The following is a 53,438-nucleotide window of genomic DNA, read 5'->3' as shown; positions in this document are numbered from 1 at the left end:
TGCGCCCTCCCCTTCCGCTGGACCGAATCGTTCCCGAGGAACTCCACACCTCAAGGATGCGGCATCGGCCGGGAAGCGTCACATGGCACCGGTGGGAAGGGCCCGGCCGTGGGTCCGCCGCCACCGTCGCCCCGTCCGCCGGTGTGCGGACGGGATCGAACGGCTACCGGCCGCGCCGCTGCATCAGCGGACCAGGCCCCAGCGGAAGCCGAGCGCGACCGCGTGCGCACGGTCCGAGGCCCCCAGCTTCTTGAACAGACGCCTGGCGTGCGTCTTCACCGTGTCCTCGGAGAGGAACAGCTCGCGTCCGATCTCCGCGTTGGAGCGGCCGTGGCTCATGCCTTCGAGCACCTGGATCTCCCGCGCGGTGAGCGTCGGGGCCGCCCCCATCTCGGCGGACCGCAGCCGGCGTGGGGCGAGCCTCCACGTCGGATCGGCCAGCGCCTGGGTGACGGTGGCCCGCAGTTCGGCGCGCGAGGCGTCCTTGTGCAGATAGCCGCGGGCGCCGGCGGCGACCGCGAGCGCGACCCCGTCGAGGTCCTCGGCGACGGTCAGCATGATGATCCTGGCGCCGGGGTCCGCCGAGAGCAGCCGCCGGACCGTCTCCACACCCCCCAGACCGGGCATGCGTACGTCCATCAGAATCAAATCCGAACGGTCGGCTCCCCAGCGGCGGAGGACTTCCTCGCCGTTGGCCGCCGTCGTCACACGCTCGACGCCGGGCACGGTCGCAACCGCGCGACGGAGCGCTTCTCGGGCAAGCGGGGAGTCGTCGCAGACGAGGACGGATGTCATGACCGTCCTCCGCAGCTGATGCGCGTCACCTTGAGCCTCCAGGCTGATACAAGTCGTCACCTGTGCGGTTGACCCCCTCGGACATCTGCCCGAGCTCGCTCTCCGTCAACCGCCTCGCCCTTCTCAACGACGGTCACTCGAAAGAGTTACGGGTCAGAGCTTCCGGTTCGGCACTCTAAGTGAGGGCCCGCGTACGGAGGAGAACGACGCGAGATCATTCACGCGTCAACCGATGTATCACCCATAGGCATGCCCCATTTAGCGGATTTTCTTCCCTTTTGCTGGCGTCTGAGGCTAGATTCACAATCAGTCATATTTACATCTACTAACACCATAGATGTACGGTCGGAACTCCGGCCGCGACGATCACGCCGCCGGTCGACGACGGTCGAGGATGCCGTTTCCGACTCAGCAAGGTTTCGAGGGGACACGCAATGGCAGATTTCTCCCGCCTTCCCGGACCCAACGCAGATCTGTGGGACTGGCAGCTGCTGGCCGCCTGCCGCGGGGTCGACAGCTCCCTGTTCTTCCACCCCGAAGGGGAGCGTGGGGCGGCCCGGAGCGCCCGTGAGACCTCGGCGAAGGAGGTCTGCATGCGCTGCCCGGTGCGCGCCGAGTGCGCGGCGCACGCGCTCGCCGTCCGTGAGCCCTACGGCGTGTGGGGCGGCCTGACCGAGGACGAGCGCGAGGAGCTCATGGGCCGCGCCCGCAACCGTCTGATCTCGGCCCACTCGGGCGCCCCCCAGACCCCCCGCCCCACCTGACACCCCATACGGCCCAGCGAACGCAGAAACGTTTCTTCGCATCGGGTGCGCCCTCCGTCGGACGCGCGCACCGGGTGCGGCGAGGACCTCCCGCTCAGCGCGTGGCGGACGGTGTTCGCCCTCAGCGCGTGGCGGAAAATGTCCGCCCTCAGCGCGTGGCGGCCCGCGCCAGCTGGTCGAGGGTGGCGGCCACGGCCGGGACCCGGGCCAGGTCCGGCAGGGTCAGTGCGACGATCTCCCGCTCCACCGCCGGCTCCACCGTGACGGTACGGGCCCCCTTGGGGCGTACCGACTCGATGGCCAGTGCCGGCAGGACGGCCACCCCGAGACCCGCCCCGACCAGCCCGATCACCGCCGGGTAGTCGTCGGTGGCGAAGTCGATCCGGGGAGTGAATCCGGAGGCCTCGCAGACCTCCACGAGCTGGCGCCTGCAGCGCGGGCAGCCCGCGATCCACGACTCGTCGGCCAGCTCGCCGATGCCCACGGCGTCCGCGTCCGCCAGCCGGTGCCCGTCCGGAACCAGCCCGATCAGCCGGTCCGTGAGCAGCGGGCGCACCACCAGGTCGTCCCATTCGCCGCCGGTCGTCCCGTACCGGAACGCCAGCGCGATGTCGCAGTCCCCGTCGCGCAGCATCTCCACCGAGCGTGGCGGTTCCGCCTCGACGAGCGAGACCTGGGTGCCGGGGTGGGCGGCCCGCAGCGCGGCGAGGGCGCCGGGAACCAGTGTGGAGCTTCCGCTGGGGAACGACACGAGCCGGACCCGCCCGGCGCGCAGCCCGGCGATCGCGGCGACCTCCTCCTCGGCCGCGGTCAGCCCCGCGAGGATGCCGGAGGCGTGGCGCACCAGGGCCTCACCGGCTTCGGTGAGCCGCATCTCGCGTCCCGTACGGACCAGCAGCGGGGTTCCCGCGGAGGCTTCCAGCGCCTTCATCTGCTGGCTGACCGCGGGCTGGGTGCAGCCCAGTTCACGTGCGGCGGCGGAGAACGAACCGGTGGTGGCCACGGCACGCAGGACGCGGAGGTGACGGGCTTCGATCATTCCCCAACCATAAGGCGTGCTTGCAGGGTCGCGCGAATATTCGCGAGCGTCTTTGGGCACGGAGTGGTTAGCGTGTGCGGCATGAAGCTGCTGACCGTGAATCTGGGCCGCGCCGAGGCCACCGCGTACTCCGACGGACCCACCGGGATCGACAAGCGTCCGGCCGACGGTCCCGTGCGGGTCACCGACCCGGGACCCAAGGGCGGCGGCGGCAGCGGGCTGGCCGGGGACTCGGTGTGCGACCTGCGCCACCACGGCGGATCGGACCAGGCGGTGTACGCCTTCGCGCGGGAGGAGCTCGACGACTGGGAGAAGGAGCTCGGACGCCCCCTGCCCAACGGCTCGTTCGGCGAGAACCTCACGACGCTCGGACTCCCGGTGAGTCATGCGCGGATCGGTGAGCGCTGGCGGATCGGCGGCGAGCTGGTCCTGGAGGTGACGGCGGGCCGCATTCCGTGCCGTACGTTCGCGGGTCACCTGGACGAGCGGGGCTGGGTACGGCGGTTCACCCGCGAGGCGGCCACCGGCGCGTACCTGCGGGTGATCGAACCGGGGTCGATCCGTGCCGGGGACCCGGTCGAGATAGTCCACCGTCCCGACCACGAGGTCACCGCCGCCCTCCAGTTCAGGGCCGTCACGACCGAACGGGACCTGCTGCCGCGCCTCCTCGACGCCGGGGACGCGCTGCACCCCGAGGCGCTGCGCAAGGCACGGGAGTACGTGGCGGCCCAGGTTTCGTGACCATCCTCCGGGCGGGTGGGCGGCCCGTGCTCGCGGGGCACTAACGTGCCGCGTATGACGACTGCACTGATTACGGGCGCGACGGCGGGGATCGGGGCCGCCTTCGCAAGGCGGCTCGCGGGTGACGGGCACAACCTGGTGCTGGTGGCCCGTGACACGGAGCGGCTGCGGGTCCAGGCCACGGAGCTGCACGACCGGCACGGCATCGAGGCCGAGGTGCTGACGGCCGACCTGTCGACGGACGCCGGGATCGAGGCGGTCGAAGCACGGCTGGCGGACCGCGTGAGCCCGGTCGACCTGCTGGTGAACAACGCCGGTTTCGGCAACAAGGGGCGCTATCTGGACGTCACCATGGCCGACGAGCTGACGATGCTGAAGGTGCACTGCGAGGCGGTGCTGCGGCTGACCTCGGCCGGGGCCGCCGGCATGCGGGAGCGCGGGCGCGGCGGAGTGATCAACGTGGCCTCGGTGGCGGCCTTCCTGCCGCGTGGGACGTACGGGGCGTCGAAGGCGTGGGTCGTGCAGTTCACCCAGGGCGCGGCGAAGGACCTGGCGGGGTCGGGGGTGCGGCTGATGGCCCTGTGCCCCGGCTTCGTGCGGACCGAGTTCCACGAGCGGGCCGGAATGGGCACGGGCAACATCCCGGACTGGATGTGGCTGGACGCGGACAAGCTGGTCACGGCGGCCCTGGCGGATCTGGCCCGCGGCAGGACGGTGTCCGTGCCGGACGCCCGGTACAAGGCGCTGATGGGCCTGGTGAAGGTGGCGCCCCGGGGCCTGCTCGGCGGAGTGACCTCCCGCGCGGGCCGCACGTACGGCCCGCGGTAGCCGCACGTACGCCGCCCGCGTGACGGCCGAGGCCCGGTGCCCCCGCGACGGGGGTACCGGGCCTCGGCTGCGTACGGTCCGTACCGGTGACGGTCGTACTAGTGGGAGTGACCGTGGCCGTGACCGGCGTCGGCCTCGTCCTCGGCCGGCTTCTCGACGACCAGGGTCTCGGTCGTGAGCAGCAGCGACGCGATGGAAGCGGCGTTCTCCAGGGCGGAGCGGGTGACCTTGACCGGGTCGATGACGCCGGCCTTCACCAGGTCGCCGTACTCGCCGGTCGCGGCGTTGAAGCCCTGACCCTTGTCGAGCTCGGAGACCTTCGAGGTGATGACGTAGCCCTCGAGGCCCGCGTTCTCCGCGATCCAGCGCAGCGGCTCGACGGCGGCGCGGCGCACGACCGCGACACCCGTGGCCTCGTCGCCGGTCTTGCCGAGGTTGCCCTCGAGGACCTTGACGGCGTGGACCAGAGCGGAGCCACCACCGGAGACGATGCCCTCCTCGACCGCGGCGCGGGTCGCGGAGATGGCGTCCTCCAGACGGTGCTTCTTCTCCTTGAGCTCCACCTCGGTGGCGGCACCGACACGGATCACGCACACGCCGCCGGCCAGCTTCGCGAGGCGCTCCTGGAGCTTCTCACGGTCCCAGTCGGAGTCCGTGGACTCGATCTCGGCCTTGATCTGGTTGACGCGGCCCTTGACGTCGGCGGAGTCGCCGCCGCCGTCGACGATGGTCGTGTCGTCCTTGGAGACGGTGACGCGGCGGGCGGTGCCCAGCACGTCGAGACCGGCGCCGTCGAGCTTGAGGCCGACCTCTTCGGCGATGACGGTCGCACCGGTGAGGGTGGCGATGTCACCGAGCATGGCCTTGCGGCGGTCACCGAAGCCCGGGGCCTTCACCGCGACGGCGTTGAAGGTGCCACGGATCTTGTTGACGACGAGGGTGGAGAGCGCCTCGCCCTCGACGTCCTCGGCGATGATCAGGAGCGGCTTGGAGGCGCCGGCCTGGATGACCTTCTCCAGCAGCGGGAGCAGCTCCTGGATGGAGCCGATCTTGCCCTGGTGGATCAGGATGTACGGGTCGTCGAGGACGGCCTCCATACGCTCCTGGTCGGTCACCATGTACGGGGAGAGGTAGCCCTTGTCGAAGGCCATGCCCTCGGTGAACTCGAGGTCCAGACCGAAGGTGTTGGACTCCTCGACGGTGATGACACCGTCCTTGCCGACCTTGTCCATCGCGTCCGCGATGAGCTCGCCGACCTGGCTGTCCTGCGCGGAGAGCGCGGCCACGGCGGCGATGTCGGACTTGTCGTCGATCGGGCGGGCGGTCGCGAGGAGCTCCTCGGACACGGCCTTCACGGCGGCGTCGATGCCCTTCTTCAGGGCGGCCGGGGACGCGCCCGCGGCGACGTTGCGCAGACCCTCGCGGACGAGTGCCTGGGCGAGCACGGTGGCGGTGGTGGTGCCGTCACCCGCTACGTCGTTGGTCTTGGTCGCCACCTCCTTCACCAGCTGCGCACCGAGGTTCTCGAACGGGTCGTCGAGCTCGACCTCGCGCGCGATGGTGACACCGTCGTTGGTGATGGTGGGGGCGCCGAACTTCTTGTCGATGACGACGTTGCGGCCCTTCGGACCGATCGTCACCTTCACCGTGTCGGCAAGCTTGTTGACGCCGCGCTCAAGGGCGCGACGGGCGTCCTCGTCGAACTTCAGGATCTTCGCCATGGGCTGATCTGTCCTCTCAAACGAACTGCGCCCCTCGCCGCCCGGCTAGTTATTTCGCAGGGGGCCAGGGGCGCAGAACAGAAGCAAACGTGGGTGAACTACTTCTCGACGATCGCGAGAACGTCGCGCGCCGAGAGGACGAGGTACTCCTCGCCGTTGTACTTCACCTCGGTGCCGCCGTACTTGCTGTACAGAACGACATCGCCGGTCTTGACGTCGAGCGGAAGGCGCTCGCCGTTCTCGAAGCGGCCCGGGCCCACGGCCAGGACGACGCCCTCCTGGGGCTTCTCCTTGGCGGTGTCCGGAATAACCAGGCCGGAAGCCGTGGTCTGCTCGGCGTCGAGCGGCTGGACCACAATGCGGTCCTCGAGCGGCTTGATCGCAACCTTGGAGCTGGTGGTCGACACGATCCGGTCTCCCCCTTCGGAGATCTCACGGGGTTTAACAGTCTGTGGGTGGCGACCAGGTCGATCCGTCGTCGCGGGTGCCGGACCTGCCGTGTCGCACAGTGGTGCTGGCACTCTCCAGTGGGGAGTGCCAGCACTGAGACTATGGCCGCGATTAGCACTCGGTCAAGCCGAGTGCCAATTCACCACCCCCGCGTGGCGCCCCGGGACCGGCGTACGCCCGGACAGCGCGGGAGAGGGCCGCGGTGTTCCGGGCGCGGCCGGCTCTCAGACGTAGTCCTCCAGCTTGGCCACGGCGTACCCCTTGTCCGTGATCGTCTTCATGACGCGGCGGACCATGTCGGTCATGGATCCCTTCCATTCCCCGGGTCCGCGGAAGTGGGTGAGGATGATGTCGCCAGGGTGCAGGTCCCGGTCCCACTCGCGCCACTCCATGTGGTCGGGGAACGCCTCGGCCGCCCACAGCGGTACGGCCTCGATGCCGCAGGACTTGGCGATGCGCAGGGTGTCGCCGTTGTAGTTGCCGAACGGCGGCCTGAAGAGCGTGGGCCGCTTCCCGAAGTACTTCTCGATCTTGTCCTGCTCGCCGCAGATCTCCCGCCGCTGGTCGGCCTCGGAGAGCCCGGGCAGATAGCGGTGGTTGAGGGTGTGGTTGCTGAGGGTGACGCCGCGCGCCTGCATGTCCTTGAAGTAGCCGTAGTCGTCGCTGACCACGTAGTCGCTGAGGAAGGCGCTGTACGGGATGTCCAGCTCAGTCATCATCCTCAGCAGTTCGGGGTCCTTCTCCGCGCCGTCGTCCATCGTCAGGAAGACGATCCGTTCCTCGGTCGGGACGGTGGTGAAGACCGGGGGCAGCGCGTCCCCGCCCTCGACCTCGAACCCCTCGCGGGTGGTGATGCGCGGCTTCCGCGCGGGCGGCGGCGGGGCCGTCAGCGGGACCTTCGCCAGCCCCCACTTCTTCGCCGCGGCCACCCGCGCGGCCTGCTGCCGTTTCAGCCGCTCGGCGCGGGCCTCCGCCGCCCTGGCCGCGTCGGCGGCTGCCGCCCCGGGACGGCCGACGGCCGGCCGGTCCCGCTGCCCCTGGCCCGCCCCACCGCCGTCCGCCCCTTCGGCGCATGCGGAGGCGAGGGCGGCGACCAGCAGGGCCGCCAGAACCGAGCGGACCGGCTTGTGCCGCTTCATGGCGGATTTTTCGTTTTGTCGTACTGGCTGCATGGCGCCGCATCCTGCCAGCCGGTCGGCGGCCCTCCGCCCCGACACCTCCGGCGGGCCCGGCACGTCCCCCGGCTGGCTCACAATGGACCGGTGAACGCCCACCTCCCTGCGGACCCAGCAGACCCTTCCGACCCGCTCGCCGCATTCGCCGCCCTGCGTACCCCCGAGGGCGCGGCGCTGCTGGCGGAGCTGCGCGACCATGACCCCGCCCAGGAGCTGGCCACGGCGACGCGGCTGCGGCGCACGCACTCGGCCGGACTGGTGTCGGCGGCGCTCGGCCAGGCGCGGCTGCGGCAGCGCGCGGTGGCGAAGTTCGGGGCGGCGGACGCGTACCGCATGTTCTTCACCCCGAACGGCGTGGAGCAGGCGACCCGGACCTCGGTCGCCGCCTACCGCGCCGAGCGGTTCGCCGGACTCGGCGTACGGAGCGTGGCCGACCTGTGCTGCGGGATCGGTGGCGACGCGATCGCGCTGGCCAGGGCGGGCATCTCGGTGCTGGCCGTGGACCGCGACCCGCTGACCGCCGAGGTCGCCCGCGCCAACGCCGCGGCCCTGGGCCTCAAGGACCTCGTCGAGGTGCGCCGCGCGGACGTCACGGAGATCGACACGTCCGGGTACGACGCGGTCTTCGTCGATCCGGCGCGGCGCGGCGGACGCGGCCGGATCTTCGATCCCGAGGCCTACTCGCCCCCGCTCTCCTGGGCGACCGAAGCGGCGCTGAGGGCTCCCCGCGCGGCGCTGAAGATCGCCCCGGGTGTCCCGCACGAGGCGATCGGCCCGCAGGCCGAGGCCGAGTGGATCTCGGACGGCGGTGATGTGAAGGAGGCCGTGCTCTGGTTCGGCGAGGGCTTCACCGCCGGACGTTTCCGGGCCACCCTGCTGCCGTCCCGCGCGACCCTGACCGCCGACGCCCCGCTCCCCGCCCCGCCCGTGGGGCCGGTCGGCCGCTATCTGTACGAGCCCGACGGCGCCGTCATCCGCGCCCATCTGGTCGCCGCCGTCGTGGAGCGGTGCGGGGGCAGGCTGGTCGACGAGACGATCGCGTACGTCACGAACGACGAGCTGTACGTGTCCGACCGCACGACCGCGTACGAGATCACCGACCGGTTGCCGTTCAACATGAAGAAGCTCAAGGCCCTGCTGCGTGAGCGGCGGGTCGGCGTGCTGACCGTCAAGAAGCGCGGCTCCGCCGTCGAACCCGAGGAACTGCGGCGGAAGATGAGACTCCAGGGCCCGCACGCGGCCACCGTCTTCCTGACCCGGGTGGCCGGGGCCCCGACCATGCTGATCGGGCAGCCGGTGAAGCGGCCCTGATCAGCCCCGGAGGGCCCGGCCGGGGCCCACCGTCCGGAGCACCCGGCGCCGGTGCGCGTACGCCCTGCGCAGGCCGGGCAGTCCCGTCGCCCAGGCGATGAGCCCGAGCCCCGTCAGCCAGGCCACCAGCCCGTACGTCTCGTGACCCGCCCTGGCCTTCGCCGGGACGACCACGCACACGAACAGCCCGCCCGCGCACAGCGGGTACGGCAGGAGCGTCCGGGCGAGGCTCGACGCGGGCCTGTGCAGCGGCAGGTCCCCGGCCGGGTCGCGGTCCAGCCCGCCCCAGTCCTCCAGGAGCCGGCGCACCTGTCCGTCCCTGGTGGCGCCGGGGGCGAGGAAGACGCCCGCCGGGATCGTCAGGCACGCGCCGACGGCGATGCGGAGGATCGCGACGAGCACACCGACGGCGTCCGGGGCCCCCTCCGGCATGAGCAGCACGGTGCCGGTCCACGATCAGCCCAACGCGACGGGCCCCGCCCACATCCACGGTTTCCCGGGCCGACCCGGCCCGATGTACATCGTGACCAGTTCGCCGAGGATCACCGCACGGTCCCGGCGCCGGGTGTTCCGGCCGGGCCAGGTGCGGATCTCCTCGGGCGGTACGGGCGGCGGTAGCGGATTACGACGTGACATGGCCCAGACATCACCGACGCGGGCACCACCGGTTCGGGCGGTCAGGCCGGCCCGGGACGGGTCAGGCCGGGTCAGGTCAGCGGGTACGACGTCCGGCCTGACGCCTCGTCGATCTCGTCGTGTGCCTTGGTGAGCAGCTTCATGGCCAGTTCGTTGAGCGCGCGGGCGCCGGCGATCTCCTCGCCGACCCTCGGCTGTTCCGTGTCGGAGGGGTGGCGGCTGGCGTATCCGTGGGCCCGTACCTCGGTCCCGTCACCGAGCCGCACAAGAGCGGCCGCGCGGGTGCGGTGGGTGTCCTCTTCGAATTCCAGCTCGATATGCCATCCGACAGTGGTCTCCATCATGACGGTCACCTCCCAGGATTCCTGTTTCCAGGGTGCGCCCGTTCCCGGGGCGGCGCACGGCGCGGCCGGTTCAGGCGTTGCGGAGGGCCTCGATGTCCAGCTTGCGCATCCCGAGCATCGCCTTCACGGCCCGTTCCGCCCTGGCCGGGTCGGGGCCGCCGAGCAGTTCGGGCAGCACGCGCGGGACGATCTGCCAGGACAGGCCGTACCTGTCCTTCAGCCAGCCGCACATGCTCTCCTCGCCGCCCTCGGTGAGCTTCGCCCACAGGGTGTCGACCTCTTCCTGGTCCGCGCAGTCCACGCTGAGCGAGACGGCCTCGCTGAAGGTGAACTGCGGGCCGCCGTTGAGCGCGATGTACTCCTGGCCGGCGAGCACGAAATTAACGGTCAGCACGGTCCCGGCCTCCCCGGGGGACGCCTCGTCGTAGTAGCTGATGTCGACGACGCGCGAGTCTCCGCCGAAGACGGAGACGTAGAACTCCGCGGCTTCCTGGGCCTTGTCGTCGAACCAAAGGCAGGGCTTGATCTTCTGCATGGTGTCTCTCCTTCACACGGTGTGTGGCGCGACGCTGTGGAAGGTAGACCCGGCCCGCGCCGGAAACTCATCGGGACACGCCCCCTCCGCGCGAGCGGAGGGGGCGTGTCCGCCGGGGAGGTCTCAGCCGTCCGCCGGACCCAGTGACTCGAAGCGCCAGCGGTGCACCGCGCGGGTGATCAGCCCGGGGTCCGGTTCGGGCAGCTCGGGCAGCTCGTCGTCGTAGGCGGCCTCCCACCAGGTGAGGACGAGCACCCGGTCCTGCGGGGCGCGCAGCAGCTCGCTGCGCAGCGGCTCCCGGGCCAGCTCGGCCGTCCTGGCCCGGGCCCACTCCAGGAGCTCGGCGCCCCGGCCCTCGGTGGCGCGGGCCTCCCACATCAGGGCGACGGTCATGAGTAGAGGTTGTCCTTGCTGACCTCGTGCACGTGGTCGTGGGTGTGGCTGTGCGCCCCCGGCACGTGTGGTTCGGTGACCGGCAGCGAGGAGTCCGCGGAGAGCTCCCAGTCCGAGGCCGGGCGGTTGCGGGCGACCATCTCCGCGCCGAGCGCGGCGACCATCGCCCCGTTGTCCGTGCACAGTCCGGGCCTGGGGATGCGCAGCCGGATCCCGGCCCGCTCGCACCGCTCCTGGGCCAGGGCGCGCAGCCGCGTGTTGGCCGCGACACCGCCGCCGATCATCAGGTGGTCGACGCCCTCGTCCTTGCAGGCCCGCACGGCCTTGCGGGTCAGCACGTCCACCACGGCCTCCTGGAAGGACGCGGCGACGTCCCGTACGGGCACGTCCTCGCCGGCCGCGCGCTTCGCCTCGATCCAGCGGGCCACCGACGTCTTGAGCCCGGAGAAGGAGAAGTCGTACGCCGGGTCGCGCGAGCCGCTGAGCCCTCGCGGGAACGCGATCGCCTTCGGGTCACCCTCCTTCGCCAGCCGGTCGATGACCGGGCCGCCGGGGAAGCCGAGCTGCAGCACCCGGGCGATCTTGTCGAAGGCCTCGCCCGCCGCGTCGTCGATCGTGGCGCCCAGCGGGCGTACGTCGCTGGTGATGTCCGGGGCCAGCAGCAGCGAGGAGTGCCCGCCGCTGACCAGCAGGGCCATCGTCGGCTCGGGCAGCGGGCCGTGCTCCAGCTGGTCGACGCAGATGTGCGAGGCGAGGTGGTTCACCCCGTACAACGGCTTGTTCAGCGCGTACGCGTACGCCTTCGCCGCCGACACTCCGACGAGCAGTGCCCCGGCGAGCCCGGGGCCGGCCGTGACCGCGATGCCGTCGAGGTCGCGGGCGCTGATCCCGGCCTCCTTCAGGGCGCGCTCGATGGTGGGGACCATCGACTCCAGATGGGCCCGGGAGGCGATCTCCGGCACGACGCCGCCGAAGCGGGCGTGCGTGTCGACGCTGGACGCGACGGCGTCGGCGAGCAGCGTCGTGCCGCGCACGATGCCCACGCCGGTCTCGTCGCAGGAGGTCTCGATGCCGAGTACGAGCGGTTCGTCAGCCATCAGTCAGGTCTCTGTTCCTTGTACGGTCAGCCGCATGACGAGTGCGTCGATGTTCCCCGGCTGGTAGTAGCCCCGGCGGAAGCCGATGGGTTCGAAGCCGAAGCGTTCGTAGAGCTTCTGCGCGCGGGTGTTGTCGACCCGGACCTCCAGGAGCACCGCGGCGCACTCGAAGGCCGTGGCGTGTCTGAGCAGGTCGGTCAGGAGTTCGGAGCCGAGGCCGCCGCCCCACTGGCCTCGGCTGACGCCGATCGTCTGCACGTCGGCGAGGTCGCCGGCCGAGGCGAGGCCCGCGTAGCCGACGATCCGCCCGTCGACGGGGTCCTCGGCGACGACGTAGCGGTGGGTGGCCCGGGGGCCGCGGGAGCGCACCAGCTCGGACCAGAACATGCCGGCCGACCAGGCGTCCTCGGGGAACAGCTCGTGCTCCAGCTCGAGCACCGGGTCGATGTCCCACCAGCGCATCTCGCGGAGCACCGCGGTCGCGGTCGTCACTTGGGGGTGACCACCTTGTAGTTCCTCGGCACCTGGGCGTCGGGCCTGCGCAGGTAGAGCGGCTGCGGGGGCAGCAGCTCCTCCCCGGCGGCCAGGCGGTCGGCGGCGAGGGCGGCGAGGGCGCCGGCGGAGACGTGTTCCGGCCCCCGGGCGTCCGGGAAGGAGTCGGGGTAGAGCAGGGCGCCCGCGCCGACGACGGGCAGTCCGGCGAGCTGTCCGGCGACGTCGGCGGGCCGGTCGACAGCGGGTTCACCGCTCGTGCGGCCGTCCTCGTAGCGCGCCCAGTAGACCTCCTTGCGGCGCGCGTCCGTCGCGACGGCGAACGGGCCTTCGAGGCCGCCCCGCCGTGCGGCGTACGCGAGGCCGTCGAGGGTGCACAGCCCGTGCACGGGCACGGAGAGGACGGAGCCGAACGTCGCCGCGGTGACCAGACCGACGCGCAGCCCGGTGTAGGGGCCGGGGCCCACGCCGACGACCACGCCGGTCACGGCGTCGAGTGTCACCCCGGCCTCGGCGAGGACACGGTCGACGGCGGGCAGCAGGAGCTCCCCGTGCCTTCGGGCGTCGACCTGGCCGGTCTCGGCGACGACGGAGGTCCCGTCGTGGAGGGCGACGGTGACGGCGGGGGTGGCGGTATCCACGGCGAGCAGGAGCACACGAACAGCCTACGGCTCCGCCGACCCGGTCACGGCAGCCCGTACGGCGTCCCGGTCCGCCCTTCCGCTGCTGGTACCGTCGCCCGGGTACACACGTGTACGACGTAAATGCTTGTACGACATGCGACGGCGGGCGCGCGACGAGGGAGTTCACGGTGGCAAGGGGCAGCTCGGGAATCGTGGCCGCGCTCACCGCCGCGGCGGTGGCCGCGGTCTGTTTCCTCGCCTACCAGGCGTCGGCGAACGCGCCGGAATCGGTGGCCACCCCTTCGGCGGAGGCCTCCGGCAGCGCGTCGGCGAAGCCCAGCGAGAAGCCCGCCGCCCCGAAGGAACCTCTCGCGGTCCCGGCGGACTCCGACTCCGGGGCCCGCGTCGTGTACGCGCTGAAGGACCGGCGGGTGTGGATCGTGGACGCCGGGGAGAAGTCGCTGCGGACGTTCGCCGTCATGCCGAGCTCCGTGAGCCCGCTGCCGGGTGTCTACACGGTGACCTCGCGTTCGGGCACCATCAAGGGCTCGGACGGCGTACTGATCGAACACGTGGTGCGTTTCGCGAACGTCGACGACGTGTCCGTGGGCTTCAGTGCCGCGCAGGACGGCTCCATGGAGAGCCCCGACCCGACGCTGAAGACCGGCGGCGTGCGGATGAAGCGCGCCGACGGCAACGCGCTGTGGGCCTTCGCGACGGTCGGCGCCAAGATCGTCGTCGTCCCGTAGCGCGGTCTGCCGGCCCGGCCCCTGAGACGGGCCGCGGCAAGCCCTTCGTCAGGCCGCGTCGCGCGCCTGGCCGCGATCGTCCTCGACGGAGTCCTCCGCGTCCTCGGGCGCCTCGCGGGGCGGCGTCGAGACCGCCGTCGCCGCGGCGCAGGAGGCCAGCAGGTCCTTCATCGACACCGCGGACACCGGCGGCGGATCCGTCTGCGGCGACTGCGGCTGCACTTCGCGCTCGGGTGTCGGCATGCATGCCTCCTCGGGCTTCGGCGGGAGACGTGGTTAGGCAGACCTAACCAGATCTCACGTCCATGTGACCACGGCCGACGCCCCCGGCGCAACATTTTACCGACGGCCTGTCGGAAAGCGCCCCGGTGTCAGGCTCTCGCCAGGTCCTCCCGTAGCCCGCTCCACCGTGTCCCGATGCCCATGAGGGTCACGGTCCGGCGCTCGTCGTCCGTGTCGCCGACCGCGCGGTGGATCAGGACGCGCAGCCGGTCCTCCGACAGCTCCTCGACCTTTCCGTCGCCCCACTCCACGACGACCACCGACTCCGGCAGCGACACGTCGAGGTCCAGGTCCTCCATCTCGTCGAGCCCGCCGCCCAGGCGGTACGCGTCGACGTGGACCAAGGCGGGGCCCGTGCCCAGCGACGGGTGGACCCGGGCGATCACGAAGGTGGGTGAGGTGACGGCACCCCGTACGCCGAGGCCCTCGCCGAGCCCGCGGGTCAGGGTGGTCTTGCCCGCGCCGAGCTCGCCGGAGAGCATCACCAGGTCGCCGGGGACCAGCACACCGGCGATGAGGCGGCCGAGGTCCAGCATCTGTTCGGGGGACTCCACGGCGAGGTCCAGGGTGACGGTGCCGGGTACGGCGGTGCCGGCCGCAGGGCCGTTCTGCGCTGCTTCCATGTGGGCAACGTTAGAGGATCAGGACACCTCGGCCGGAACCGCTCCGATCCTCACCAGCAGGTCCGCGAGCCGGTCGGTGACCGTCTCCGGGTGCTCCAGCATCACCAGGTGCCCGGCGTCCGGCACGATGACCAGCTCGGCGTCGGGGAGCTGGTCCGCGATGGCCTCACTGTGCGAGCTGGGCGTCACCAGGTCCTTGTCGCCGGCCAGGATCAGCACCGGGACGTCGCGGAACGCGGGCAGCGCCCCGCTCTTGTCGTGCTCGGTGAACGCCGGGTAGAACTCGGCGACCACGTCGATGGGGGTGGCCTCGATGAGCCGCTCCGCGAAGCGGGACACCGCCGGGTCCACGTCCCGCGATCCGAACGAGTACCGCTTGATCAGCCCCGCGAACAGGTCGGCCGTCGCCCGCCTGCCGCGCTCCACCAGCTCCGCCTGTGACCCGAGCGCCTTCAGCACACCGGGCAGCACCCGGCGCACCGCGTTCACCCCCGCCACGGGCAGGCCGAAGTTCACCTCGCCGAGCTTCCCGCTCGACGTGCCGACGAACGCGACCGCGGCCACCCGGTCGCGGATCAGCTCCGGGTAGCGGTCGGCGAGCGCCATCATCGTCATACCGCCCATCGAGTGTCCGACGAGCACCAGCGGGCCTTCGGGGGCCGCCGCGTCGATGACCGCCCTCAGGTCGCGGCCGAGCTGGTCGATGCCGACCGGCACGCCCTCGGCCTGCGCCCTGCCCCGCTCGGAGCGGCCGTGGCTGCGCTGGTCCCAGTGGACGGTACGGACCAGGCCGCGCAGGGCCGCCCGCTGGAAGTGCCAGGAGTCCTGGCTGAGGCAGTAGCCGTGGCTGAAGACGACGGTGACGGGTCCGGGCGCCTTGCGGCCGAAGAGCCTGCGCCGGCGCGACGGGCCGGTGCCGGGGTTCGCGCCGGAGCGGCCCGTGCCGGTGGTGTCCTCGACCTCGTCGACCTCGTAGTACAGCTCGGTCCCGTCGTCGGCGACGGCGTGGCCCGGGATCCCGCGCAGGGAGCCGTACGGGCCGGAGGCGTCCAGGGCGAGCCGGGCCTTCTTGCGCATGCCGCGGCCCACCGTGAGCCGCTCGACGGCGACGCCGGCGGCCGCGCCCGCGGCGATGACACCTATCGCCGCCCCGGCGATACCCGCCCGCCGCCAGCCGGCCGCCACGACGACCGCCGTCGCCGCCACGTCCCCCGCGCTGGTCTCGCTCACCGTGCCGTGCTCCTCACCGTTGTCGTCGCGGTCGTCGGGTCAGCCCCGGTCGGGGGCCTCGTGCAGATGGACGCGGGGTACGCGTCCGCCGATGCGCGTGACGATCTCGTACGCGATCGTGCCGGCCGCCTCCGCCCAGTCCTCGGCGCTCGGCTCGCCCCGGTCCCCCGGCCCGAACAGCACCGCCTCGTCGCCGGGTTCGGGGGTGTCGCCGCCGAGGTCGACCACGAACTGGTCCATCGCGACGCGGCCCGCGACCGTCCGTCGCCGGCCGGCGAGGAGCACGGGGCCACGGCCCGAGGCGTGCCGCGGGATGCCGTCCGCGTAGCCGACCGGCACCAGGGCCAGGGTCGTCTCGGCGGAGGTCGTGTAGTGGTGGCCGTAGCTGATGCCGTGGCCCGGCGGCACCTGCTTGACCAGTGCCACCGAGGCGGCGAGCGTCATCACGGGGCGCAGGCCGAAGTCGGCCGGGGTGCCCAGCTCGGGTGCGGGCGAGAGGCCGTACATGGCGATCCCGGTGCGGACGAGGTCGAAGTGGGACTCCGGCACCGTGAGCAGCGCCGGGGAGTTCGCGATGTGCCGCACCTCCGGCTCGACGCCCTCCTTCTCCGCGTACGCCACCATGTCGCGGAACACGTCCAGTTGGGCGGCGATCGACGGGTGGCCCGGCTCGTCGGCGCAGGCGAGGTGCGACCAGAGGCCGGTGACGCGCAGGGTGCCCGCGGCCTCGGCGGTCCGGGCGGCGGCGACGAGCTCCGGCCAGTCGGCGGGCTGGCAGCCGTTGCGCCCGAGGCCCGTGTCGGCCTTGAGCTGCACCCGGGCCGGGATCCCGGCCTCGGTGGCGGCGGCGACGACCTCGCCGAGCGCCCACATGCCGCTCACCGACACGTCGATGTCGGCCTCGATCGCCTCGCGCCAGGGCCCGCCGGGCGTCCACAGCCAGCACATCACCCGGCCGCCGATCCCGGCGGCGCGCAGTGCGAGCGCCTCCTGCGGGGTCGCGGTGCCCAGCCAGGTCGCGCCCGCCTCCAGCGCGGCCCTGGCGCAGGGCAGCGCCCCGTGCCCGTACGCGTCGGACTTCACCACGGCCATGAGCTGCGCGCCGGACGCCCGCGCACGCAGTGCGCGCACGTTGGCGCGCAGGGCGGCGAGGTCGATCTCGGCACGGGCTCTCAGGGACGCTGTCTCGTTCATATCGCGTCCAGTGTCTCAGAGCCGTACGCCGGTGCCCTCGACCTCCCGGGTGCGGTGAGGCGTCAGCCGTGCCCGAGCCCGTGTTCCAGGTGCTCGACGAGGACCGGGACATGACTGGCCGCGACGTCCCTCACGGCCGTGACGAGGGTGACGGGGCCGCCTTGACGCAGCAGGCCGAGGAGTTCGGCGACGGCCTGCTCGTGGGCCGGGTCGCGGAGCTCGGTGCGGTAGCGGTCGACGAAGTCGTCGTACCGCTTCCCGGAGCGGTCCTGGTGGTACCAGGAGCGGAGCTCGGCCGACGGTGCGGCGTCCTTGGCCCACACGTCGACGGCGGCGTGCTCCTCGGTGATCCCGCGCGGCCGGAGCCGGTCGACGAGGACGCGTGTGCCGTCGTCCTCCTCCGGCGGGTCGTACACCCTGCGTACGCGTACGGCGTCGTCGCTGTCCATGTCCGATCACCCTTTCCGCTGCCGTCCTGGTCCTGCCGGCGTGGATCAGGCCCGCACGTCCCGCCAGGCCGCGGGGATCGCGTCGGCGACGTCCTGCGCGGCGACGGGCGCGCCGTCGGACGCGCGGCGGGCCGCGAGGCCGTGCAGGTAGGCGCCCACGGAGGCCGCGTCGCGCGGGGCCAGTCCGGCGGCGAGCAGTGAGCCGGCCAGTCCGGAGAGCACGTCGCCGCTGCCTGCCGTGGCCAGCCAGGACGTGCCCGTCGGGTTGACCCGGACCGGTGCGTCCCCGGCCTCCGCGACCAGCGTCGTCGGCCCCTTGAGCAGCACCGTCGCGCCGTAGCGCGCGGCCAGTTCGCGTACGGCGGCGAGCCGCCCGGCCTCGACCTCCTCGCGCGGGACGCCGAGCAGCGCGGCGGCCTCCCCGGCGTGCGGGGTGAGCACGGTGGGGGCGGTGCGCGCGCGTACGGTCCCGGCGTCCATCAGCCGCAGCCCGTCCGCGTCGACGAGCACGGGCACGTCCGAGGCCAGCACGTCCAGGACCGCGCCGGCCGCCGCCGAGGAGTCGCCGAGACCGGGCCCGACCACCCAGGCCTGCACCCGTCCGGCCTTCGACGGCGGCCCGGGGTGCACGAGGGTCTCCGGGTGGCGGGCGATCACCGCGTCCGCGCCGGGGCCGGAGTAGCGCACGGCTCCGGCTCCTCCGCGCAGCGCGCCCGCGACCGCGAGGACTGCGGCGCCCGGGTACCGCTCCGAGCCGGCGGCCACGCCGACCACCCCGCGCCGGTACTTGTCGCTCTCCGCGCCGGGCACGGGCAGGAGGGCGGCGACGTCGGCGTACTGGAGGGCCTCCAGGTCGGGGCGTCCGGGCAGTTCGGGTCCCAGGCCGATGTCGACCAGGCGCAGCGCGCCCGCCCGGGCGGCGGCCGGGTCGATGAGGAGGCCCGGTTTGTACGTGCCGAAGGTGACGGTGGCGTCCGCGCGTACGGCGGCGCCGGGCACCTGTCCGGTGTCCGCCTCGACCCCGCTGGGCAGGTCCACGGCCAGCACGGGTGCGTGGCCCGTCGTGACGGCGCGCACCAGTGCCTCGGCGTCGGGGCGCAGGCCGCCCCGGCCGCCGATCCCGGTGATGCCGTCGACGACGAGGTCGACGGGGCCGAGGCCGTCGGGGGTGTCCAGGACCTGCCCGCCGGCCGCGAGCAGGGCCGCCAGTCCGCCCGGGTGGACCTTCTCCGGGGCGGTCAGCAGGGCCCGTACGCCCGCCCCGCGGCGGGCCAGCCGGGCCCCGGCGTACAGCGTGTCGCCGCCGTTGTCACCGCTGCCGACGAGGAGGAGGACGCGGGACCCGTACACCCGGCCGTTGCGCCGGAGCAGGTCGCCGCAGGCCACCGCCAGTCCGGCGGCGGCACGCCGCATGAGGGCGCCCTCCGGCAGTCGTGCCATCAGCGCCTGCTCGGCGGCCCGTACGGTCGAAACGCTGTACGCCTGTCGCATGGGTCAACCCTCCGCGATCACCACGGCCGACGCCACCCCCGCGTCGTGGCTGAGCGACACGTGCCAGCCTTTCACCCCCAGCTCGGCGGCGCGGGCCGCGACCGTGCCGCGCACCTCCAGCCGGGGCTGTCCGCTCTCCTCGACGCACACCTCGGCGTCCGTCCAGAGCAGCCCGCCGGGGGCGCCGAGCGCCTTGGCCAGCGCCTCCTTGGCGGCGAACCGGGCGGCGAGGGAGGCGATCCCGCGCCGCTCGCCGCTGGGCAGCAGCAGTTCCCTCTCCAGGAAGAGGCGGTCCGCCATCTGCGGCGTCCGCCGCAGTGCCGCGCCGAACCGTTCGATCTCCGCCACGTCGATCCCGACCCCGATGATCACGTACTCACCCTCATCCACTACTCCACGGTCACGGACTTCGCCAGATTGCGCGGCTGGTCCACCTCGTTGCCGCGGGCCGTCGCCAGTTCGCAGGCGAAGACCTGCAACGGCACGGTGGCGACCAGCGGCTGAAGCAGCGTAGGCGTAGCGGGGATCCGGATGAGGTGGTCGGCGTACGGGACGACCGCCTCGTCGCCCTCCTCGGCGATGACGACGGTACGGGCGCCCCGGGCCCTGATCTCCTGGATGTTCGACACGATCTTGTCGTGGAGCACGGAGCGGCCGCGCGGGGACGGCACGATCACGACGACCGGCAGCCCTTCGTCGATGAGGGCGATCGGCCCGTGCTTGAGCTCGCCCGCGGCGAAGCCCTCCGCGTGCATGTACGCGAGCTCCTTGAGCTTCAACGCGCCCTCCAGGGCGACCGGGTAGCCGACGTGCCGGCCGACGAACAGGACGGTGTCCCGGTCGGCGAGTGAGCGGGCGAGGGCGCGCACGGGCTCCATGGTCCCGAGGACCTGCTCGACCTGGCGGGGGATCTCGGAGAGCTGACGGACGACGGTGCGGATCTCGTCGCCCCACTTGGTGCCGCGGACCTGTCCGAGGTAGAGCGCGACGAGGTAGCAGGCGACGAGCTGGGTCAGGAACGCCTTGGTGGAGGCGACGGCGACCTCGGGCCCGGCGTGGGTGTAGAGGACGGCGTCGGACTCCCTCGGGATCGTCGAGCCGTTCGTGTTGCAGATGGCGAGGACCTTCGCGCCCTGTTCGCGGGCGTGCCGCAGGGCCATCAGGGTGTCCATGGTCTCGCCGGACTGGGAGATCGCGACGACCAGGGTGTGCCGGTCCAGGATCGGGTCGCGGTAGCGGAACTCGCTGGCGAGTTCCGTCTCGCAGGGCAGCCGGGTGACGTGCTCGATGGCGTACTTGGCGATCATCCCGGCGTGGAACGCGGTCCCGCAGGCGATGATGACGACCTTGTCGACCTCCCTGAGCTCGCTCGGCGGGATCCGCACCTCGTCGAGGTGGAGCGCGCCTGAGGCGTCGATCCGGCCGAGGAGGGTGTCGGCGACGGCCTTCGGCTGGTCGGCGATCTCCTTGAGCATGAAGGAGGTGTAGCCGCCCTTCTCCGCGGCGGAGGCGTCCCAGTCCACGTGGTACGCGCGTACGTCGGCGGGCCGGCCGTCGAAGCCGGTGACGGTGGCCCCGTCCCGGCGCAGCTCCACCACCTGGTCCTGGCCCAGCTCGATCGCGTCCCGGGTGTGGGCGATGAAGGCGGCCACGTCGGAGGCCAGGAACATCTCCCCCTCGCCGACGCCCACCACCAGCGGCGAGTTCCGCCGGGCCCCGACGACCGTGTCGGGCTCGTCGGCGTGCACGGCGACCAGGGTGAACGCGCCGTGCAGCTGCCGGCACACCTGGCGCATGGCCTCGGCGAGGTCACCGGCCGAGGAGTACGCCTCCGCCAACAGGTGGGCGACGACCTCGGTGTCGGTCTCGGAGGACAGCGCGTGGCCGCGTCCGGCGAGCTCCTCGCGCAGGGCGGCGAAGTTCTCGATGATCCCGTTGTGGACGACGGCGACGCGGCCCGCGTTGTCGAGGTGCGGGTGCGCGTTGGCGTCGGTCGGGCCGCCGTGCGTGGCCCAGCGGGTGTGCCCGACACCGGTGTTCCCGGCGGGCAGCGGCCGGTCCTTGAGCTCCTTCTCCAGGTTGAGGAGCTTTCCGGCCTTCTTCGCCCCGGCCAGCCCGCCGTCCGAGAGGATGGCGACCCCCGCGGAGTCGTACCCCCGGTACTCCAGCCGCTTCAGCCCCGCGACGACGACATCCTGCGCCGACTGCCCACCGACGTAACCCACGATTCCGCACATATCGGCACCATAAGGCCCCTTCCTGTCGCTGCGCAGGTCCGGCGTGTGTCGGGGTTCCGCGGGCCGCCGAAAAGTGCCTGTCGCCCTGTCAGCACTGGCTGCTAACCTGCGGCTTCCCCCCGCACCGCCGCCCGCCACCCGTCTGCGTGCCCACGCGTCCTCGGCCTCCGAGTCCGTGCGGCAACGGCCGCGTCCGTCCGAGGATCGTCATGTCTCCGTCCGCACCCCCGATACGCGCGCAGTTCAATCTGTGCGTCAGCATCCCCTCCCTCGCCGACCTGCGTGCCGCCCTCCTCGCCGGCGACTGGGGGACGGTCGAGGACTACTTCGACTTCCTCGACGACGAGGACGACCGCGCGGTCGCCGCCGGTGTCGTCGACTCCATCAGCTCCACCACACGGTTCCTGGAACAGGCCGCGGCGCGGCACCCGCGGTCCGCGCTCGCCCGCACGCTGGTCGCGCGGCAGTACATCACCACCGGCTGGGACATCCGCAGCGCGTACACGGCCGAGCACGTCTCGCGCGATCAGTTCCAGCAGTTCCACGCGTGGCTGCGGCGCGCGGAGCAGCTCCTCATCGACGTGTGCGCCGAGCACCCGGCGTACGCACCGGCGTGGGCGGCCCGGCTGACCACCGCGCGGGGGCTCCAGCTCGGGCAGAGCGAGGTGCGGCGGCGCTACGACCGGCTGGCCGAGCACCACCCGCACCACATCTCCGCGCAGTCCTCGATGCTCCAGAAGCTGTGCCCCAAGTGGGGCGGCAGCTGGGAGGAGGCGTTCGGTTTCGCGCGCGCCTGCCTGGAGTCGGCGCCTCCCGGCAGCCACGCGGGCCGGCTGATCGCCGCGGTGCACCTGGAGCGCTGGCTGGAGGACGCCGACGAGGGCCACAGCACCTATCTGCGGTCGCCCGAGGTCCGGGACGAGATCCTGGCCGCCGCCGCCCGGTCCGTGCGGCATCCGGACTACCGGCCGGGCTTCCAGTGGATCACCGACCACAACGAGTTCGCCGGGGCGCTGAGCCTGGGCGGTCACCACCGTGAGGCCGCGCCGTTCTTCCGCACCCTCGGCGACAGGGCCACCGAGTCGCCCTGGAACTACGTGGGCGACAAAGAGGTCCAGTTCCTCAAGCACCGCAAGACCGCACTGGCGAAGGGCTGAGCTCGATGTCCCAGGAAACACCCGTGCGCGCCGACGCGGGAGAGGCCGGCATCCGTGAGACCGAGGTCGACGGCATCCGTACGGTGCTCGTCGCGTCGCCCGGACCGGTCGGCGCCGGGCTCCTCTTCCGGGTCGGTGTCGCCGACGAGACGCTCGCCACGACGGGCATCACCCATCTCGTCGAACACCTCGCCCTGCACCGCCACGGCCTGTCCGACCTGCACTTCAACGGCGCCACCGCCGTCACGTACACCCACTTCCACGCCACGGGCACACCCGAGGAGGTCACGGCCTACCTCAACGGCGTCTGCGCGGCCCTGTGCGACCTGCCGCTGGAACGGCTGGAGACCGAACGCGAGATCCTGCGCACCGAGGCGGCGGGCCGCAGCCGCGGCCCCCACCACCAGCTGCCGCTGTGGCGTTACGGAGCCCAGGGCTACGGCCTCAGCAGCTACAGCGAACACGGCACCTGGCACCTGACGGCCGAGGCCGTGCGCGACTGGGCGCGGACCCGTTTCACCCGCGACAACGCGGTCCTGTGGATCACCTCGGACACCGTCCCCGAGGGCCTCGACCTCACCCTCCCCCGCGGCACCCGGCACCCCCTGCCCGCGCCGACGTCCACGCTGCCCGTCACCCCGGCCTACATCGGCGGGGACAGCGGCGGTGTCGTCCTGGACGGCATCGTCCGGCGCTCCACGGCCGCCTCGCTCTTCACCGAGGTGCTCGGCCGGGCGCTCTACACGGACCTGCGCCAGAAGGGCGGCTACTCCTACGTGGCCGACGCCGACTACAGCCCGCGCGACAACGACTTCGCGACGATCACGGCCGTCGCCGACGCGCTCCCGAAGAAGCAGGACGCGGTCGTCGGCGGGTTCGTCGACACCCTGGCCCGGCTGCGGGCCGGCACCGTCGAGCGGTCCGAGCTCGACTCGGCCCGCGCCAAGGTCCTCAAGCAGTACGACACCCCGGACCTCGGGGCCGCCCGGCTGCCCTCGTACGCCCTGAACCTGCTGACCGGGCACCGCAACCTCACCCCCGACGAACACCGGGCCGAGCTCGCCGCCGTCACCCTGGACGACCTGCGCGAGGTCGCCGTCGAGCTGCACTCCACGGCACTGCTCCAGGTCCCCGGCCGGGGCGCGGACTGGGCGGGCTTCACCGAGGCACCGCAGTGGTCCACGGACACCCCGACGGGCCAGGGCAGCCGGCACCGCTCCCTGGCGGACGCCTCGACGCTGCTGACCGTGTCCCCCGAGGCGGTGACCCTGGAAACCCCGTCCGGCCAGGTCACCGTGCGCTACGACGCCTGCGCGGCCCTGCTCGTCCACCCGGACGGCGGACGGCAGCTCACGGGCCTCGACGGCTTCCAGCTCCGCGTGGAGCCCACCCTCTACAAGGGCCTCACCCCGGATCGCACGGCCGTCATCGACGCGGCGGTGCCACCCTCGGCGGTCATCCCCATGCCACCCCGCGACCCGGACCACATCCCGCACCCGGACAGGAGCGGCGGCACCCGGCGGACGGCGCTGTCCCGCGTCAGGACGGCGGTCCGGGGGCTGACGGCACGGCGGCGGGGGCCGGCGGGCGGGTGAGGGTGGTCCCCGCCGTCACCCGATGGCCGCCGGGACAGCAGGTCGGTCCACATCGCGGATGCGGTGTTCCCTTCGGGTCGGGCGCGTGCCGGGCAGCGGTGCGGTAGCAGGCGTCGTCGTGGAGGACGGCGAGGCCGTGGTGAGCAGCCGTCGCGGCGATCATGAGGTCCACTGCCGGAGCGCTGCGGTGCTTCCCGGCCCCGGCCAGACACTGCCGCACCGCGCCGATCCGATCCGACGTCCCGCGCGGCGGACATGTCCACGGTCTCGTCGTACTCACGACCGGTTGGGGCACTGTGGAGGAACTCCGCACGCTGTGGATAGCAGGAGGCCCTCGCCTCGGCGCTGATCGCGTCGTACCAGGCTGATCGCAGATCGGCGTCGCCGAGTAGGCGTACCGGTCCGGAGGTGTCGAGCGGACAGATCACCGCGCGTCCTCATCCGCCCGGTGCCGACGCCCGGCGTCCTCGACCGCTCCCCACTCCCGCCCGCACCCCTCCCCCACGTGATCGACCCCACCCCCCGCTCCGTTCGAACTCCCGCGACAATGAGTACGTGATCACTTCGCCCGCACGGAGCCCCCGCCGCACCGAGCACGCGCCGACGCCCTACGTCGACCTGACCCGGGCGGAATGGAGCGCGCTGCGTGACAAGACGCCCCTGCCGCTGACCGCCGAGGAGGTCGAGAGGCTGCGCGGGCTCGGTGATGTCATCGACCTCGACGAGGTGCGGGACGTCTATCTGCCGCTGTCCCGGCTGCTCAACCTGTACGTCCAGGCCACCTCCGGTCTGCGCGGGGCGCTGAACACCTTCCTCGGGGACGCGGGCAACGGGCACGGGGAGCAGCGCGGGACGCCGTTCGTCATAGGGGTCGCGGGCAGTGTCGCGGTCGGCAAGTCCACCAGCGCCCGCATCCTGCAGGCCCTCCTGGCGCGCTGGCCCGAGCACCCCCGGGTGGAGCTGGTGACGACCGACGGGTTCCTGCTGCCGATGAAGGAGCTCCAGGCACGTGGGCTGATGTCGCGCAAGGGTTTCCCGGAGTCGTACGACCGGCGGGCCCTGACCCGGTTCGTCGCGGACATCAAGGCGGGCAAGGACGAGGTGACGGCGCCCGTCTACTCGCACCTGATCTACGACATCGTGCCGGACGAGCGGCTCACCGTGCGCCGTCCGGACATCCTCATCGTCGAGGGCCTGAACGTGCTGCAGCCCGCGCTGCCCGGCCAGGACGGCCGGACGAGGGTGGGGCTCGCGGACTACTTCGACTTCAGTGTGTACGTGGACGCGCGGCCCGAGGACATCGAGACCTGGTACCTGAACCGCTTCCGACGGCTGCGTGAGACGGCGTTCCAGAACCCGTTCTCGTACTTCCGCAAGTACACCCAGGTGTCCGAGGAAGAGGCGCTGGACTACGCGCGCACCATGTGGCGGACCATCAACAAGCCGAATCTGCTGGAGAACGTCGCGCCCACGCGGGGCCGTGCCACCCTGGTGCTGCGCAAGGGGCCGGACCACAAGGTCCAGCGGCTTTCGTTGCGCAAGCTCTGAGCCCCGGGGGTCCTTCCGTGCTGCATCTGCGCCTCACCGTGCCGGCCGACCGCACCGAAGAGGTGGTCGAGCTGCTGGAGCACACCGTCGGCACCGCCCATCTCGCGGTGCTGGCCGGAGTGGCCCGCAGCCCGGCCGGTGACGTGGTCCTGTGCGACGTGGCGCGTGAGGCGGGCGACGAGCTCATCGGCGCGTTGCGGAAGCTGGGCATCGACAGGTCCGGCTCGATCACCGTCGAGAACATGGACCTGACACTCTCCGCGCACGCCGACGAGGCCGAGCGGGAGGCGCCCGGGGAGGGCGCGGACGCGGTGCTGTGGGAAGAGCTGAGCGAGGTGACCCACGAGGAGTCCACCTTCAGCGTCACCTACGTGGCGTTCCTCTCCGTCGCGACGATGCTGGCCGCCTGCGGTGTGATGCTCGACAACGCGATCCTGATCGTGGGCGCGATGGCGGTGGGCCCGGAGTTCGGCCCGCTGGCCGGGATCTCGACGGCGCTGGTGCAGCGCGCCCCGCGGCTGGTCGCACGGTCGCTGTGGGCGCTGATCGGCGGTTTCGCCGTGGCGATGGTGGTGACGGCCGGGTTCTCGTGGCTGATGGACGTCTTCGGGCTGTTCGACGCCGGCATGGTCACGGCGGACCGGCCCAACACCAGGTTCATCTGGCATCCGGACTGGATGTCGTTCGTGGTGGCGCTCCTGGCCGGCATCGCCGGGACGCTCTCGCTGACCTCGGCGAAGTCCGGTGCGCTGATCGGCGTGGCGATCTCGGTGACCACCGTCCCCGCCGCCGCCAACGCCGCCGTCGCCTTCAGCTACCAGGACCTCCAGCAGACCTGGGGCTCCTCGGCGCAGCTGCTGGCCAACCTGGGCGGGATCGTCGTCGCGGGGACGCTGACCCTGCTGCTCCAGAAGGCGCTGTGGGCCTCGCAGCGGCGGCGGGCGGACCCGGCGGTGAAGCCGGGCCCGTCCCGCGCCGGCTGAGAGCGCGCCCCGTCGAGGGCCCCGCACCGGCTGAGGGCTGTCAGCCCAGCGCGGACTTCACCACGTCGGCCAGCCGGCCGGCCACGGCGCGCGCCTGCTCGATGTCGGCGGCCTCGACCATGACCCGTACGAGCGGCTCCGTGCCCGACTTGCGCAGCAGGACGCGTCCGGTGTCGCCCAGCTCGCACTCCGCCTCGCCGACCGCGGTGGCCAGCTCCTGCGAGGTGTCCACCCGGGACTTGTCGACGTCCGGGACGTTGATGAGCACCTGCGGGAGGCGCTGCATCACACCGGCCAGGTCGGCGAGCGTACGGCCGGTGGCGGCGACCCGGGCCGCCAGCATCAGGCCGGTCAGCGTGCCGTCGCCGGTCGTGGCGTGGTCCAGGACGATGACGTGGCCGGACTGCTCGCCGCCCAGCGCGAAGCCCTCGGCCTTCATCGACTCCAGGACGTAGCGGTCGCCGACGGCGGTCTGGACGAGCTGGATGCCCTCCCGCTCCATCGCCATCTTGAAGCCGAGGTTCGACATGACCGTGCCTACGACGGTGTCCTTGCGCAGGTGCCCGCCCTCGCGCATGGCGAGGGCGAGGACGGCCAGGATCTGGTCGCCGTCGATCTCCTCGCCGGTGGCGTCCACGGCCAGGCAGCGGTCGGCGTCGCCGTCGTGCGCGATGCCGAGGTCGGCTCCGTGCTCGACGACGGCGGCCCGGAGCAGCCCCAGGTGGGTGGAGCCGCAGCCGTCGTTGATGTTGAGGCCGTCCGGCTCGGCACCGATCGTGACGACCTCGGCCCCGGCGCGGGTGAACGCCTCGGGCGAGACGCGGGCGGCAGCGCCGTGCGCCTCGTCGAGGACGACCTTCAGCCCGTCGAGCCGGTTCGGGAGGACGCCGATGAGGTGGGCGACGTAACGGTCGAAGCCCTCCGTGTAGTCGGTGACCCGGCCCACGCCGCCGCCGGTCGGACGGGCCCAGGGCTCGCCCGTGCGGTGCTGCTCGTAGACCGTCTCGATGCGGTCCTCCAGCTCGTCGGCGAGCTTGTGGCCGCCACGGGCGAAGAACTTGATGCCGTTGTCCGGCATCGCGTTGTGGCTGGCGGAGAGCATGACACCGATGTCGGCGCCGAGCACGCCGGTGAGATACGCCACGGCAGGGGTCGGCAGCACGCCGACCCGCCGGACGTCCACGCCCGCGCTGGCCAGGCCCGCCACGACGGCCGCCTCCAGGAACTCTCCGGACGCGCGGGGGTCGCGGCCCACCACTGCCGTCGGTCGATGCCCCTCAAAGGTGCCCGCCTCGGCCAGTACGTGCGCCGCGGCGACCGAGAGCCCGAGCGCGAGCTCGGCCGTCAAGTCCGCGTTGGCGACACCGCGCACGCCGTCCGTGCCGAAGAGTCGTCCCACTGGTGTCCTCCGAAGGTGCTCCGAAACCGCAAAACCAAAGCAATCAAATCAGGGCATAGCAAGGCAAGACACAGCGAAGTGAAGTGCGGTCGAAGCCGCCAGCCCTATAAACGTCTTAAGCCGTTATACGCCCGGTAGGGCCGATAAACGAACGCCCCAGCAGCACGAGGTGTGCCGCCGGGGCGAACGTGTAAAGCAGACGAGCAGGCGAGATTTAGCGCTTGCTGTACTGCGGGGCCTTACGGGCCTTCTTGAGACCGGCCTTCTTACGCTCGACCGCGCGGTCGTCGCGGCAGAGGAAGCCGGCCTTCTTCAGCGTGGCGCGGTTGTTGTCCACGTCCGCCTCGTTCAGCGAACGGGCCACGCCGAGGCGCAGGGCACCGGCCTGACCGGAGACCCCGCCACCCGAGATGCGGGCGACGACGTCGTAGCGGCCGTCGAGCTCGAGCACCTTGAAGGGCTCGTTGACTTCCTGCTGGTGCACCTTGTTGGGGAAGTAGTCCTCAAGGGTGCGACCGTTGATCTTCCACTTGCCGGTGCCCGGAACGATCCGGACGCGGGCGATGGCGTTCTTGCGACGGCCAAGGCCGGCCGCGGGCTGCGGGTCGCCGAAGCGGCCCGCGAGCGACTCGGAGGTGTACTCACCCTCGACGGGGACCTCCGACTCGAAGGTGGTCACCTCGGCGAAGGTCTCTTCGCCCTCGGTGCCCGCTGCGTCGTCAGCGGTCGTCTCAACAGTGGTCTCGGCCACGATTCTCCTCAGATCTTTCTTTACGTCTTAGGGGGGAGGCCGGAACTACTGCGCGACCTGGGTGATCTCGAACGGGACCGGCTGCTGCGCAGCGTGCGGGTGCTGGTCACCCGCGTAGACCTTCAGCTTCGAGATCATCTGGCGACCCAGGGTGTTCTTGGGGATCATGCCCTTGATGGCCTTCTCGACAGCCTTCTCCGGGTTCTTGGAGAGCAGCTCGTCGTAACGCACGGAGCGCAGACCGCCCGGGAAACCGGAGTGGCGGTACGCCATCTTCTGGGTCTTCTTGTTGCCGGAGAGGTGAACCTTCCCGGCGTTGATGATGATGACGAAGTCGCCCATGTCCATGTGGGGGGCGTAGATCGCCTTGTGCTTGCCTCGGAGGAGGTTCGCAGCCGTGGTGGCAAGACGGCCCAGGACGATGTCCTCGGCGTCGATGATGTGCCACTGGCGAGTGACATCGCCGGGCTTGGGGCTGTACGTACGCACTTCGTAGCCTTCGCTTCTTCAGTGGATGGGGTCCAGACACACGGCACCCCTGAAGCGATATGCAGCTGGGGCTCACAATGCCGGGGACGCTGCCCGTATGCGAGCCACTGGTAACTGCTCCAGGGAACCTACGTAAGGGCCCTTCGCGTGAGAACGACGAAGCCAATACGTATAACAATCGCCGAGAGTACCCGCCACGACCCGGACGGGTCAAAACGCGCCGCGCTACCGCACCCGCTCGACCCTGCGCTCGTCCCAGACGGGCTCCGCGGACTCCCGCACGACCCCGTCCGAGCCGAAGACCAGATAGCGGTCGAAGGACTTCGCGAACCAGCGGTCGTGCGTGACCGCCATCACCGTCCCGTCGTACGCTTCCAGCCCGTCCTGGAGGGCTTCGGCCGACTCCAGGTCCAGGTTGTCCGTCGGCTCGTCCAGCAGCAGCGCGGTGGTGCCGGCCAGCTCCAGCAGCAGGATCTGGAACCGTGCCTGCTGCCCGCCGGACAGCCGCTCGAAGGCCTGGTCGCCCTGCCGCTCCATCTCGTACCGGCGCAGTACGGACATGGCCCCGCCCCGGTCCTTGGCGTGCTCCGTCCACAGGATCTCGACGAGCGTCTTGCCCTGCAGCTCCGGGTGGGCGTGTGTCTGCGCGAAGTGTCCCGGCACGACCCGCGCCCCGAGCTTCCACTCCCCGGTGTGCGCCACCGTGTCCCCGGCCAGCAGCCGCAGGAAGTGCGACTTCCCCGATCCGTTGGACCCCAGGACGGCGACCCGCTCCCCGTAGTAGATCTCCAGGTCGAACGGCTTCATCAGGCCGGTCAGCTCCAGGTTCTTGCAGGTCACCGCCCGCACCCCGGTGCGTCCGCCGCGCAGCCGCATCTTGATGTCCTGCTCGCGCGGCGGCTCGGGCGGCGGGCCCGCGTCCTCGAACTTCTTGAAGCGGGTCTGCATCGCGTGGTAACGGTTCGCCATGTCGGGACTGTTCGCCGCCTGCTGCCGCATGCGCAGGACGAGCGCCTTCAGCCGGGCGTGCTCCTCCTCCCAGCGCCGCAGGAGCTCCTCGAAGCGGGCGAACCGCTCCTTGCGCGCCTGGTGGTACGTGGCGAACCCGGCGCCGTGCACCCAGACGTCCGAGCCGGCCGGGCCGGGCTCCACGCTCACGATCTTCTCGGCGGCCCGCGACAGCAGTTCCCGGTCGTGGGAGACGAAGAGCACCGTCTTCCGGGTCTCCTTGAGCCTCTCCTCCAGCCACCGCTTGCCGGGGACGTCCAGATAGTTGTCCGGCTCGTCCAGCAGCAGCACCTCGTCCGGGCCGCGCAGCAGCGCCTCCAGGACCAGCCGCTTCTGCTCGCCGCCGCTGAGGGTGCGCACCTCGCGCCACTGGGCCTTCTCGTACGGGATGCCGAGCGCGGCCGTGGTGCAGATGTCCCACAGCGTCTCGGCCTCGTACCCCCGCACCTCCGCCCAGTCGCTGAGCGCCTGCGCGTACGCCATCTGCGCGGCCTCGTCGTCCACGGTGAGGATCCGCTCCTCGGCCGCGTCGACGGCCTTCGCCGCCTCCTTGATGCGCGGCTGGGCCACGGAAACCAGCAGGTCACGGACGGTCCGCTCGTCCCGTACGGAACCGACGAACTGGGCCATCACCCCCAGTCCGCCGCTCACCGACACCGAACCGCCGTGCGGCTGGAGCTCCCCGGAGAGCAGTCTCAGGAGAGTAGTCTTGCCCGCTCCGTTCGCCCCGACGAGGGCGACGACGGACCCGTCGGCCACCCGGAACGAGGCATCGCCGAGCAGCACCCGCCCGTCAGGTAGGTAGTACTCCAGATGGCCTGCTTCGAGATGTCCCATACCGAGCATTGTCACGGCTCGCGAACCCCTGGCCCAACCGGTTTACACAGGCTCTAGGATTCGCCGCATGAGCTTTGGGCAAGGGGGGCCCTCCTGGGGGCCGGGAGACAGCGGGACTCCGGACTGGGCGGCGCTGGCGGAAGCGTCCGCGGCGCGCGGACGGCGCAGGAAGTGGCTGATGATCGGTGGCGGCGCCGTGGCCACGGCGGCCGTCGCGGCGATCGTGGCCACGGCCGTCATCACGACCGGAGACGGCGGGAAACCGGGGTCCGGCACGAACGCGGGCGAGCTGCCCGGACCCGCCGACCTGCCGTCGGAGTCCTCCGTGCCGCAGCCCTCCTTCTCGTCGGTCGCCCCACCGCCCCCGCCGGACCCGAAGGACTACATAGCCGACGCGGGGAAGGACAAGGCCCCGGTCACCGTCGACGCCTTCTTCCCGGGCAGGAAGCTCACGATGGGCGACCGCGTGTACGCGAAGGGCGCGACGAACCGGACCACGAGCTGCGCCGCGACCACCCAGGGTGCCCTCGGCTCCGTCCTCACCGGCAACGGCTGCGACGAGGTCATCCGTGCCACGTACAGCAAGGACGGCGTCGCGGTGACCGTCGGCCTCGCCGTGTTCGGCACCGAGGCCGAGGCGAGGAAGGCTGCGCGGCAGGCGTCCGGCGGCATCGCCTCCCTCGACGGTGCGGGCGTCCCCACCTTCTGCCGGGGCGGCTCCGTCTGCCGGCGCACCGCCAACTCCTACGGCCGCTACGCCTACTTCACCGTCGGCGGCTTCACCAGCGGCAAGAACGTCACCAAGGCGGACAAGGCCGTGTTCGCGGTCGGTGACGACCTGACCGACTTCACGTTCCGTCAGATCCGCCACCGCGGTGAGGTCCAGGCGTCGGCCGCCGCCGAGGCACCCGCCACCTGACCGTCCCCCCACGCACCAGCCCCGTCCCCTCCCCCGTCCCGAGGACCGCCGCCGTGCGTCTCACCGCCCTGTTCACGATCCCGCGCGTCCTGCGCCACGGTGATGCGATAGGCGCCGACCTGCCGCCCGACGAGGCCGTGGTCCTCGACGCCCCGGACCCCTCGCTGCGGGCGGCGCTCTCCGCCGCCGCGGCCGGTGACCACGCCCCGGCGGCAGAGCTGCTCGCCGCGACCCGTGAACACGCCCAGTGGGAGCGCAGGGACGCCTGCGTCTCCAGGCTGGCCCGCGCCTCGCTGCACCACCAGGGCTGGCTGGACAGCTGGCTGGAGGAGTCGCCGGAGGATCCCGACGCCGTACTGGTCAAGGCCGACCAGTACGTCTGCCAGGCCTGGCAGATCCGTACCGGGGCCCGCGCCCGGCATGTCGAGCACGACCGGTTCCAGGCGTTCCACGCCGTGCTGCGGGACGCCGTGCCGGTCATCTCCGCGGCGGCGGAGCTCAATCCCGGCGACCCGGTGCCCTGGCGCGTCGCGCTGGCCCAGGCCCGGGGCATCCAGGCCCCGCGTGAGGTCTTCGACACCTACCTGGCCGAGGCCAACGACCGCGATCCGCACCACGAGGGCTGCCAGGTCCAGGCGCTCCAGTACCTCTGCGAGAAGTGGTACGGCTCGCACGAGGAGATGTTCGCCTTCGCCGAGCGGGTGGCCGACGAGGCACCGCCCGGCTCCACACTGCACGCCCTGCCGCTCCAGGCCGTGGTGGAGTACCTGATCTCCGACGACGAGGGGCCCGGCGCCGACCCGTACACCGCCCGCGCCGAAGCGGCCGTGACCCGGGCCCAGGCGCTCTCCGACTGCTACGCGCCGGGCGACCGGGAGGCGGCCGGCTTCCGCAACCACCTGGCCATGGTCCTGTGGTCGATGAACCGCTTCGACGAGGCGCTCACCGCCTTCCGCTCGATCGGCGTCCACGCCACCACGTTCCCGTGGACCTACCTCGGCGACGCCCGCGGCGAATTCCTGGAGGCCCGCTCCGACACCCGGGTCGAGCTGGCCATGAAGGTCCCCTTCTTCGGCCCGTCGCCGAAGCCCCCGGCCGGCGACGCCCCGGTCTGGGAGCAGGAGCAGGCGCCCCGGTCGGTCGCCATCGCCGCCACCGGCCCCACCGAGGTCGCCCAGGCCGCGCTGATCTGCGGCCACAGCCTGCGGACCGCACCGGCGGGCAGCGGCCACACCTACGTCGAGATCGTCCCGGACCCGGTACGCGGCAGACGCGCCGCCCTGCTCCCCGAGGACCCGCTCACCTCTGCGGCGGACAACTTCACGACGGGCGAGGACTGGCCGGCCCTGGTCCTGCACCGCACCCCGGAGCGCAGCGGCTTCGTCCTCCTGCACCGGGGGAAGAAGGTGGCCTCCCACACCTGGGAGACGGCCGCCCCGGCCGCCGACCACGCGGAGGCCACCGCCACGGCCGCGGCCCTGGCCCGGACGTACGGCCTGCCCGACCCCCGCCCCCTGGCCCACGTCCTGCGTGCCGCCGGGGACCCGGCCCGCCACCAGGCCGAGCTCCTCACCGCCCTGGGCCTCCCGCCCCTGCCCCCGGGGTACGGCGGCGCCCAGGAGGTCCTCGCCGCTCTTCCGGGCGCCCGGGTGCTGGCCCGGCGGGGGTTCCTGGCGGGCATGCGGGACACCATGACCGCGAAGGACGGCGTCCACCCCGAGGCCCCCGCACCGGCCGAACCCCACCCGGTCCGCTGGTGGGTCCTGCGCGTCCTGGGCCTCCTGCTGTTCACCACGTCGGCGGTCTACGCCTGGTGGACCCCCGACATCGGCTGGTTCCGCTCCACCGTGTCGAGCGTCCTCGCCCTGTACTTCGCCGCCGGGCTGCGCCGTGCGGTGCTCCGCCGGCCGGTCAGCAGCAGCCCGCCCCCGGCAACGTCCTGACGTTCCGGGCCTCTTCGGCCCTGGCCGCCAGCAACCCGTCGGCCGGGTAGGCCACTTCCTCCAGCGTCAGCCCGTGCGGACGCACCACGTGCACCGCGGGGTCGCGCGCCTTCGCCGCCAGCACCTCGGCGGGCCACGGGGACGGCCGGCGGCCGTCCCCGACGAACAACGCCGCGCCGATCAGGGCCCGCACCATGTTGTGGCAGAAGGCGTCGGCCTGCACGGTCGCCGTCAGGACCCCGGACTCCTCGTCCCGTACCCAGTGCAGCTTCTGCAGCGTACGGATGGTCGTGGCGCCCTCACGCTTCTTGCAGTACGCCGCGAAGTCGTGCTCACCGACCATCAGCGCGGCCGCCTCGTTCATCGCGTCCACGTCCAACGGCCGGTCGTGCCACAGCACATGCCCCCGCACCAGCGGGTCCACCCCGCCCGGACGGTCCCCCACCCGGTACGCGTAGCGCCGCCACAGCGCGGAGAAGCGGGCGTTGAACCCGGCCGGTGCCTCGGCCGCCCGCCAGATCCGTACGTCCAGCGGCAGCCGCCCGGCCATCCGCCGCAGCAGCTTCTCCTCGTGCTCGGCCCACACCTCGGCCGGCAGGTCGACGTGCGCCACCTGCCCCCGCGCGTGCACCCCGGCGTCGGTGCGCCCCGCGACCGTCAGGTCGTACGTCACCGAGGACCGCGTCACGGTCCGCAGCGCGTCCTCGATCTCCCCCTGCACGGTGCGCCTGCTGGTCTGCTTCGCCCAGCCCGAGAAGTCCTTCCCGTCGTACGAAAGGTCCAGCCGTACCCGTACGAATCCGGGCTCTGCTTCGTCACTCACCAGCGCATCCTCTCAAAACAGAACGGGCCCGCACCGCCCCGAAGGGCGATACGGACCCGTACCGGGGTCTCAGGACGATCAGGCGTCCTTGGACTCCTCAGCAGCGGCGTCGGCCGGCTTGGCGTCCTCGACGGTCTCGGCCGGAGCCTCGTCCTTCGCGAGGGCGTCTTCCTTGACCGCGCGCTTGGTCGCGGCCTCGGCCTCACCGGTGGCCTGCTGGGCCACGGTCAGGGCCTCGACGAGCTCGATGACCGCCATCGGGGCGTTGTCGCCACGACGGTTGCCGATCTTCGTGATGCGGGTGTAACCACCGGGGCGGTTCTCGTACCGCGGGGCGATCTCGGTGAAGAGCGTGTGCACGATGCCCTTGTCCGTGATCGACTGCAGCACCAGGCGACGGTTGTGGATGTCGCCCTTCTTCGCCTTGGTGATGAAGCGCTCGGCGACCGGACGCAGGCGGCGGGCCTTGGCCTCGGTCGTGGTGATGCGGCCGTGCTCGAACAGCGACTTCGCGAGGTTGATGAGAAGAAGCTTCTCGTGCGCAGCGCTGCCGCCCAGACGGGCACCCTTGGCGGGCTGAGGCATGGTTTTTCTCCTTGTGTGCTGCACCGGCCGTATCAGGTACCGGTGTCAGTTCCCCCGAGGCGGCTGCCCCGCGGAAGTCTCTGCTTCGCCGCGGCTCTCATCGGCCGTCAGCCGAATTCGAGCCCGTCCGGCTCGCAACGGACGGCCCCGTTCAGGCCCGTCCGGCGATTGAGGACAGAAGCCCTCACCCCGGCACGGGGGCACCCAGACCTGAGGGCACCCCCCGCCGGGAGGCGACTCAGTACTGCTCGGTCTCCACGAAACCGGCGTCCGCGTCATCGTCCGCGCCGAAGGCGTCCGCGGCGGCGGTCGGGTCGAAGCCGGGAGGCGAGTCCTTGAGCGCCAGACCCATGCCGGCCAGCTTCGCCTTGACCTCGTCGATCGACTTCGCACCGAAGTTGCGGATGTCGAGCAGGTCCGCCTCGGAGCGGGCCACGAGCTCACCCACGGAGTGGATGCCCTCGCGCTTGAGGCAGTTGTACGAACGGACCGTGAGCTCGAGCTCCTCGATCGGCAGCGCCAGATCGGCGGCGAGCGCGGCGTCCGTCGGGGACGGGCCCATGTCGATGCCCTCGGCGTCGATGTTGAGCTCGCGCGCCAGACCGAACAGCTCGACCAGGGTCTTACCGGCCGACGCCATGGCGTCACGGGGACGCATGGCCTGCTTGGTCTCGACGTCGACGATCAGCTTGTCGAAGTCGGTGCGCTGCTCGACACGGGTCGCCTCGACCTTGTACGTGACCTTGAGCACCGGGGAGTAGATGGAGTCGACCGGAATACGGCCGATCTCCTGGCCCACCTGCTTGTTCTGGACGGCGGAGACGTAGCCGCGACCGCGCTCGACGGTCAGCTCCATCTCCAGCTTGCCCTTGCCGTTCAGCGTGGCCAGGACCAGGTCCGGGTTGTGGACCTCGACACCGGCCGGCGGGGCGATGTCAGCAGCGGTGACCAGGCCGGGACCCTGCTTGCGCAGGTACATCACGACCGGCTCGTCGTGCTCCGAGGAGACGACCAGCTGCTTGATGTTGAGGATGAGGTCGGTCACGTCCTCCTTGACGCCCGGCACGGTGGTGAACTCGTGCAAAACACCGTCGATCCGGATGCTGGTGACGGCGGCACCGGGGATCGAAGAGAGGAGCGTGCGGCGCAGGGAGTTGCCGAGGGTGTAACCGAAGCCCGGCTCCAGCGGCTCGATCACGAACCTGGAGCGGAACTCGTCGACGACCTCTTCGGTCAGCGACGGACGCTGAGCGATAAGCATGAAGGAATCCTTCAGTCGTGGGCACCCACTATTTGATGCCCGACAGATGAAACAAGGATACGGGCGGCATGCCCGATGAGGGACATACCGCCCGAATCCAACGCTACTGACGCACGGCCGTCACCGACCGTGACGGATCAGACGCGGCGACGCTTCGGCGGACGGCAGCCGTTGTGCGGCGTCGGGGTGACGTCCTGGATCGAACCGACCTCGAGGCCCGTGGCCTGGAGGGAGCGGATCGCGGTCTCGCGGCCGGAGCCGGGACCCTTCACGAAGACGTCGACCTTGCGCATGCCGTGCTCCTGCGCGCGGCGGGCGGCCGACTCGGCGGCCATCTGCGCGGCGAAGGGGGTGGACTTGCGCGAGCCCTTGAAGCCGACGTGGCCGGCGGAGGCCCAGGAGATCACGTTGCCCGAGGGGTCCGTGATCGAGACGATGGTGTTGTTGAACGTGCTCTTGATGTGGGCGTGCCCATGAGCGACGTTCTTCTTTTCCTTGCGACGCACCTTCTTGGCTGCGCCCTGACGACCCTTGGGGGGCATGTCTTTACTCCAGATGGAGAGGGGAGGTGATCGGTCCTACAGCGAAGACCGCTGGTTGCTGCGGAGCTCCGGTGATCCGGACACCCGCAGTGCGTCCGCTGAGGACTACTTCTTGCCCGGCTTCTTCTTACCGGCGATGGCGCGACGCGGGCCCTTGCGGGTACGCGCGTTCGTGCTGGTGCGCTGACCGTGGACCGGCAGACCGCGACGGTGCCGGATGCCCTGGTAGCAGCCGATCTCGATCTTGCGGCGGATGTCGCCCTGGATCTCGCGGCGAAGGTCACCCTCGGTGCGGAGGTTGGCGTCCACGTACTCGCGGATCTTGACCAGGTCCTCTTCGGCCAGGTCACGAACGCGGGTGTCGGGGTTCACGCCGGTGGTGGCGAGGATCTCCTTGGACCGGGTACGCCCGATGCCGAAGACGTAGGTGAGGGCAACCTCCACGCGCTTCTCGCGCGGGATGTCAACACCTGAAACGCGTGCCATTCAATGGCTCCAGTTGTTATTTCGGGGGTCTTCCACAGCACCACTCCCGAACGCCGACCCCGCCTGTGAAGGAAGAGGTGGTACGCCCGGGTCCCCGGCCCCCGCCGGAGGTGTCGTCAGCCGAAGCGTGGACGGGCACTGCGTATGTACGTTTACGTGCGTCGCGCGAAGAGCTGCGAGATGCAGGTGGTCGTGCGTCAGCCCTGGCGCTGCTTGTGGCGCAGGTTGTCGCAGATGACCATGACCCGGCCGTGACGGCGGATCACCTTGCACTTGTCGCAGATCTTCTTGACGCTCGGCTTGACCTTCATGGGATGTCAGGTTCTCCGGGTCAGTGCCCTCACCGCGCCGAAACGGGGTGGCGGCAAGATCTACTTGTACCGGTAGACGATCCGGCCACGCGTCAGGTCGTACGGAGACAGCTCCACCACGACCCGGTCATCCGGGAGGATACGGATGTAGTGCATCCGCATCTTGCCGCTGATGTGCGCGAGGACCTTGTGACCGTTCTGGAGTTCCACCTTGAACATGGCGTTCGGGAGGGACTCGATCACGGTGCCCTCAATTTCGATGGCACCTTGCTTCTTGGCCACGCTTCGCCCTTCGAATCGGCTACCTTGATCGACTTTCACACCGCCGCATGCGGACACACGGATGCACGAGAGCCGACGAGTTAGTCTACGTCAGCGGACTCCAAAAGACGAATCCGTCAAGTTTGCCCACTTGGACTGATCCTTAGACACCTATGCCCGGCCCAGTCCTGGCGGGCCCGCCGGCCGAGGTGCCCGACACGGCTCGGGGCGGCCCCGACGGACTCCGTCCGCGGGACCGCCCCGAGCGAGGCCGAGGTCTCAGCCCAGGGGGTCCGGCGCCGCTTCCACCCCGTACTGCGCGAGCTTGGCACGCCCGCAGTCCGGGGCGGTCAGGACCAGTGGTCCCTGCTCGGTGAGCGCGATGGAGTGCTCCCAGTGCGAGGACCAGGTCCCGTCCGTCGTGAGGACCGTCCACTCGTCGGCGAGGACCTTCGTCCGCGCCGTACCCAGCGAGACCATGGGCTCGATCGCCAGGCAGACGCCGGGGACCAGCTTGATGCCCTTGCCGCGCTTGCGGTTGACGTAGTTCAGCAGGTGCGGGTCCATGTGCATCTCGGTGCCGATGCCGTGGCCGCCGTAGTCCTCGATGATCCCGTACTTGCCGGTGGCCGGGCGGGGCTGGCGGCGGATGTAGGACTCGATGGCCTTCGAGATGTCGACGAGCCGGTTGTTCACCTTCATCGCGGCGATCCCGGCCCACATGGACTCCTCGGTCACCCGGGACAGCTCGACGAGCTCGGGAGCGTGACCGGTGCCGACGAAGGCGGTGTACGCGGCGTCACCGTGCCAGCCGTCGACGATCGCGCCGGCGTCGATCGAGATGATGTCGCCGTCCTTGAGGACGGTCTCCTCGTCCGGGATGCCGTGGACGACGACCTCGTTGACCGAGGTGCAGATCGTCGCCGGGAATCCGCCGTATCCCAGGAAGTTGGACTTCGCGCCGTGGTCGGCGATCACCTTGCGGGCGACCTCGTCCAGATCCTTCGTGGTGGCCCCGGGCACGGCCGCCTCGCGGGTGGCGGCGTGGATGGCAGCGACCACGAGGCCCGCCTCGCGCATCTTCGCGATCTGCTCGGGGGTCTTGATCTGCACCATGCTCGGCGCCTCTCTGCGTACGAAGGGGAACGGTTGGAGCCGTACTCCACGATACGGCGCAAACAGTCGGCCGCGACGCCCTGAGGCGCCGCGGCCGGCTGCGATGGTGATGCGGGGGGGTCAGCCCTCGTCGGAGCTCTTGAGAGCCTCCATGGCCCGCTCGGTCACGTCCGTGACCTTGCCGAGCGCGGAGATCGTGACCACCAGGCCCTGGGCCCGGTAGTAGTCGATGATCGGCTCGGTCTGCGTGTGGTAGACCTCGAGCCGCGTACGCACGGTCTCTTCGCTGTCGTCGTCGCGCTGGTACAGCTCGCCGCCGCAGGCGTCGCAGACGCCGTCGGTCTTCGGCGGGTTGTACGTCACGTGGAACACGTGCGCGCTGTCGTTGCGGCAGATGCGGCGGCCGGCGATGCGCTTGACCACCTCGTCCTCGGGGACCTCCAGGTCGAGGACGGCGTCGAGCTTGACGCTCTCGTCCCGGAGCATCTCGTCCAGCGCCTCGGCCTGGCCCACGTTGCGCGGAAATCCGTCCAGCAGGAAGCCGTTGACGGCGTCCGGCTGAGCCATGCGGTCCTTGGCCATTCCGATGGTGACTTCGTCCGGCACCAGCTGTCCCGCGTCCATGTAGGCGCGGGCCTGCTTGCCAAGGTCCGTGCCCTGGCTGATGTTGGCGCGGAAGAGGTCGCCCGTGGAGATGTGCGGAATCGAGAGATTCTTGGCAAGGTACGCAGCCTGCGTTCCCTTGCCGGCACCGGGCGGCCCGACGAGGACGATTCGCATCAGCGGAGGAACCCTTCGTAATTGCGCTGCTGGAGCTGACTCTCGATCTGCTTCACGGTTTCCAGACCCACACCCACGATGATGAGGATGCTCGTCCCGCCGAACGGGAAGTTCTGGTTGGCACCGCCGAAGCCTGCCAACGCCATCGTCGGCACCAGAGCGATCAGACCCAGGTACAGCGATCCCGGCCAAGTGATCCTGTTGAGCACGTAGCTCAGATACTCGGCAGTAGGTCGACCAGCCCGGATACCCGGGATGAAGCCACCATACTTCTTCATGTTGTCGGCGACTTCCTCGGGGTTGAACGAGATCGCCACGTAGAAGAAGGCGAAGAACACGATCAACAGGAAGTACGTCGCGATGTAGTACGGGTGGTCGCCCTTGACGAAGTGGTCCTGGATCCAGGTCGCCCAGCCCGAGGTGGAGTTGGAGAACTGGACGATCAGAGCCGGGATGTAGAGCAGCGAAGAAGCGAAGATGACGGGAATCACACCCGCCTGGTTCACCTTCAGCGGGATGTACGTGGACGTACCGCCGTAGGACCGTCGGCCGATCATCCGCTTCGCGTACTGCACCGGGACGCGGCGCTGGGCCTGCTCGACGAAGACGACGAGGGCGACCATCACGAAGCCGATCAGGATGACCGTGATGAACTCGATCCAGCCGTCGGCGAGCTTGCCGCTCTCCTTGATGGCCCAGAGGGCGCCCGGGAAGCTGGCGGCGATCGAGATGAACATGAGGATCGACATGCCGTTGCCGATGCCGCGGTCGGTGATGATCTCACCGAGCCACATGACGGCGGCGGTTCCCGCGGTCATGGTGATGACCATGACGACGGTCGTGAAGATCGACTGGTTCGGCACGATCTGGTCCGCGACGGGGCAGCCGCTGAACAAGGTGCCGCTACGGGCGGTTGCCACCAGGCCGGTGCCCTGGAGGATGGCGAGCGCCACGGTCAGATAACGCGTGTACTGCGTGATCTTGGCCGTGCCCGACTGCCCCTCCTTCTTGAGGGCTTCGAGTCGGGGGATGACGACGGTCAGCAGCTGAAGAATGATGCTGGCCGTGATGTACGGCATGATTCCGAGCGCGAAGATCGTGATCTGCAGCAGTGCACCACCGCTGAACATGTTCACCAGACCGAACAGGCTGTTGTTGCCCTTGCTGGCCTGATCAACACAAATCTGGACGTTCTCGTAGCTCACCCCCGGGACGGGAATGTGCGCCCCGAGACGATAGAGCACGATGATGCCGAGCGTGAAGAGCAGCTTCTTGCGCAGGTCGGGCGTCTTGAACGCCCGGGCGAACGCGGTGAGCACGGTGCCTCCTGCGACCCCCGCGCAATGCGTAGAGGTGACGGTCTTGAGGATCGACGATTAGGTAACAGTCAAAGGGCCCCGGGCTCTTGCCCAGGACTTACCACAGCAACAGTGGACGCCACCTTACCGGCGGACATGCCCCCCTAGGAACGACCAACCGGGGATGCCCCATATGAGAGGCATCCCCGGTCGGATGTTCAGACCACCGACTTGTCCGTGTTGTCTCAGACGAGTTCGGTGACGGTGCCGCCTGCGGCGGCAATCTTCTCCTTGGCGGAGCCGGAGACGGCGTCAACCGAAACCTGCACTGCCACGGAGATCTCGCCCTGTCCGAGGACCTTGACGAGGTGGTTGTTGCGCACAGCGCCCTTGGCGACCAGATCGGCCACCGTGACCTCTCCACCCTCGGGGTAGAGCGTCGCGAGCTTGTCCAGGTTCACGACCTGGTACTCCGTGCGGAACGGGTTCTTGAAGCCCTTGAGCTTCGGGAGACGCATGTGGAGGGGCATCTGGCCACCCTCGAAGCGCTCCGGAACCTGGTAACGAGCCTTCGTACCCTTGGTACCACGGCCTGCGGTCTTACCCTTGGACGCCTCACCACGACCCACACGGGTCTTGGCGGTCTTGGCGCCCGGGGCAGGCCGGAGGTTGTGGGCCTTCAGCGGGCTGTTCTCCGCCATGTCAGTCAACCTCCTCAACCGTCACGAGGTGGCGGACGGTGTGAACCATTCCGCGGAACTCGGGGCGGTCCTCCTTGACAACTACGTCGTGCAGGCGCTTGAGCCCGAGCGAACGCAGGGTGTCGCGGTGGTTCTGCTTGCTGCCGATGTACGACTTCGTCTGCGTGATCTTGAGGCGAGCCATTACGCACCCGCTCCCGCACGTGCACGGAGCAGAGCCGCGGGGGCGACGTCCTCGAGGGGCAGACCACGGCGAGCCGCGATCTCCTCGGGACGCTGCAGGCCCTGGAGGGCCGCCACGGTCGCGTGCACGATGTTGATCGGGTTCGAAGAACCGAGCGACTTCGACAGGATGTCGTGAACGCCGGCGCACTCCAGAACGGCGCGCACCGGGCCACCCGCGATCACACCGGTACCGGGGGAAGCGGGCTTGAGCAGAACGACGCCCGCAGCCTTCTCGCCCTGGATCGGGTGAGGGATGGTGCCCTGGATACGCGGGACCTTGAAGAAGCTCTTCTTGGCCTCTTCGACGCCCTTGGCGATGGCCGCGGGAACTTCCTTGGCCTTGCCGTATCCGACACCGACGGTGCCGTCACCATCGCCCACCACGACCAGCGCGGTGAAGCTGAAGCGACGACCACCCTTCACAACCTTGGCGACGCGGTTGATCGCGACGACGCGCTCGACGTACGCGGTCTTCTCGGCGGCGCTGGCGCCACCGTCACGGCCCTTCCGGTCCCGCCGCTCGCCGCCACCGGCACCGCTTCCGCGGCGCTGGGGTCCAGCCATTGGATTTACCTCTCTCTGTTACGTCCGCTGTGCGTAGGAACCGGGGCTTAGAACTTCAGCCCGGCTTCACGGGCGGCGTCAGCCAGAGCGGCAATCCGCCCGGCGTACTGGTTGCCACCGCGGTCGAAGACGACGGCCTCGACGCCTGCGGCCTTGGCACGCTCGGCGACAAGTGCGCCGACCTGCTTGGCCAGGGTGCTCTTGTCACCCTCGCCGCCGCGGATGGAAGCGTCCAGGGTCGACGCCGACGCGAGCGTGTGGCCCGCGATGTCGTCGATGACCTGAGCGACCATGTGACGGTTCGAACGCGTCACAACCAGGCGCGGCCGCTCCGGCGAACCGGAGATGTGCTTGCGGACGCGGATGTGGCGGCGCTTGAGGGCGGCACGCTTGTAGGCGTCACCCTTGGCGATCTTTACACCGTATGCCATGGCTTACTTACCCGCCTTTCCGACCTTGCGGCGGATAACCTCGCCGGCGTACTTGACGCCCTTGGCCTTGTACGGGTCGGGCTTCCGCAGCTTGCGGATCTTCGCGGAGACCTCGCCGACCTTCTGCTTGTCGATGCCCTCGACGCTGAACTTCGTGGGCGACTCCACCTTGAAGGTGATGCCCTCGGGGGCCTCGATCAGGATCGGGTGGCTGTAGCCCAGGGCGAACTCCAGGTTGGAGCCCTTCGCCTGGACGCGGTAACCGACACCGCTGATCTCGAGCGCCTTGCTGTATCCCGCGGTCACGCCGGTGATCATGTTCGCCACCAGCGTGCGGGACAGGCCGTGAAGGGCCTTGTTCTGACGCTCGTCGTTAGGGCGGACGACGTTGAGCACGCCGTCCTCACCCTTGGTGACCTCGATCGGCGCGGCGACGGTGTGCGAGAGGGAACCCTTGGGGCCCTTCACCGCGACCGTGCGGCCATCGATGGTGACGTCCACACCGGCGGGAACCTGGATGGGGAGCTTGCCGATTCGCGACATGAGCTATTCCTCCGTTCCCGACTACCAGACGTAGGCGAGGACTTCCCCACCTACGCCCTTCTTGCTGGCCTGCTGGCCGGTCAGGAGACCGTGGGACGTGGAGATGATCGCCACGCCCAGGCCGCCGAGAACCTTCGGCAGGTTGGTGGACTTTGCGTATACACGCAGACCCGGCTTCGAAATGCGCTTGATGCCGGCGATCGAACGCTCGCGGTTGGGCCCGAACTTCAGCTCGAGGACGAGGCTCTTGCCGACCTCGGCGTCCTCGACCTTCCAGCCGGTGATGAAGCCCTCCTGCTGGAGGATCTCCGCGATGTGCGACTTGATCTTGCTGTGCGGCATTGCGACATCGTCGTGATACGCCGAGTTCGCGTTACGCAGACGCGTGAGCATGTCTGCGATCGGATCAGTCATGGTCATGAGTTGGCCTTCGGCCTCTCTCGCCGGGGTTTCCTGTATGCGCCATCCCTCTCCCCACTCAGTGGCGGGACGGGTGCGGTGCGGGGACCTACGGCGTAGTAAGTCGGTCAGGGCGGCAGGCGCCCAACCCTTCAAGCCTACGGCATGAAAAGCAGGGCTCCTGCCGACCAGATACTTACCGAGAGCTTCCTGGTCCTACCTACGCCCGGAGGCGAAGGGAGAACTACCAGGAGCTCTTGGTCACGCCCGGCAGCTCGCCACGGTGAGCCATCTCACGAAGGCACACGCGGCACAGGCCGAACTTGCGGTAGACGGAGTGGGGCCGGCCGCAGCGCTGGCAGCGGGTGTACCCGCGCACGCCGAACTTCGGCTTACGGGCGGCCTTAGCGATCAGAGCCTTCTTCGCCACGGTCAGTTCTCCTTGAACGGGAAGCCGAGGTGACGAAGCAGGGCACGACCCTCGTCGTCGTTGGTCGCCGTGGTGACCACGGTGATGTCCATGCCCCGGACCCGGTCGATCTTGTCCTGGTCGATCTCGTGGAACATGACCTGCTCCGTGAGACCGAAGGTGTAGTTGCCACGGCCGTCGAACTGCTTCGGCGACAGGCCGCGGAAGTCACGGATACGCGGAAGCGCGAGCGACAGCGTACGGTCCAGGAACTCCCACATGCGGTCACCACGGAGGGTGACGTGGCAGCCGATCGGCTGCCCCTCGCGCAGCTTGAACTGCGCGATCGACTTGCGGGCCTTGGTGACGGCCGGCTTCTGGCCCGTGATCGTGGTGAGGTCGCGCACGGCGCCATCGATCAGCTTGGAGTCGCGGGCGGCGTCGCCCACACCCATGTTGACCACGATCTTGACCAGACCGGGAACCTGCATGACGTTCTCGTACGAGAACTCCTCACGCAGCTTGCCGGCGATTTCCTCGCGGTAGCGCGTCTTGAGACGCGGCGCAGTGGTGGTCGTCATCAGATGTCCTCACCGGTCCGCTTGGCAACGCGGATCTTCTTGCCCTCGTCGTCAAAGCGGTAGCCGACGCGGGTGACGACCTTGTTGCCGTCCTTCTCCACGACCAGCTGAACGTTGCTGACGTGAATCGGGGCCTCGGTGGTGACAATGCCACCCGTCTGCGAACCGCGAGCCGTCTGACCGGCCTTGGTGTGCTTCTTGACCCGGTTGACACCCTCGACGAGGACACGGTCCTGAGCGGGGAAGGCAACGATGACCTTGCCCTGCTTGCCCTTGTCCTTACCGGTGATGACCTGAACCAGGTCGCCCTTCTTGATCTTCATGCTTACAGCACCTCCGGCGCGAGCGAGATGATCTTCATGAACTTCTTCTCGCGCAGCTCTCGGCCCACCGGGCCGAAGATACGGGTGCCGCGGGGGTCGCCGTCGTTCTTGAGAATGACAGCGGCGTTCTCGTCGAAGCGGATGTACGAGCCATCCTGACGACGACGCTCCTTGACGGTGCGAACGATGACGGCCTTGACGACGTCACCCTTCTTCACGTTGCCACCGGGGATCGCGTCCTTGACGGTGGCGACGATGACGTCACCGATGCCCGCGTAGCGGCGACCCGAGCCACCGAGAACACGGATGGTGAGAATTTCCTTCGCACCCGTGTTGTCGGCGACGCGCAGTCGCGACTCCTGCTGGATCACGTCTATCTCCTGATCGTCTGCCGGTTCCCGGCGGGGACTCCGGTGAAGGAGTCCCCACCGAGCCTGGCGGAACTTGCCTGCGGGGAATGCCCCTCAGGAATTACTTGGCCTTCTCGAGGATCTCGACGATGCGCCAGCGCTTCGTGGCGGACAGCGGACGCGTCTCCATGATGATGACGCGGTCGCCGACGCCTGCAGCGTTCTGCTCGTCGTGGGCCTTGAGCTTGTTCGTACGGCGGATGACCTTGCCGTACAGCGCGTGCTTCACGCGGTCCTCGACAGCGACGACGACGGTCTTGTCCATCTTGTCGCTGACGACGAGACCCTCACGGGTCTTGCGGAAACCGCGGTCAGTGTTGGTCTCAGTCACAGTCTTCTCGCTCATCAGGCGCTCTCCACCGTCTCGATGCCCAGCTCGCGCTCACGCATCAGGGTGTAGATCCGGGCGATGTCCTTACGGACGGACTTGAGCCGACCGTGGTTCTCGAGCTGGCCCGTCGCCGCCTGGAAGCGGAGGTTGAACAGCTCTTCCTTGGCCTCGCGGAGCTTGTTGAGGAGCTCCTCGCCGCCCAGTTCGCGCAGCTCGGACGCCTTGGTACCGGCCGACATCACGACTCACCTGCCTCGCGCCGAACGATCCGGCACTTCATCGGAAGCTTGTGAGCAGCGCGGGTGAGCGCCTCACGAGCAATCTTCTCGTTCGGGTAGGACAGCTCGAACATCACCCGTCCGGGCTTGACGTTCGCGATCCACCACTCGGGAGAACCCTTACCGGAACCCATGCGGGTCTCGGCCGGCTTCTTCGTCAGGGGACGGTCCGGATAAATGTTGATCCAGACCTTGCCGCCACGCTTGATGTGGCGGGTCATCGCGATACGAGCTGCCTCGATCTGGCGGTTCGTCACGTACGCCGGGGTCAGCGCCTGGATGCCGTACTCGCCGAACGCAACCTGCGTGCCACCCTTGGACATACCGCTGCGCTTCGGGTGGTGCTGCTTGCGGTGCTTGACCCTACGGGGGATCAGCATTTCGGTCAGGCCTCCGTTCCGGTGCTCTCAGCCGGAGCAGCGGCGGCGGGAGCGTCGGCCTTGGGGGCCTCCGCTGCCGGCGCGGACTGCTGCGGCTTGCGGCCGCGGCCGCCACGCTCGCCACCACGGCCACCGCGGCCGGCCGGGCGGTCAGTGCCGCCACGAGCCGGACGGTTACCGGCGCGGGCCGCGGCGTTCTCGGCGCGAACCTCGGCGATGTTCTTGACGTCGCCCTTGTAGATCCAGACCTTCACGCCGATGCGGCCGAAGGTCGTCTTGGCCTCGAAGAAGCCGTAGTCGACGTTCGCACGGAGCGTGTGCAGGGGCACGCGGCCCTCGCGGTAGAACTCCGAGCGGGACATCTCGGCGCCACCGAGGCGGCCACCGCACTGGATCTTGATGCCCTTGGCGCCGGCCTTCATCGTGCTCTGCATGCTCTTACGCATGGCACGACGGAAGGAGACGCGGGAGGAGAGCTGCTCGGCGACGGCCTGGGCCACCAGCTGAGCGTCGACCTCGGGGTTCTTGACCTCGAGGATGTTCAGCTGGACCTGCTTGCCGGTCAGCTTCTCCAGCTCGCCACGGATGCGGTCGGCCTCGGCGCCACGGCGGCCGATGACGATGCCCGGGCGGGCGGTGTGGATGTCGACACGGACGCGGTCGCGGGTGCGCTCGATCTCAACCTTCGAGATACCGGCACGCTCCATGCCCTTCGTCATCATGCGACGAATGGCGACGTCTTCCTTGACGTAGTCCTTGTACAGCTTGTCGGCGTACCAACGGGACTTGAAGTCCGTGGTAATGCCGAGCCGGAACCCATGCGGGTTAACCTTCTGGCCCATTACCGGGTTCCTTCCTTGCTGCTGACGACCACGGTGATGTGGCTGGTCCGCTTACGGATCCGGTAGGCACGGCCCTGAGCACGCGGACGGAACCGCTTCAGGGTCGGGCCCTCGTCCACGTACGCCTCGCTGATGACCAGCGAAGAGGCGTCAGGGTGGTCGTAGTTGTGTGCAGCGTTGGCGATGGCGCTGTCGAGCACCTTGCCAACCGGCACGCTCGCGGCCTGCGGGGCGAAACGCAGGACCGCCTGAGCCTCCGTGGCATCCATGCCACGGATGAGGTCCACCACTCGGCGGGCCTTCATGGGCGTGACGCGGATGTACCGCGCCTGGGCCCTGGCTTCCATGGTTGTCCCTTCGGTGTGAGTCATAGTCGTTTCCACCCCGCGCTAGCGGCGCTTCGACTTCCGGTCGTCCTTGACGTGGCCGCGGAAGGTGCGAGTCGGCGAGAACTCGCCGAGCTTGTGGCCGACCATCGACTCGGTGACGAACACCGGGACGTGGATCTTGCCGTTGTGCACCGCGATGGTGTGACCCAGCATGGCCGGGATGATCATCGAGCGACGGGACCAGGTCTTGATGACGTTCTTGGTGCCTGCCTCGTTCTGTACGTCCACCTTCTTGATGAGGTGGCCGTCGACGAAGGGCCCCTTCTTGAGACTGCGCGGCATCTAAACCCGCTCCTAGCGCTTCTTGTTCGTCTTGCGGCGGCGGACGATGTACTTGCTCGATGCCTTCTTCGGCGAGCGAGTACGACCTTCCTTCTGACCCCACGGCGAGACCGGGTGACGTCCACCGGAGGTCTTGCCTTCACCACCACCGTGCGGGTGGTCGACCGGGTTCATCGCGACACCGCGGACGGTCGGGCGGACGCCCTTCCAGCGCATGCGGCCGGCCTTGCCCCAGTTGATGTTCGACTGCTCGGCGTTGCCGACCTCACCGATGGTGGCGCGGCAGCGGGCGTCGACCAGCCGGATCTCTCCGGAAGGCATACGAAGGTGGGCCATCGTGCCCTCCTTCGCCAGCAGCTGCACGGAGGCACCCGCGGAACGGGCGAACTTCGCGCCGCCGCCGGGCCGCAGCTCGATGGCGTGGATGGTCGTACCGACCGGGATGTTGCGCAGCGCCAGGTTGTTGCCCGGCTTGATGTCTGCGGTCGGACCGTTCTCGACGCGGTCACCCTGCGACAGACCACGGGGGGCGACGATGTAACGCTTCTCGCCGTCCGCGTAGTGCAGCAGCGCGATGCGCGCGGTGCGGTTCGGGTCGTACTCGATGTGCGCGACCTTGGCCGGCACGCCGTCCTTGTCGTGACGACGGAAGTCGATCACACGGTAGGCGCGCTTGTGGCCACCACCCTGGTGGCGAACGGTCACACGACCGGCGTTGTTACGGCCGCCCTTGCTGTGCAGGGGGCGGACCAGCGACTTCTCCGGCGTGGACCGCGTGATCTCGACAAAGTCGGCGACGCTGGAGCCACGACGGCCCGGGGTCGTCGGCTTGTACTTGCGGATACCCATTTCTCAGTCCTCGTCCGATTCCGGACGACTCGACTCCGTTAGGAGGTCGGGCCGCCGAAGATGTCGATACGGTCGCCCTCGGCGAGGGTCACGATGGCGCGCTTGGTGTCAGCGCGCTTGCCGAAGCCGGTCTTGGTCCGCTTGCGCTTGCCCTGCCGGTTGATCGTGTTGACCCCGGTGACCTTGACCGAGAAGACCGCTTCCACGGCCTGCTTGATCTGGGTCTTGTTGGAGCCGGGCGCGACGATGAACGTGTACTTGTTCTCGTCGAGCAGCGCGTAGCTCTTCTCGGACACGACCGGCTTGACGAGAACGTCGCGCGGGTCCGAGTAGGTCTTGCTCGTGATGGTCGAGCTGGTAACGGTCGCCTCGCTCATCAGGCGTCGCTCCCTTCGGTCTCAGCGGTCTGGGGGCCAGACACGAAGGACTCGAAAGCGGCCTGGGTGAAGACCACGTCGTCAGAGACGATCACGTCGTACGTGTTCAGCTGGCCCGGCTCCAGGATGTGCACCTGGGGCAGGTTGCGTGCGGACAGCCACGCGGCCTCGTCGGCGCGGTCGACGACCAGGAGCAGGTTGGCGCGCTCCGAGATCTTGCCGAACAGCGTCTTGGCGGCCTTCGTGGAAACTCCACCCTCGACCACGCCGGTGACGACGTGGATACGGGAGTGACGCGCCCGGTCGGAGAGGGCACCGCGCAGAGCGGCGGCCTTCATCTTCTTCGGGGTGCGCTGCGAGTAGTCGCGCGGCTGCGGGCCGTGGACGACGCCACCGCCTGCGAACTGCGGCGCGCGGGTCGAACCCTGGCGGGCGCGGCCGGTGCCCTTCTGGCGGTAAGGCTTGCGGCCACCACCACGGACTTCGCCGCGACGCTTGGTCTTGTGCGTGCCCTGACGGGCAGCTGCCAGCTGTGCGACAACGACCTGGTGGATCAGCGGAACGCTGGTCTTCGCGTCGAAGATCTCCGCGGGGAGCTCGACGGTACCGGCCTTGTCGCCTGCCGGCGAAAGGATGTCAATGGTGCTCATTACCTCAAGCCCCCTTGGCCGCGGTACGGACCAGGACGAGGCCGCCGTTCGGACCGGGGACTGCGCCCTTGATGAGCAGCAGACCCTTCTCCGCGTCAACCGCGTGGATGGTCAGGTTCTGGGTGGTGACGCGCTCGTTGCCCATCCGGCCGGCCATGCGCATGCCCTTGAAGACACGCCCAGGGGTGGCGCAGCCACCGATCGAACCGGGGGAACGGTGCTTGCGCTGGACGCCGTGACCGGCGCCGAGGCCCTTGAAGTTGTGACGCTTCATGACACCGGCGAAGCCCTTGCCCTTGCTCTTGCCCGTGACGTCAACCTTGACGCCGGACTCGAACACCTCGGCAGTGACCTCCTGGCCCAGCGTGTACTCGCTGGCGTCAGGGGTGCGGAGCTCCACCAGGTGGCGGCGCGGGGTGACGTCGGCCTTGGCGAAGTGGCCCTTGAGGGGCTTGTTCACCTTGCGCGGGTCGATCTCGCCGAAGGCGATCTGGACCGACTCGTAGCCGTCGCTGTCGTTCGTACGAACCTGCGTCACGACGCACGGCCCGGCCTTGACGACGGTCACCGGGACAACCCGGTTGTTCTCGTCCCAGACCTGGGTCATGCCGAGCTTCTCGCCCAGGACGCCCTTGATGTTCTTGCTCATCTCGGCCCGTCCCCTCAGAGCTTGATCTCGATGTCGACGCCGGCCGGCAGGTCGAGGCGCATCAGCGAGTCAACCGTCTTCGGCGTGGGGTCGAGAATGTCGATGAGGCGCTTGTGCGTGCGCATCTCGAAGTGCTCGCGAGAGTCCTTGTACTTGTGCGGCGACTTGATGACGCAGTACACGTTCTTCTCAGTGGGCAGCGGCACCGGGCCCGCGACCGACGCACCAGTGCGCGTCACCGTCTCGACGATCTTCTTCGCCGAGGAATCGATGACCTCGTGGTCGTAGGCCTTGAGCCGGATGCGGATCTTCTGTCCCGCCATGGCTACTAGTAGTCCTGTCTCTCATAACGCTCTGGAACCCGGGAGTTCTCGTAACCCCACCTCCGACCCACGCGGTCGGGCGTGTCGCATCCCCTCTACGAAGATTTCCCGAGGGAAATCCCAACCAAGGGGGTGCGGGCCGAAACCGCGCTGCCGGGGGTGAAACCCCACCGGGTGCCTGGTCGGTACCCCACTGACGCTTCCCGGAAGATTCCCGTACGTCCGGCCCGCATGGGGCCGACGAGTACTGTGGGACTCGCTTCCGGTCCTCCCGGCGGGAGGCGCGCAGCATTGACACTCAACCGAGCAACCTGGCTAGTGTGCCATACGGGGCGTGAGCCTGGCCAATCGGGTGGAGGATCTTACCCCTCACGAGGGAGCGGTCAAACGCGGGCGCGCTTCGAGGCCCCGCACCCCCGGCCGGACACCCGCCCGCCACCGGCGCCACACCTGACCCGCACCTGCCGGTCGCGGGCCACGCTCTCGGCCGGCATCCGGAGCAACTGCTGTGCGGCGGCGTCCCGTTCGGACGCCGGACCCACCGCGTCCCCGCCGGCCGGGCTCACCGCTCCTGCCCGCCCCCACAGGTTCGTACGGGCCTCGGTGAGGCGTACCGCCACGAGGGCCGGGCCGCTCACCGCTCGGTTCCGACCGCAGCGCGCCGTATTCGGCCTACAGAGGTTCGACATGCCCCCGCTCCGAGTGAACCGGATCGCCTTCGGCATATGCCAGGGGCGATCCGGGTTTAGCGTCCGGGGCATTCGGCGAACTCACCGAACTCGGCCTGGGAAAGACCCCGGCCGCCCAGATCTGGAGGGACCTCATGGCCGTCGACCTCTCATTCTTCCGTTCGGAGACCTCGCAGCGACTGCGCGCCGAGGGCAGGGCCGAAGGCAAGGCCGAAGGCTTGGCCGAAGCCGTCGTGAGGGTCCTCGAACGTCGGGGTGTCTCCGTCAGCCGGGAAGTCAGCGACCGCGTCCACGGCTGCACCGACACCGGTGTGCTCGACGAGTGGCTGGTCCGGGCTCTCGCGGTGGCCGAGGCCGAGGAACTGTTCACCGAGGTCTGAGGGCACCCAGCAGCCGCCCAAGGGCCCGCCCCGGAGTTGACGGGAGGACGGGGGAAGGCTGCGTACGCGGGGGGTCGGGCGTCCTGTGGCTCTCTTCGAGCCGCAGGGTGAGCAGCGGACCGCCGAGGACGCGGGTGTCGAGTGTTTTCCCGGTGTACTGGGCTATCGCTTCCAGCACCGGAACCAGGCCGGTGTACTCGCCGCCCGACGAGTCGATGCGCTGCTGAATCGCATCCCACCAAGGGTGCGGCGGGGCCGGCTCCGTGTGGGTGTTGCCCGGCTCGAACTGCTCGATGCGCCGCCCGCCACGCCAGTGGGCGAAGACGTTCATGCCGTCCCCGCCCCTCAGGACGCTGAACGTCTCCGTGCCCTTGGACAGCTCGGACAGGGGTCCTGGCATCGCACCCATGACCCCGAGGCTTTCGGAGCAGAAGGACCAGTCGCCCAGCGCCCCGGCACACAGCACCGAAGCGTCCGGCGCGTCACGGTCAAGCAGCTCAACCGCCTGCTGTTCCGTGAGGAGTTGGGCGGTTCGGGCGTCGGCCCCGTACCTGTCCAGTACGTCTTCCGGCGTGATCCCGTGAGTGAGGGTCACGCACCACATCGCGGAGTGGGGATTCCTGGCCCATTCCGGCCCGCTCGTCATGGAGCCCTCCCTCCGTGCCCCCGGGGAACGGGGGACCCTGGCATCTTCGGTCAATCGGATCAGTTCGTGGACGAGTACGCCGCGAAATCCGCCCATGCGGCGGGCGTGAAGCTCCGGGCCCGGGACGTTCTCCGGATCGCGCACGTGCACCGTGCAGACAGCGGCCCGCGACCTCGACGCAGTCGGGGCCGTCGTCGCCGCTGTGCTTCCGAGGAGCCCATTTCACCAGCTTTTGGGCGCCCACGGGGCCGCCGAGGGCTCAGGGGCGTCCAGAGCGTGTCGGACCTTTTCCTTGAGTGTTCTCGGCGGGGCCTGCTTCTCCTCCCGCGTGTGTATGAGACGGGCGGCGGTCACGCGTATGTGGCACTCGCGGTGGTGCTGCTCGAGCAGGACCAGCCAGGCGCCGTCGGAGGTGAGGTAGGCACTGCGGGCCGGGGTCTCACCCGGTCGCGCATGGCGTGCCAGGACAGCCGGCATGTAGTGCAGGGCCGCGTCC

69 protein-coding genes (1 of these 69 cut by a window edge) are annotated in these 53,438 nt (G+C 70.0%); 12 read left to right on the top strand and 57 right to left on the bottom strand.

Going from position 1 to position 53,438, the window contains the following annotated elements; genetic code table 11:
* Positions 1–183: 183 nt before the first annotated feature.
* Entirely contained in the window at positions 184–795 is a 612-nt protein-coding gene (locus ACFWVP_RS07020) for a response regulator transcription factor (RefSeq protein ID WP_003948568.1), read from the bottom strand.
* A gap of 434 nt (positions 796–1,229) precedes the next feature.
* Between ACFWVP_RS07020 and ACFWVP_RS07015 the strand changes: the two genes are divergently transcribed.
* Entirely contained in the window at positions 1,230–1,559 is a 330-nt protein-coding gene (locus ACFWVP_RS07015; RefSeq protein ID WP_384494228.1) for a WhiB family transcriptional regulator, read from the top strand.
* Positions 1,560–1,707: 148 nt separating this feature from the next.
* On the opposite strand, the gene ACFWVP_RS07010 is transcribed toward ACFWVP_RS07015, so the two are convergent.
* Positions 1,708–2,598: a LysR family transcriptional regulator gene (locus tag ACFWVP_RS07010; protein WP_384494226.1), complete on the bottom strand. Its 891-nt coding sequence runs from the start codon at positions 2,596–2,598 to the stop codon at positions 1,708–1,710.
* Between the two features lie 81 nt (positions 2,599–2,679).
* On the opposite strand from ACFWVP_RS07010, the gene ACFWVP_RS07005 reads away from it, so the two are divergent.
* Positions 2,680–3,339 (top strand): MOSC domain-containing protein, encoded by a 660-nt coding sequence (locus ACFWVP_RS07005; RefSeq protein WP_384494225.1) that lies wholly within the window; start codon positions 2,680–2,682, stop codon positions 3,337–3,339.
* 54 nt (positions 3,340–3,393) lie between these two features.
* Positions 3,394–4,167, top strand: a complete 774-nt coding sequence (locus ACFWVP_RS07000; RefSeq protein WP_384494224.1) for an SDR family NAD(P)-dependent oxidoreductase — start codon at positions 3,394–3,396, stop codon at positions 4,165–4,167.
* 98 nt (positions 4,168–4,265) lie between these two features.
* On the opposite strand, the gene groL is transcribed toward ACFWVP_RS07000, so the two are convergent.
* The 3 genes from groL to ACFWVP_RS06985 form a co-directional block, all read right to left on the bottom strand.
* Positions 4,266–5,888: a chaperonin GroEL gene (groL, locus tag ACFWVP_RS06995; protein ID WP_384494222.1), complete on the bottom strand. Its 1,623-nt coding sequence runs from the start codon at positions 5,886–5,888 to the stop codon at positions 4,266–4,268.
* Positions 5,889–5,986: 98 nt separating this feature from the next.
* Positions 5,987–6,295 carry a co-chaperone GroES gene (gene groES / locus ACFWVP_RS06990; protein ID WP_003966899.1) on the bottom strand — a complete coding sequence of 103 codons (309 nt, stop codon included), beginning with the start codon at positions 6,293–6,295 and terminating at the stop codon, positions 5,987–5,989.
* 267 nt (positions 6,296–6,562) lie between these two features.
* On the bottom strand, positions 6,563–7,510 hold the full coding sequence (locus tag ACFWVP_RS06985) for a polysaccharide deacetylase family protein (RefSeq protein ID WP_384494220.1): 948 nt from the start codon (positions 7,508–7,510) through the stop codon (positions 6,563–6,565).
* A gap of 90 nt (positions 7,511–7,600) precedes the next feature.
* Here ACFWVP_RS06985 and ACFWVP_RS06980 point away from each other — a divergent pair, with 90 nt between their 5' ends.
* On the top strand, positions 7,601–8,824 hold the full coding sequence (locus tag ACFWVP_RS06980) for a methyltransferase domain-containing protein (protein ID WP_384494218.1): 1,224 nt from the start codon (positions 7,601–7,603) through the stop codon (positions 8,822–8,824).
* Here the strand turns inward: ACFWVP_RS06980 and ACFWVP_RS06975 are convergent, their stop codons facing one another.
* The 7 genes from ACFWVP_RS06975 to tsaB all read right to left on the bottom strand — a co-directional run bounded on the left by ACFWVP_RS06975 (position 8,825) and on the right by tsaB (position 12,977).
* Entirely contained in the window at positions 8,825–9,256 is a 432-nt protein-coding gene (locus ACFWVP_RS06975; protein WP_384494216.1) for a hypothetical protein, read from the bottom strand.
* Positions 9,257–9,531: 275 nt separating this feature from the next.
* Entirely contained in the window at positions 9,532–9,804 is a 273-nt protein-coding gene (locus ACFWVP_RS06970) for a DUF1876 domain-containing protein (protein WP_384494215.1), read from the bottom strand.
* Positions 9,805–9,874: 70 nt separating this feature from the next.
* Positions 9,875–10,339 carry a VOC family protein gene (locus ACFWVP_RS06965; RefSeq protein WP_384494213.1) on the bottom strand — a complete coding sequence of 155 codons (465 nt, stop codon included), beginning with the start codon at positions 10,337–10,339 and terminating at the stop codon, positions 9,875–9,877.
* Between the two features lie 123 nt (positions 10,340–10,462).
* Positions 10,463–10,732 carry a hypothetical protein gene (locus ACFWVP_RS06960; RefSeq protein ID WP_384494211.1) on the bottom strand — a complete coding sequence of 90 codons (270 nt, stop codon included), beginning with the start codon at positions 10,730–10,732 and terminating at the stop codon, positions 10,463–10,465.
* Positions 10,729–11,829: a tRNA (adenosine(37)-N6)-threonylcarbamoyltransferase complex transferase subunit TsaD gene (gene tsaD / locus ACFWVP_RS06955; protein ID WP_384494209.1), complete on the bottom strand. Its 1,101-nt coding sequence runs from the start codon at positions 11,827–11,829 to the stop codon at positions 10,729–10,731. The genes ACFWVP_RS06960 and tsaD overlap by 4 nt, the downstream gene beginning before the upstream one ends.
* Positions 11,830–11,832: 3 nt before the next feature.
* A complete protein-coding gene (rimI, locus tag ACFWVP_RS06950) occupies positions 11,833–12,321 on the bottom strand; it encodes a ribosomal protein S18-alanine N-acetyltransferase (RefSeq protein WP_384494208.1) in 489 nt (162 codons plus the stop codon).
* Positions 12,318–12,977 carry a tRNA (adenosine(37)-N6)-threonylcarbamoyltransferase complex dimerization subunit type 1 TsaB gene (tsaB, locus tag ACFWVP_RS06945; protein ID WP_384494206.1) on the bottom strand — a complete coding sequence of 220 codons (660 nt, stop codon included), beginning with the start codon at positions 12,975–12,977 and terminating at the stop codon, positions 12,318–12,320. The genes rimI and tsaB overlap by 4 nt, the downstream gene beginning before the upstream one ends.
* Before the next feature lie 155 nt (positions 12,978–13,132).
* On the opposite strand from tsaB, the gene ACFWVP_RS06940 reads away from it, so the two are divergent.
* A complete protein-coding gene (locus tag ACFWVP_RS06940) occupies positions 13,133–13,693 on the top strand; it encodes a hypothetical protein (protein ID WP_384494205.1) in 561 nt (186 codons plus the stop codon).
* A 48-nt stretch (positions 13,694–13,741) separates the two neighbouring features.
* Here ACFWVP_RS06940 and ACFWVP_RS06935 read toward each other — a convergent pair whose 3' ends face one another.
* From ACFWVP_RS06935 to glmS, 8 genes are all read right to left on the bottom strand, one after another.
* Positions 13,742–13,936, bottom strand: coding sequence for a hypothetical protein (locus tag ACFWVP_RS06935; protein ID WP_384494203.1), 195 nt, complete (start codon positions 13,934–13,936; stop codon positions 13,742–13,744).
* 128 nt (positions 13,937–14,064) lie between these two features.
* Positions 14,065–14,598 carry a tRNA (adenosine(37)-N6)-threonylcarbamoyltransferase complex ATPase subunit type 1 TsaE gene (tsaE, locus tag ACFWVP_RS06930; protein ID WP_384494202.1) on the bottom strand — a complete coding sequence of 178 codons (534 nt, stop codon included), beginning with the start codon at positions 14,596–14,598 and terminating at the stop codon, positions 14,065–14,067.
* 18 nt (positions 14,599–14,616) lie between these two features.
* Positions 14,617–15,828, bottom strand: coding sequence for an alpha/beta fold hydrolase (locus ACFWVP_RS06925; protein ID WP_384494201.1), 1,212 nt, complete (start codon positions 15,826–15,828; stop codon positions 14,617–14,619).
* 39 nt (positions 15,829–15,867) lie between these two features.
* Positions 15,868–17,022, bottom strand: a complete 1,155-nt coding sequence (gene alr / locus ACFWVP_RS06920; protein WP_384494199.1) for an alanine racemase — start codon at positions 17,020–17,022, stop codon at positions 15,868–15,870.
* A gap of 62 nt (positions 17,023–17,084) precedes the next feature.
* On the bottom strand, positions 17,085–17,471 hold the full coding sequence (locus tag ACFWVP_RS06915) for a DUF488 domain-containing protein (protein WP_384494197.1): 387 nt from the start codon (positions 17,469–17,471) through the stop codon (positions 17,085–17,087).
* 45 nt (positions 17,472–17,516) lie between these two features.
* Entirely contained in the window at positions 17,517–18,962 is a 1,446-nt protein-coding gene (locus ACFWVP_RS06910; protein WP_384494195.1) for an NAD(P)H-hydrate dehydratase, read from the bottom strand.
* A gap of 3 nt (positions 18,963–18,965) precedes the next feature.
* Positions 18,966–19,334: a holo-ACP synthase gene (locus ACFWVP_RS06905; protein ID WP_384494369.1), complete on the bottom strand. Its 369-nt coding sequence runs from the start codon at positions 19,332–19,334 to the stop codon at positions 18,966–18,968.
* 17 nt (positions 19,335–19,351) lie between these two features.
* Positions 19,352–21,199 (bottom strand): glutamine--fructose-6-phosphate transaminase (isomerizing), encoded by a 1,848-nt coding sequence (gene glmS / locus ACFWVP_RS06900; protein ID WP_384494193.1) that lies wholly within the window; start codon positions 21,197–21,199, stop codon positions 19,352–19,354.
* A gap of 209 nt (positions 21,200–21,408) precedes the next feature.
* On the opposite strand from glmS, the gene ACFWVP_RS06895 reads away from it, so the two are divergent.
* The 4 genes from ACFWVP_RS06895 to ACFWVP_RS06880 all read left to right on the top strand — a co-directional run bounded on the left by ACFWVP_RS06895 (position 21,409) and on the right by ACFWVP_RS06880 (position 26,482).
* A complete protein-coding gene (locus ACFWVP_RS06895; protein WP_384494191.1) occupies positions 21,409–22,356 on the top strand; it encodes a hypothetical protein in 948 nt (315 codons plus the stop codon).
* A gap of 5 nt (positions 22,357–22,361) precedes the next feature.
* Positions 22,362–23,951 (top strand): M16 family metallopeptidase, encoded by a 1,590-nt coding sequence (locus ACFWVP_RS06890; protein ID WP_384494190.1) that lies wholly within the window; start codon positions 22,362–22,364, stop codon positions 23,949–23,951.
* A 555-nt stretch (positions 23,952–24,506) separates the two neighbouring features.
* A complete protein-coding gene (gene coaA, locus ACFWVP_RS06885; RefSeq protein WP_384494188.1) occupies positions 24,507–25,499 on the top strand; it encodes a type I pantothenate kinase in 993 nt (330 codons plus the stop codon).
* 17 nt (positions 25,500–25,516) lie between these two features.
* Positions 25,517–26,482 (top strand): DUF389 domain-containing protein, encoded by a 966-nt coding sequence (locus tag ACFWVP_RS06880; RefSeq protein WP_384494186.1) that lies wholly within the window; start codon positions 25,517–25,519, stop codon positions 26,480–26,482.
* Positions 26,483–26,522: 40 nt separating this feature from the next.
* On the opposite strand, the gene glmM is transcribed toward ACFWVP_RS06880, so the two are convergent.
* From glmM to ACFWVP_RS06860, 4 genes are all read right to left on the bottom strand, one after another.
* The gene (gene glmM, locus ACFWVP_RS06875) at positions 26,523–27,881 is read right to left on the bottom strand and encodes a phosphoglucosamine mutase (protein ID WP_384494184.1); all 1,359 of its coding nucleotides are present in this window, start codon (positions 27,879–27,881) and stop codon (positions 26,523–26,525) included.
* A gap of 214 nt (positions 27,882–28,095) precedes the next feature.
* The gene (rpsI, locus tag ACFWVP_RS06870; protein ID WP_384494182.1) at positions 28,096–28,632 is read right to left on the bottom strand and encodes a 30S ribosomal protein S9; all 537 of its coding nucleotides are present in this window, start codon (positions 28,630–28,632) and stop codon (positions 28,096–28,098) included.
* A 45-nt stretch (positions 28,633–28,677) separates the two neighbouring features.
* The gene (gene rplM, locus ACFWVP_RS06865) at positions 28,678–29,121 is read right to left on the bottom strand and encodes a 50S ribosomal protein L13 (protein ID WP_384494181.1); all 444 of its coding nucleotides are present in this window, start codon (positions 29,119–29,121) and stop codon (positions 28,678–28,680) included.
* A 225-nt stretch (positions 29,122–29,346) separates the two neighbouring features.
* Positions 29,347–30,966: an ABC-F family ATP-binding cassette domain-containing protein gene (locus ACFWVP_RS06860; protein WP_384494180.1), complete on the bottom strand. Its 1,620-nt coding sequence runs from the start codon at positions 30,964–30,966 to the stop codon at positions 29,347–29,349.
* Between the two features lie 67 nt (positions 30,967–31,033).
* Here ACFWVP_RS06860 and ACFWVP_RS06855 point away from each other — a divergent pair, with 67 nt between their 5' ends.
* Together ACFWVP_RS06855 and ACFWVP_RS06850 are read left to right on the top strand one after the other, a co-directional pair.
* On the top strand, positions 31,034–31,885 hold the full coding sequence (locus tag ACFWVP_RS06855) for a hypothetical protein (RefSeq protein ID WP_384494178.1): 852 nt from the start codon (positions 31,034–31,036) through the stop codon (positions 31,883–31,885).
* Positions 31,886–31,938: 53 nt separating this feature from the next.
* Complete coding sequence (locus ACFWVP_RS06850) at positions 31,939–33,828, top strand: hypothetical protein (RefSeq protein WP_384494176.1); 1,890 nt, start codon at positions 31,939–31,941, stop codon at positions 33,826–33,828.
* Here ACFWVP_RS06850 and truA read toward each other — a convergent pair.
* The 31 genes from truA to rpsJ all read right to left on the bottom strand — a co-directional run bounded on the left by truA (position 33,797) and on the right by rpsJ (position 51,227).
* Entirely contained in the window at positions 33,797–34,651 is an 855-nt protein-coding gene (gene truA, locus ACFWVP_RS06845; RefSeq protein WP_384494174.1) for a tRNA pseudouridine(38-40) synthase TruA, read from the bottom strand. The two genes, ACFWVP_RS06850 and truA, sit on opposite strands and share 32 nt — an antisense overlap.
* Positions 34,652–34,729: 78 nt before the next feature.
* Entirely contained in the window at positions 34,730–35,236 is a 507-nt protein-coding gene (rplQ, locus tag ACFWVP_RS06840) for a 50S ribosomal protein L17 (protein ID WP_384494172.1), read from the bottom strand.
* A 238-nt stretch (positions 35,237–35,474) separates the two neighbouring features.
* The gene (locus ACFWVP_RS06835) at positions 35,475–36,497 is read right to left on the bottom strand and encodes a DNA-directed RNA polymerase subunit alpha (protein ID WP_003966937.1); all 1,023 of its coding nucleotides are present in this window, start codon (positions 36,495–36,497) and stop codon (positions 35,475–35,477) included.
* A gap of 137 nt (positions 36,498–36,634) precedes the next feature.
* A complete protein-coding gene (rpsK, locus tag ACFWVP_RS06830; protein ID WP_003956432.1) occupies positions 36,635–37,039 on the bottom strand; it encodes a 30S ribosomal protein S11 in 405 nt (134 codons plus the stop codon).
* 105 nt (positions 37,040–37,144) lie between these two features.
* Positions 37,145–37,525, bottom strand: a complete 381-nt coding sequence (gene rpsM / locus ACFWVP_RS06825) for a 30S ribosomal protein S13 (protein WP_356640228.1) — start codon at positions 37,523–37,525, stop codon at positions 37,145–37,147.
* Between the two features lie 197 nt (positions 37,526–37,722).
* Positions 37,723–37,836, bottom strand: coding sequence for a 50S ribosomal protein L36 (rpmJ, locus tag ACFWVP_RS06820; RefSeq protein WP_003956441.1), 114 nt, complete (start codon positions 37,834–37,836; stop codon positions 37,723–37,725).
* Positions 37,837–37,896: 60 nt separating this feature from the next.
* A complete protein-coding gene (gene infA, locus ACFWVP_RS06815) occupies positions 37,897–38,118 on the bottom strand; it encodes a translation initiation factor IF-1 (RefSeq protein WP_003956442.1) in 222 nt (73 codons plus the stop codon).
* A gap of 258 nt (positions 38,119–38,376) precedes the next feature.
* Positions 38,377–39,213, bottom strand: coding sequence for a type I methionyl aminopeptidase (gene map, locus ACFWVP_RS06810; protein ID WP_384494171.1), 837 nt, complete (start codon positions 39,211–39,213; stop codon positions 38,377–38,379).
* 120 nt (positions 39,214–39,333) lie between these two features.
* Positions 39,334–39,993 (bottom strand): adenylate kinase, encoded by a 660-nt coding sequence (locus tag ACFWVP_RS06805; RefSeq protein ID WP_384494169.1) that lies wholly within the window; start codon positions 39,991–39,993, stop codon positions 39,334–39,336.
* A complete protein-coding gene (secY, locus tag ACFWVP_RS06800) occupies positions 39,993–41,312 on the bottom strand; it encodes a preprotein translocase subunit SecY (RefSeq protein WP_384494168.1) in 1,320 nt (439 codons plus the stop codon). Before secY ends, ACFWVP_RS06805 begins: the two co-directional genes overlap by 1 nt.
* Before the next feature lie 224 nt (positions 41,313–41,536).
* Positions 41,537–41,992, bottom strand: coding sequence for a 50S ribosomal protein L15 (gene rplO, locus ACFWVP_RS06795; RefSeq protein ID WP_384494166.1), 456 nt, complete (start codon positions 41,990–41,992; stop codon positions 41,537–41,539).
* A 1-nt stretch (position 41,993) separates the two neighbouring features.
* A complete protein-coding gene (gene rpmD, locus ACFWVP_RS06790) occupies positions 41,994–42,176 on the bottom strand; it encodes a 50S ribosomal protein L30 (RefSeq protein WP_018550611.1) in 183 nt (60 codons plus the stop codon).
* The gene (gene rpsE, locus ACFWVP_RS06785) at positions 42,176–42,781 is read right to left on the bottom strand and encodes a 30S ribosomal protein S5 (protein ID WP_056796577.1); all 606 of its coding nucleotides are present in this window, start codon (positions 42,779–42,781) and stop codon (positions 42,176–42,178) included. The genes rpmD and rpsE overlap by 1 nt, the downstream gene beginning before the upstream one ends.
* 47 nt (positions 42,782–42,828) lie before the next feature.
* Entirely contained in the window at positions 42,829–43,212 is a 384-nt protein-coding gene (gene rplR, locus ACFWVP_RS06780; protein ID WP_069171153.1) for a 50S ribosomal protein L18, read from the bottom strand.
* A gap of 3 nt (positions 43,213–43,215) precedes the next feature.
* Positions 43,216–43,755 (bottom strand): 50S ribosomal protein L6, encoded by a 540-nt coding sequence (rplF, locus tag ACFWVP_RS06775; protein WP_147959075.1) that lies wholly within the window; start codon positions 43,753–43,755, stop codon positions 43,216–43,218.
* A 21-nt stretch (positions 43,756–43,776) separates the two neighbouring features.
* The gene (gene rpsH, locus ACFWVP_RS06770; protein WP_014154584.1) at positions 43,777–44,175 is read right to left on the bottom strand and encodes a 30S ribosomal protein S8; all 399 of its coding nucleotides are present in this window, start codon (positions 44,173–44,175) and stop codon (positions 43,777–43,779) included.
* A gap of 223 nt (positions 44,176–44,398) precedes the next feature.
* A complete protein-coding gene (locus ACFWVP_RS06765; RefSeq protein ID WP_003948630.1) occupies positions 44,399–44,584 on the bottom strand; it encodes a type Z 30S ribosomal protein S14 in 186 nt (61 codons plus the stop codon).
* Positions 44,585–44,586: 2 nt separating this feature from the next.
* Positions 44,587–45,144, bottom strand: coding sequence for a 50S ribosomal protein L5 (gene rplE / locus ACFWVP_RS06760; protein WP_014047789.1), 558 nt, complete (start codon positions 45,142–45,144; stop codon positions 44,587–44,589).
* Entirely contained in the window at positions 45,144–45,467 is a 324-nt protein-coding gene (rplX, locus tag ACFWVP_RS06755; protein WP_014047788.1) for a 50S ribosomal protein L24, read from the bottom strand. Before rplX ends, rplE begins: the two co-directional genes overlap by 1 nt.
* 2 nt (positions 45,468–45,469) lie before the next feature.
* Positions 45,470–45,838, bottom strand: a complete 369-nt coding sequence (gene rplN, locus ACFWVP_RS06750; RefSeq protein WP_003966950.1) for a 50S ribosomal protein L14 — start codon at positions 45,836–45,838, stop codon at positions 45,470–45,472.
* A 100-nt stretch (positions 45,839–45,938) separates the two neighbouring features.
* A complete protein-coding gene (rpsQ, locus tag ACFWVP_RS06745) occupies positions 45,939–46,223 on the bottom strand; it encodes a 30S ribosomal protein S17 (protein WP_031096375.1) in 285 nt (94 codons plus the stop codon).
* A complete protein-coding gene (gene rpmC, locus ACFWVP_RS06740; RefSeq protein ID WP_124716937.1) occupies positions 46,223–46,447 on the bottom strand; it encodes a 50S ribosomal protein L29 in 225 nt (74 codons plus the stop codon). Before rpmC ends, rpsQ begins: the two co-directional genes overlap by 1 nt.
* Complete coding sequence (gene rplP / locus ACFWVP_RS06735; RefSeq protein ID WP_014047785.1) at positions 46,447–46,866, bottom strand: 50S ribosomal protein L16; 420 nt, start codon at positions 46,864–46,866, stop codon at positions 46,447–46,449. The genes rpmC and rplP overlap by 1 nt, the downstream gene beginning before the upstream one ends.
* Before the next feature lie 5 nt (positions 46,867–46,871).
* Positions 46,872–47,708, bottom strand: a complete 837-nt coding sequence (gene rpsC / locus ACFWVP_RS06730; protein ID WP_327115670.1) for a 30S ribosomal protein S3 — start codon at positions 47,706–47,708, stop codon at positions 46,872–46,874.
* Positions 47,708–48,055: a 50S ribosomal protein L22 gene (gene rplV, locus ACFWVP_RS06725; RefSeq protein ID WP_026290933.1), complete on the bottom strand. Its 348-nt coding sequence runs from the start codon at positions 48,053–48,055 to the stop codon at positions 47,708–47,710. The genes rpsC and rplV overlap by 1 nt, the downstream gene beginning before the upstream one ends.
* 42 nt (positions 48,056–48,097) lie before the next feature.
* On the bottom strand, positions 48,098–48,379 hold the full coding sequence (gene rpsS / locus ACFWVP_RS06720) for a 30S ribosomal protein S19 (RefSeq protein WP_023539342.1): 282 nt from the start codon (positions 48,377–48,379) through the stop codon (positions 48,098–48,100).
* 12 nt (positions 48,380–48,391) lie between these two features.
* Entirely contained in the window at positions 48,392–49,228 is an 837-nt protein-coding gene (gene rplB, locus ACFWVP_RS06715; RefSeq protein ID WP_056796589.1) for a 50S ribosomal protein L2, read from the bottom strand.
* Between the two features lie 38 nt (positions 49,229–49,266).
* The gene (gene rplW / locus ACFWVP_RS06710) at positions 49,267–49,605 is read right to left on the bottom strand and encodes a 50S ribosomal protein L23 (RefSeq protein ID WP_031096361.1); all 339 of its coding nucleotides are present in this window, start codon (positions 49,603–49,605) and stop codon (positions 49,267–49,269) included.
* A complete protein-coding gene (gene rplD, locus ACFWVP_RS06705; RefSeq protein WP_361889986.1) occupies positions 49,605–50,255 on the bottom strand; it encodes a 50S ribosomal protein L4 in 651 nt (216 codons plus the stop codon). Before rplD ends, rplW begins: the two co-directional genes overlap by 1 nt.
* A gap of 4 nt (positions 50,256–50,259) precedes the next feature.
* Positions 50,260–50,904: a 50S ribosomal protein L3 gene (rplC, locus tag ACFWVP_RS06700; protein WP_014154591.1), complete on the bottom strand. Its 645-nt coding sequence runs from the start codon at positions 50,902–50,904 to the stop codon at positions 50,260–50,262.
* A gap of 14 nt (positions 50,905–50,918) precedes the next feature.
* The gene (rpsJ, locus tag ACFWVP_RS06695; RefSeq protein WP_003948644.1) at positions 50,919–51,227 is read right to left on the bottom strand and encodes a 30S ribosomal protein S10; all 309 of its coding nucleotides are present in this window, start codon (positions 51,225–51,227) and stop codon (positions 50,919–50,921) included.
* A gap of 823 nt (positions 51,228–52,050) precedes the next feature.
* Between rpsJ and ACFWVP_RS06690 the strand changes: the two genes are divergently transcribed.
* On the top strand, positions 52,051–52,296 hold the full coding sequence (locus tag ACFWVP_RS06690; RefSeq protein ID WP_384494162.1) for a hypothetical protein: 246 nt from the start codon (positions 52,051–52,053) through the stop codon (positions 52,294–52,296).
* Here ACFWVP_RS06690 and ACFWVP_RS06685 read toward each other — a convergent pair.
* A complete protein-coding gene (locus ACFWVP_RS06685; RefSeq protein WP_384494160.1) occupies positions 52,283–52,942 on the bottom strand; it encodes a DUF6461 domain-containing protein in 660 nt (219 codons plus the stop codon). The genes ACFWVP_RS06690 and ACFWVP_RS06685 overlap by 14 nt on opposite strands.
* Positions 52,943–53,164: 222 nt before the next feature.
* Positions 53,165–53,438, bottom strand: partial view of a hypothetical protein gene (locus ACFWVP_RS06680; RefSeq protein ID WP_384494159.1) — the 3' portion only. 146 nt of this gene lie beyond the right edge of the window; 274 of the gene's 420 nt are visible here — the last part of the coding sequence; the start codon falls outside the window, past its right edge; its stop codon occupies positions 53,165–53,167.

The organism is Streptomyces sp. NPDC058637, assembly GCF_042717325.1.
Classification (GTDB): Bacteria; Actinomycetota; Actinomycetes; order Streptomycetales; family Streptomycetaceae; genus Streptomyces.
Note: the sequence above shows the minus strand (reverse complement) of the source record. Positions and strands in the feature narration are given on the sequence as shown.

Bases quoted from the DNA above. Each gene is read 5' to 3' on its own strand.
- rplX (WP_014047788.1), bottom strand. From the start codon at position 45,467: ATGAAGATCAAGAAGGGCGACCTGGTTCAGGTCATCACCGGTAAGGAC.
- rplP (WP_014047785.1), bottom strand. From the start codon at position 46,866: ATGCTGATCCCCCGTAGGGTCAAGCACCGCAAGCAGCACCACCCGAAG.
- map (WP_384494171.1), bottom strand. From the start codon at position 39,213: ATGGTGCAGATCAAGACCCCCGAGCAGATCGCGAAGATGCGCGAGGCG.
- rpsM (WP_356640228.1), bottom strand. From the start codon at position 37,525: ATGGCACGCGTTTCAGGTGTTGACATCCCGCGCGAGAAGCGCGTGGAG.
- ACFWVP_RS06895 (WP_384494191.1), top strand. From the start codon at position 21,409: ATGTCTCCGTCCGCACCCCCGATACGCGCGCAGTTCAATCTGTGCGTC.
- rpsJ (WP_003948644.1), bottom strand. From the start codon at position 51,227: ATGGCGGGACAGAAGATCCGCATCCGGCTCAAGGCCTACGACCACGAG.
- tsaE (WP_384494202.1), bottom strand. From the start codon at position 14,598: ATGGAAGCAGCGCAGAACGGCCCTGCGGCCGGCACCGCCGTACCCGGC.
- ACFWVP_RS06915 (WP_384494197.1), bottom strand. From the start codon at position 17,471: ATGGACAGCGACGACGCCGTACGCGTACGCAGGGTGTACGACCCGCCG.
- rplF (WP_147959075.1), bottom strand. From the start codon at position 43,755: ATGTCGCGAATCGGCAAGCTCCCCATCCAGGTTCCCGCCGGTGTGGAC.
- rpsQ (WP_031096375.1), bottom strand. From the start codon at position 46,223: ATGAGCGAGAAGACTGTGACTGAGACCAACACTGACCGCGGTTTCCGC.
- ACFWVP_RS07015 (WP_384494228.1), top strand. From the start codon at position 1,230: ATGGCAGATTTCTCCCGCCTTCCCGGACCCAACGCAGATCTGTGGGAC.
- ACFWVP_RS07020 (WP_003948568.1), bottom strand. From the start codon at position 795: ATGACATCCGTCCTCGTCTGCGACGACTCCCCGCTTGCCCGAGAAGCG.
- rplD (WP_361889986.1), bottom strand. From the start codon at position 50,255: ATGAGCACCATTGACATCCTTTCGCCGGCAGGCGACAAGGCCGGTACC.
- ACFWVP_RS06985 (WP_384494220.1), bottom strand. From the start codon at position 7,510: ATGCAGCCAGTACGACAAAACGAAAAATCCGCCATGAAGCGGCACAAG.
- rplW (WP_031096361.1), bottom strand. From the start codon at position 49,605: ATGAGCGAGGCGACCGTTACCAGCTCGACCATCACGAGCAAGACCTAC.
- rpsC (WP_327115670.1), bottom strand. From the start codon at position 47,708: ATGGGCCAGAAGGTTAACCCGCATGGGTTCCGGCTCGGCATTACCACG.
- ACFWVP_RS07010 (WP_384494226.1), bottom strand. From the start codon at position 2,598: ATGATCGAAGCCCGTCACCTCCGCGTCCTGCGTGCCGTGGCCACCACC.
- rpmD (WP_018550611.1), bottom strand. From the start codon at position 42,176: ATGGCTCGCCTCAAGATCACGCAGACGAAGTCGTACATCGGCAGCAAG.
- ACFWVP_RS06890 (WP_384494190.1), top strand. From the start codon at position 22,362: ATGTCCCAGGAAACACCCGTGCGCGCCGACGCGGGAGAGGCCGGCATC.
- ACFWVP_RS06805 (WP_384494169.1), bottom strand. From the start codon at position 39,993: ATGCGAATCGTCCTCGTCGGGCCGCCCGGTGCCGGCAAGGGAACGCAG.
- ACFWVP_RS06835 (WP_003966937.1), bottom strand. From the start codon at position 36,497: ATGCTTATCGCTCAGCGTCCGTCGCTGACCGAAGAGGTCGTCGACGAG.
- rplV (WP_026290933.1), bottom strand. From the start codon at position 48,055: ATGGAAGCCAGGGCCCAGGCGCGGTACATCCGCGTCACGCCCATGAAG.
- ACFWVP_RS07000 (WP_384494224.1), top strand. From the start codon at position 3,394: ATGACGACTGCACTGATTACGGGCGCGACGGCGGGGATCGGGGCCGCC.
- ACFWVP_RS06970 (WP_384494215.1), bottom strand. From the start codon at position 9,804: ATGATGGAGACCACTGTCGGATGGCATATCGAGCTGGAATTCGAAGAG.
- rplR (WP_069171153.1), bottom strand. From the start codon at position 43,212: ATGGCATACGGTGTAAAGATCGCCAAGGGTGACGCCTACAAGCGTGCC.
- ACFWVP_RS06685 (WP_384494160.1), bottom strand. From the start codon at position 52,942: ATGACGAGCGGGCCGGAATGGGCCAGGAATCCCCACTCCGCGATGTGG.
- alr (WP_384494199.1), bottom strand. From the start codon at position 17,022: ATGAACGAGACAGCGTCCCTGAGAGCCCGTGCCGAGATCGACCTCGCC.
- tsaD (WP_384494209.1), bottom strand. From the start codon at position 11,829: ATGGCTGACGAACCGCTCGTACTCGGCATCGAGACCTCCTGCGACGAG.
- glmS (WP_384494193.1), bottom strand. From the start codon at position 21,199: ATGTGCGGAATCGTGGGTTACGTCGGTGGGCAGTCGGCGCAGGATGTC.
- rpmJ (WP_003956441.1), bottom strand. From the start codon at position 37,836: ATGAAGGTCAAGCCGAGCGTCAAGAAGATCTGCGACAAGTGCAAGGTG.
- ACFWVP_RS06855 (WP_384494178.1), top strand. From the start codon at position 31,034: ATGAGCTTTGGGCAAGGGGGGCCCTCCTGGGGGCCGGGAGACAGCGGG.
- rpsS (WP_023539342.1), bottom strand. From the start codon at position 48,379: ATGCCGCGCAGTCTCAAGAAGGGGCCCTTCGTCGACGGCCACCTCATC.
- ACFWVP_RS06960 (WP_384494211.1), bottom strand. From the start codon at position 10,732: ATGACCGTCGCCCTGATGTGGGAGGCCCGCGCCACCGAGGGCCGGGGC.
- ACFWVP_RS06690 (WP_384494162.1), top strand. From the start codon at position 52,051: ATGGCCGTCGACCTCTCATTCTTCCGTTCGGAGACCTCGCAGCGACTG.
- rpsK (WP_003956432.1), bottom strand. From the start codon at position 37,039: ATGCCCCCCAAGGGTCGTCAGGGCGCAGCCAAGAAGGTGCGTCGCAAG.
- ACFWVP_RS06860 (WP_384494180.1), bottom strand. From the start codon at position 30,966: ATGGGACATCTCGAAGCAGGCCATCTGGAGTACTACCTACCTGACGGG.
- groL (WP_384494222.1), bottom strand. From the start codon at position 5,888: ATGGCGAAGATCCTGAAGTTCGACGAGGACGCCCGTCGCGCCCTTGAG.
- rpsE (WP_056796577.1), bottom strand. From the start codon at position 42,781: ATGGCTGGACCCCAGCGCCGCGGAAGCGGTGCCGGTGGCGGCGAGCGG.
- ACFWVP_RS06935 (WP_384494203.1), bottom strand. From the start codon at position 13,936: ATGCCGACACCCGAGCGCGAAGTGCAGCCGCAGTCGCCGCAGACGGAT.
- rplQ (WP_384494172.1), bottom strand. From the start codon at position 35,236: ATGCCTCAGCCCGCCAAGGGTGCCCGTCTGGGCGGCAGCGCTGCGCAC.
- ACFWVP_RS06910 (WP_384494195.1), bottom strand. From the start codon at position 18,962: ATGCGACAGGCGTACAGCGTTTCGACCGTACGGGCCGCCGAGCAGGCG.
- ACFWVP_RS06965 (WP_384494213.1), bottom strand. From the start codon at position 10,339: ATGCAGAAGATCAAGCCCTGCCTTTGGTTCGACGACAAGGCCCAGGAA.
- rplB (WP_056796589.1), bottom strand. From the start codon at position 49,228: ATGGGTATCCGCAAGTACAAGCCGACGACCCCGGGCCGTCGTGGCTCC.
- ACFWVP_RS07005 (WP_384494225.1), top strand. From the start codon at position 2,680: ATGAAGCTGCTGACCGTGAATCTGGGCCGCGCCGAGGCCACCGCGTAC.
- ACFWVP_RS06975 (WP_384494216.1), bottom strand. From the start codon at position 9,256: ATGCCGGAGGGGGCCCCGGACGCCGTCGGTGTGCTCGTCGCGATCCTC.
- rpmC (WP_124716937.1), bottom strand. From the start codon at position 46,447: ATGTCGGCCGGTACCAAGGCGTCCGAGCTGCGCGAACTGGGCGGCGAG.
- rplE (WP_014047789.1), bottom strand. From the start codon at position 45,144: ATGACGACCACCACTGCGCCGCGTCTCAAGACGCGCTACCGCGAGGAA.
- rpsH (WP_014154584.1), bottom strand. From the start codon at position 44,175: ATGACCATGACTGATCCGATCGCAGACATGCTCACGCGTCTGCGTAAC.
- rplO (WP_384494166.1), bottom strand. From the start codon at position 41,992: ATGGCGGAGAACAGCCCGCTGAAGGCCCACAACCTCCGGCCTGCCCCG.
- rplC (WP_014154591.1), bottom strand. From the start codon at position 50,904: ATGAGCAAGAACATCAAGGGCGTCCTGGGCGAGAAGCTCGGCATGACC.